At 62.6% G+C, this 54,542-nt stretch carries 59 protein-coding genes and 1 other RNA gene (2 of these 60 only partly in view); 29 read left to right on the plus strand and 31 right to left on the minus strand.

The genetic code is table 11. The features are described 5' to 3' along the window. From ACJD00_RS05955 to ACJD00_RS05970, 4 genes are all read right to left on the minus strand, one after another. Positions 1-751, minus strand: partial view of a restriction endonuclease subunit S gene (locus ACJD00_RS05955; protein ID WP_400290662.1) — the 5' portion only. 401 nt of this gene lie to the left of the window's left edge; the window shows 751 of its 1,152 coding nt (coding positions 1-751); the start codon lies at positions 749-751; the stop codon falls past the left edge of the window. Further along, on the minus strand, positions 748-2,316 hold the full coding sequence (locus ACJD00_RS05960) for a type I restriction-modification system subunit M (RefSeq protein ID WP_400290665.1): 1,569 nt from the start codon (positions 2,314-2,316) through the stop codon (positions 748-750). Before ACJD00_RS05960 ends, ACJD00_RS05955 begins: the two co-directional genes overlap by 4 nt. Before the next feature lie 370 nt (positions 2,317-2,686). Next, positions 2,687-3,619, minus strand: a complete 933-nt coding sequence (locus tag ACJD00_RS05965; protein ID WP_418908906.1) for a hypothetical protein — start codon at positions 3,617-3,619, stop codon at positions 2,687-2,689. A 64-nt stretch (positions 3,620-3,683) separates the two neighbouring features. Further along, positions 3,684-3,908, minus strand: coding sequence for a helix-turn-helix domain-containing protein (locus ACJD00_RS05970; RefSeq protein ID WP_418908907.1), 225 nt, complete (start codon positions 3,906-3,908; stop codon positions 3,684-3,686). A gap of 196 nt (positions 3,909-4,104) precedes the next feature. Here ACJD00_RS05970 and ACJD00_RS05975 point away from each other — a divergent pair, with 196 nt between their 5' ends. The 4 genes from ACJD00_RS05975 to ACJD00_RS05990 all read left to right on the plus strand — a co-directional run bounded on the left by ACJD00_RS05975 (position 4,105) and on the right by ACJD00_RS05990 (position 7,439). Continuing rightward, positions 4,105-4,383 (plus strand): helix-turn-helix domain-containing protein, encoded by a 279-nt coding sequence (locus ACJD00_RS05975; protein ID WP_418908908.1) that lies wholly within the window; start codon positions 4,105-4,107, stop codon positions 4,381-4,383. Further along, positions 4,380-5,288 (plus strand): hypothetical protein, encoded by a 909-nt coding sequence (locus tag ACJD00_RS05980; RefSeq protein WP_418908909.1) that lies wholly within the window; start codon positions 4,380-4,382, stop codon positions 5,286-5,288. Before ACJD00_RS05975 ends, ACJD00_RS05980 begins: the two co-directional genes overlap by 4 nt. 494 nt (positions 5,289-5,782) lie before the next feature. Then, a complete protein-coding gene (locus ACJD00_RS05985; protein WP_418908910.1) occupies positions 5,783-6,760 on the plus strand; it encodes a hypothetical protein in 978 nt (325 codons plus the stop codon). A gap of 280 nt (positions 6,761-7,040) precedes the next feature. Continuing rightward, the gene (locus tag ACJD00_RS05990; protein ID WP_418908911.1) at positions 7,041-7,439 is read left to right on the plus strand and encodes a hypothetical protein; all 399 of its coding nucleotides are present in this window, start codon (positions 7,041-7,043) and stop codon (positions 7,437-7,439) included. A 40-nt stretch (positions 7,440-7,479) separates the two neighbouring features. Here ACJD00_RS05990 and ACJD00_RS05995 read toward each other — a convergent pair whose 3' ends face one another. The 8 genes from ACJD00_RS05995 to ACJD00_RS06030 form a co-directional block, all read right to left on the minus strand. Next, positions 7,480-8,058, minus strand: coding sequence for a hypothetical protein (locus ACJD00_RS05995; protein WP_418908912.1), 579 nt, complete (start codon positions 8,056-8,058; stop codon positions 7,480-7,482). 301 nt (positions 8,059-8,359) lie between these two features. Next, positions 8,360-8,554, minus strand: coding sequence for a hypothetical protein (locus ACJD00_RS06000; RefSeq protein ID WP_418908913.1), 195 nt, complete (start codon positions 8,552-8,554; stop codon positions 8,360-8,362). Positions 8,555-8,676: 122 nt separating this feature from the next. Further along, positions 8,677-9,258, minus strand: coding sequence for a recombinase family protein (locus ACJD00_RS06005; protein WP_418908914.1), 582 nt, complete (start codon positions 9,256-9,258; stop codon positions 8,677-8,679). 148 nt (positions 9,259-9,406) lie between these two features. Then, positions 9,407-9,784, minus strand: a complete 378-nt coding sequence (locus ACJD00_RS06010; RefSeq protein WP_418908915.1) for a recombinase family protein — start codon at positions 9,782-9,784, stop codon at positions 9,407-9,409. Between the two features lie 80 nt (positions 9,785-9,864). Further along, positions 9,865-10,467 carry a hypothetical protein gene (locus ACJD00_RS06015; protein WP_418908916.1) on the minus strand — a complete coding sequence of 201 codons (603 nt, stop codon included), beginning with the start codon at positions 10,465-10,467 and terminating at the stop codon, positions 9,865-9,867. A 77-nt stretch (positions 10,468-10,544) separates the two neighbouring features. After that, the gene (locus ACJD00_RS06020) at positions 10,545-11,084 is read right to left on the minus strand and encodes a hypothetical protein (protein WP_418908917.1); all 540 of its coding nucleotides are present in this window, start codon (positions 11,082-11,084) and stop codon (positions 10,545-10,547) included. Positions 11,085-11,202: 118 nt separating this feature from the next. Then, positions 11,203-12,045, minus strand: coding sequence for a hypothetical protein (locus tag ACJD00_RS06025; protein WP_418908918.1), 843 nt, complete (start codon positions 12,043-12,045; stop codon positions 11,203-11,205). After that, positions 12,042-12,221: a hypothetical protein gene (locus tag ACJD00_RS06030; RefSeq protein ID WP_418908919.1), complete on the minus strand. Its 180-nt coding sequence runs from the start codon at positions 12,219-12,221 to the stop codon at positions 12,042-12,044. Before ACJD00_RS06030 ends, ACJD00_RS06025 begins: the two co-directional genes overlap by 4 nt. A 168-nt stretch (positions 12,222-12,389) precedes the next feature. Here ACJD00_RS06030 and ACJD00_RS06035 point away from each other — a divergent pair, with 168 nt between their 5' ends. Beyond that, positions 12,390-12,629, plus strand: a complete 240-nt coding sequence (locus ACJD00_RS06035) for a hypothetical protein (protein ID WP_418908920.1) — start codon at positions 12,390-12,392, stop codon at positions 12,627-12,629. An 82-nt stretch (positions 12,630-12,711) separates the two neighbouring features. Further along, entirely contained in the window at positions 12,712-14,151 is a 1,440-nt protein-coding gene (locus ACJD00_RS06040; RefSeq protein WP_418908921.1) for a type IV secretory system conjugative DNA transfer family protein, read from the plus strand. Between the two features lie 71 nt (positions 14,152-14,222). Here the strand turns inward: ACJD00_RS06040 and ACJD00_RS06045 are convergent, their stop codons facing one another. The 8 genes from ACJD00_RS06045 to ACJD00_RS06080 form a co-directional block, all read right to left on the minus strand. Then, complete coding sequence (locus ACJD00_RS06045; protein WP_418908922.1) at positions 14,223-14,762, minus strand: hypothetical protein; 540 nt, start codon at positions 14,760-14,762, stop codon at positions 14,223-14,225. Between the two features lie 22 nt (positions 14,763-14,784). Further along, the gene (locus tag ACJD00_RS06050) at positions 14,785-15,027 is read right to left on the minus strand and encodes a hypothetical protein (protein ID WP_418908923.1); all 243 of its coding nucleotides are present in this window, start codon (positions 15,025-15,027) and stop codon (positions 14,785-14,787) included. Continuing rightward, positions 15,024-16,928, minus strand: a complete 1,905-nt coding sequence (locus ACJD00_RS06055) for a relaxase/mobilization nuclease domain-containing protein (protein ID WP_418908924.1) — start codon at positions 16,926-16,928, stop codon at positions 15,024-15,026. Before ACJD00_RS06055 ends, ACJD00_RS06050 begins: the two co-directional genes overlap by 4 nt. Before the next feature lie 2 nt (positions 16,929-16,930). Continuing rightward, positions 16,931-17,437 (minus strand): hypothetical protein, encoded by a 507-nt coding sequence (locus ACJD00_RS06060; protein ID WP_418908925.1) that lies wholly within the window; start codon positions 17,435-17,437, stop codon positions 16,931-16,933. A gap of 1,434 nt (positions 17,438-18,871) precedes the next feature. Next, positions 18,872-19,936 (minus strand): hypothetical protein, encoded by a 1,065-nt coding sequence (locus tag ACJD00_RS06065; protein ID WP_418908926.1) that lies wholly within the window; start codon positions 19,934-19,936, stop codon positions 18,872-18,874. A 247-nt stretch (positions 19,937-20,183) separates the two neighbouring features. Continuing rightward, positions 20,184-21,176 (minus strand): hypothetical protein, encoded by a 993-nt coding sequence (locus ACJD00_RS06070; RefSeq protein ID WP_418908927.1) that lies wholly within the window; start codon positions 21,174-21,176, stop codon positions 20,184-20,186. Continuing rightward, a complete protein-coding gene (locus ACJD00_RS06075) occupies positions 21,176-22,960 on the minus strand; it encodes a hypothetical protein (RefSeq protein WP_418908928.1) in 1,785 nt (594 codons plus the stop codon). The genes ACJD00_RS06070 and ACJD00_RS06075 overlap by 1 nt, the downstream gene beginning before the upstream one ends. A 102-nt stretch (positions 22,961-23,062) precedes the next feature. After that, positions 23,063-23,401 (minus strand): helix-turn-helix domain-containing protein, encoded by a 339-nt coding sequence (locus ACJD00_RS06080; RefSeq protein ID WP_418908929.1) that lies wholly within the window; start codon positions 23,399-23,401, stop codon positions 23,063-23,065. A 225-nt stretch (positions 23,402-23,626) separates the two neighbouring features. Here ACJD00_RS06080 and ACJD00_RS06085 point away from each other — a divergent pair, with 225 nt between their 5' ends. Further along, on the plus strand, positions 23,627-24,070 hold the full coding sequence (locus tag ACJD00_RS06085) for a helix-turn-helix domain-containing protein (RefSeq protein WP_418908930.1): 444 nt from the start codon (positions 23,627-23,629) through the stop codon (positions 24,068-24,070). A 425-nt stretch (positions 24,071-24,495) separates the two neighbouring features. Here ACJD00_RS06085 and ACJD00_RS06090 read toward each other — a convergent pair whose 3' ends face one another. Together ACJD00_RS06090 and ACJD00_RS06095 are read right to left on the minus strand one after the other, a co-directional pair. Next, positions 24,496-24,834, minus strand: coding sequence for a hypothetical protein (locus ACJD00_RS06090; protein WP_418908931.1), 339 nt, complete (start codon positions 24,832-24,834; stop codon positions 24,496-24,498). A gap of 388 nt (positions 24,835-25,222) precedes the next feature. Then, the gene (locus ACJD00_RS06095; protein WP_418908932.1) at positions 25,223-25,747 is read right to left on the minus strand and encodes a phosphoribosylamine--glycine ligase; all 525 of its coding nucleotides are present in this window, start codon (positions 25,745-25,747) and stop codon (positions 25,223-25,225) included. 112 nt (positions 25,748-25,859) lie between these two features. On the opposite strand from ACJD00_RS06095, the gene ACJD00_RS06100 reads away from it, so the two are divergent. Next, positions 25,860-26,591: a TIGR02391 family protein gene (locus tag ACJD00_RS06100; protein WP_418908933.1), complete on the plus strand. Its 732-nt coding sequence runs from the start codon at positions 25,860-25,862 to the stop codon at positions 26,589-26,591. Positions 26,592-26,644: 53 nt separating this feature from the next. Here ACJD00_RS06100 and ACJD00_RS06105 read toward each other — a convergent pair whose 3' ends face one another. Beyond that, positions 26,645-26,821 carry a hypothetical protein gene (locus tag ACJD00_RS06105; RefSeq protein ID WP_418908934.1) on the minus strand — a complete coding sequence of 59 codons (177 nt, stop codon included), beginning with the start codon at positions 26,819-26,821 and terminating at the stop codon, positions 26,645-26,647. A gap of 254 nt (positions 26,822-27,075) precedes the next feature. Beyond that, positions 27,076-28,617, minus strand: a complete 1,542-nt coding sequence (locus tag ACJD00_RS06110; RefSeq protein ID WP_418908935.1) for a recombinase family protein — start codon at positions 28,615-28,617, stop codon at positions 27,076-27,078. Between ACJD00_RS06110 and ACJD00_RS06115 the strand changes: the two genes are divergently transcribed. The 16 genes from ACJD00_RS06115 to ACJD00_RS06190 all read left to right on the plus strand — a co-directional run bounded on the left by ACJD00_RS06115 (position 28,605) and on the right by ACJD00_RS06190 (position 41,392). Next, a complete protein-coding gene (locus tag ACJD00_RS06115; RefSeq protein WP_418908936.1) occupies positions 28,605-29,621 on the plus strand; it encodes a CpaF family protein in 1,017 nt (338 codons plus the stop codon). The two genes, ACJD00_RS06110 and ACJD00_RS06115, sit on opposite strands and share 13 nt — an antisense overlap. Beyond that, on the plus strand, positions 29,618-30,469 hold the full coding sequence (locus tag ACJD00_RS06120) for a type II secretion system F family protein (protein ID WP_418908937.1): 852 nt from the start codon (positions 29,618-29,620) through the stop codon (positions 30,467-30,469). The genes ACJD00_RS06115 and ACJD00_RS06120 overlap by 4 nt, the downstream gene beginning before the upstream one ends. Beyond that, the gene (locus tag ACJD00_RS06125) at positions 30,466-31,407 is read left to right on the plus strand and encodes a type II secretion system F family protein (protein ID WP_418908938.1); all 942 of its coding nucleotides are present in this window, start codon (positions 30,466-30,468) and stop codon (positions 31,405-31,407) included. The genes ACJD00_RS06120 and ACJD00_RS06125 overlap by 4 nt, the downstream gene beginning before the upstream one ends. Positions 31,408-31,474: 67 nt before the next feature. Further along, positions 31,475-31,699, plus strand: coding sequence for a hypothetical protein (locus ACJD00_RS06130; protein ID WP_418908939.1), 225 nt, complete (start codon positions 31,475-31,477; stop codon positions 31,697-31,699). Continuing rightward, complete coding sequence (locus ACJD00_RS06135) at positions 31,700-32,092, plus strand: TadE/TadG family type IV pilus assembly protein (protein ID WP_309407806.1); 393 nt, start codon at positions 31,700-31,702, stop codon at positions 32,090-32,092. Beyond that, on the plus strand, positions 32,085-32,540 hold the full coding sequence (locus ACJD00_RS06140) for a hypothetical protein (protein WP_418908940.1): 456 nt from the start codon (positions 32,085-32,087) through the stop codon (positions 32,538-32,540). The genes ACJD00_RS06135 and ACJD00_RS06140 overlap by 8 nt, the downstream gene beginning before the upstream one ends. A 58-nt stretch (positions 32,541-32,598) precedes the next feature. Further along, on the plus strand, positions 32,599-33,000 hold the full coding sequence (locus ACJD00_RS06145; protein WP_418908941.1) for a hypothetical protein: 402 nt from the start codon (positions 32,599-32,601) through the stop codon (positions 32,998-33,000). 62 nt (positions 33,001-33,062) lie between these two features. Continuing rightward, positions 33,063-34,178: a peptide chain release factor 2 gene (gene prfB, locus ACJD00_RS06150; RefSeq protein ID WP_418908942.1), complete on the plus strand. Its 1,116-nt coding sequence runs from the start codon at positions 33,063-33,065 to the stop codon at positions 34,176-34,178. Between the two features lie 138 nt (positions 34,179-34,316). Next, positions 34,317-35,096, plus strand: coding sequence for a CoA transferase subunit A (locus ACJD00_RS06155; RefSeq protein WP_418908943.1), 780 nt, complete (start codon positions 34,317-34,319; stop codon positions 35,094-35,096). 4 nt (positions 35,097-35,100) lie between these two features. Next, positions 35,101-35,730, plus strand: coding sequence for a 3-oxoacid CoA-transferase subunit B (locus tag ACJD00_RS06160; RefSeq protein WP_418908944.1), 630 nt, complete (start codon positions 35,101-35,103; stop codon positions 35,728-35,730). A gap of 167 nt (positions 35,731-35,897) precedes the next feature. Then, positions 35,898-36,698, plus strand: a complete 801-nt coding sequence (ftsE, locus tag ACJD00_RS06165) for a cell division ATP-binding protein FtsE (RefSeq protein WP_309407794.1) — start codon at positions 35,898-35,900, stop codon at positions 36,696-36,698. Further along, positions 36,695-37,609 (plus strand): permease-like cell division protein FtsX, encoded by a 915-nt coding sequence (gene ftsX / locus ACJD00_RS06170; RefSeq protein ID WP_418908945.1) that lies wholly within the window; start codon positions 36,695-36,697, stop codon positions 37,607-37,609. The genes ftsE and ftsX overlap by 4 nt, the downstream gene beginning before the upstream one ends. A gap of 51 nt (positions 37,610-37,660) precedes the next feature. After that, positions 37,661-39,091, plus strand: a complete 1,431-nt coding sequence (locus ACJD00_RS06175) for a peptidoglycan DD-metalloendopeptidase family protein (RefSeq protein ID WP_418908946.1) — start codon at positions 37,661-37,663, stop codon at positions 39,089-39,091. Between the two features lie 55 nt (positions 39,092-39,146). Continuing rightward, positions 39,147-39,623, plus strand: coding sequence for an SsrA-binding protein SmpB (gene smpB / locus ACJD00_RS06180; RefSeq protein WP_309407788.1), 477 nt, complete (start codon positions 39,147-39,149; stop codon positions 39,621-39,623). Between the two features lie 110 nt (positions 39,624-39,733). Continuing rightward, positions 39,734-40,102: a transfer-messenger RNA gene (gene ssrA, locus ACJD00_RS06185) on the plus strand. A gap of 801 nt (positions 40,103-40,903) precedes the next feature. Continuing rightward, entirely contained in the window at positions 40,904-41,392 is a 489-nt protein-coding gene (locus ACJD00_RS06190; RefSeq protein ID WP_418908947.1) for a DUF2568 domain-containing protein, read from the plus strand. A gap of 15 nt (positions 41,393-41,407) precedes the next feature. Here ACJD00_RS06190 and ACJD00_RS06195 read toward each other — a convergent pair whose 3' ends face one another. Genes ACJD00_RS06195 through aroA form a run of 4 tightly spaced genes read right to left on the minus strand, consistent with a single transcriptional unit; the run spans position 41,408 to position 45,301 of the window. After that, positions 41,408-42,055: a metal-dependent transcriptional regulator gene (locus ACJD00_RS06195; protein WP_418908948.1), complete on the minus strand. Its 648-nt coding sequence runs from the start codon at positions 42,053-42,055 to the stop codon at positions 41,408-41,410. A 6-nt stretch (positions 42,056-42,061) separates the two neighbouring features. Beyond that, entirely contained in the window at positions 42,062-42,856 is a 795-nt protein-coding gene (locus ACJD00_RS06200) for an inositol monophosphatase family protein (RefSeq protein WP_418908949.1), read from the minus strand. 22 nt (positions 42,857-42,878) lie between these two features. Next, positions 42,879-43,973 (minus strand): ribosome small subunit-dependent GTPase A, encoded by a 1,095-nt coding sequence (locus tag ACJD00_RS06205; RefSeq protein ID WP_418908950.1) that lies wholly within the window; start codon positions 43,971-43,973, stop codon positions 42,879-42,881. After that, positions 43,973-45,301, minus strand: coding sequence for a 3-phosphoshikimate 1-carboxyvinyltransferase (aroA, locus tag ACJD00_RS06210; RefSeq protein ID WP_418908951.1), 1,329 nt, complete (start codon positions 45,299-45,301; stop codon positions 43,973-43,975). Before aroA ends, ACJD00_RS06205 begins: the two co-directional genes overlap by 1 nt. Before the next feature lie 206 nt (positions 45,302-45,507). Between aroA and ACJD00_RS06215 the strand changes: the two genes are divergently transcribed. Both ACJD00_RS06215 and rsrA read left to right on the plus strand, forming a co-directional pair. Next, positions 45,508-46,152 (plus strand): sigma-70 family RNA polymerase sigma factor, encoded by a 645-nt coding sequence (locus ACJD00_RS06215; RefSeq protein WP_418908952.1) that lies wholly within the window; start codon positions 45,508-45,510, stop codon positions 46,150-46,152. Further along, positions 46,152-46,415, plus strand: coding sequence for a mycothiol system anti-sigma-R factor (gene rsrA, locus ACJD00_RS06220; RefSeq protein ID WP_309410451.1), 264 nt, complete (start codon positions 46,152-46,154; stop codon positions 46,413-46,415). The genes ACJD00_RS06215 and rsrA overlap by 1 nt, the downstream gene beginning before the upstream one ends. 81 nt (positions 46,416-46,496) lie before the next feature. Here the strand turns inward: rsrA and ACJD00_RS06225 are convergent, their stop codons facing one another. The 3 genes from ACJD00_RS06225 to ACJD00_RS06235 all read right to left on the minus strand — a co-directional run bounded on the left by ACJD00_RS06225 (position 46,497) and on the right by ACJD00_RS06235 (position 51,332). Beyond that, entirely contained in the window at positions 46,497-46,571 is a 75-nt protein-coding gene (locus ACJD00_RS06225) for a 50S ribosomal protein bL37 (protein ID WP_104061284.1), read from the minus strand. Positions 46,572-46,749: 178 nt separating this feature from the next. Further along, positions 46,750-47,355: a GDSL-type esterase/lipase family protein gene (locus tag ACJD00_RS06230; protein WP_309407775.1), complete on the minus strand. Its 606-nt coding sequence runs from the start codon at positions 47,353-47,355 to the stop codon at positions 46,750-46,752. Between the two features lie 200 nt (positions 47,356-47,555). After that, positions 47,556-51,332: a multifunctional oxoglutarate decarboxylase/oxoglutarate dehydrogenase thiamine pyrophosphate-binding subunit/dihydrolipoyllysine-residue succinyltransferase subunit gene (locus ACJD00_RS06235; RefSeq protein ID WP_418908953.1), complete on the minus strand. Its 3,777-nt coding sequence runs from the start codon at positions 51,330-51,332 to the stop codon at positions 47,556-47,558. 447 nt (positions 51,333-51,779) lie between these two features. Between ACJD00_RS06235 and ACJD00_RS06240 the strand changes: the two genes are divergently transcribed. From ACJD00_RS06240 to ACJD00_RS06250, 3 genes are all read left to right on the plus strand, one after another. After that, positions 51,780-53,138 carry a hemolysin family protein gene (locus tag ACJD00_RS06240; RefSeq protein WP_418908954.1) on the plus strand — a complete coding sequence of 453 codons (1,359 nt, stop codon included), beginning with the start codon at positions 51,780-51,782 and terminating at the stop codon, positions 53,136-53,138. Further along, positions 53,135-54,196, plus strand: a complete 1,062-nt coding sequence (locus tag ACJD00_RS06245; RefSeq protein WP_418908955.1) for a hemolysin family protein — start codon at positions 53,135-53,137, stop codon at positions 54,194-54,196. Before ACJD00_RS06240 ends, ACJD00_RS06245 begins: the two co-directional genes overlap by 4 nt. 216 nt (positions 54,197-54,412) lie before the next feature. Further along, positions 54,413-54,542, plus strand: the 5' end (the start) of a protein-coding gene (locus ACJD00_RS06250) for a metal ABC transporter ATP-binding protein (RefSeq protein ID WP_418908956.1). It continues 707 nt past the right edge of the window; the window shows 130 of its 837 coding nt (coding positions 1-130); its start codon is at positions 54,413-54,415; the stop codon falls past the right edge of the window.

Here is a 54,542-nt window from a genome sequence, read left to right on the forward strand (position 1 = left end):
CGGTCTTGTTATCGGGGACTTCGATGTCGTTGTACACAGTTGAGCCGCCGGGGCCGGAGTTGAGCTCCGCAATCCGGATCACCATGCGGCCCGTCCCTGTTGCCCCCTTCGTGTACGCGCCGCCGTTGGTGAAGGTCGCGAGGTCTGAGACGGGTATCGTTACTGACTCGTCAGCGATAGCCACGTCAACGCGCGCACGAACGAGGCTCGGGATCAGCTCTATGAGCCTCCGGTTCGACTCGATCTTATCGTCAAGCGCGCCGAGCGTCGCGGCAATCGCGCGCTGCTCTCGGATCGGTGGCAAAGTGAACTCAAAATCTCCGATCTGACCGCCGCTGATATGGGGCACAGCAGAACCGGTCTGAACGCCGATCACATAGTTAGTGAAAGCCGCGCTACCGATGACCACGCCTAAGAATCCTTGGTCGAGAGAATCGCTCTTCGTCCGGAGGCGCGCAACCCGTTGGACGAGGAGCGAGGGGAGATCGTGTTTGCGGACAACCGCGTACTTCAACCCAGCACCAATCCAGGGACGATCCATCGCTATAACAACATCGCCAGGCGACAATAAGTATCGATCGACTTCATTGACTCGATCTAGGGGGAACCTCTTCGCTCCGGCCCACTTTAGATTCCCCTGCGCGACGTTATCGCCCCGTAAGAGACGGACATCGTCTGGTCCGTCAGCGAATTCTGCGCTCTTGAATGCGAAGCCGAAGGTCAGCTCGACGACATCAGCTATGCGCGTCACAGTTGCAACCCACTGAGCCGCCGGCGAACCTCATTCTCAAGCTCGCGCCCACGCTCGAACTCAGCGAACAGCTCTGTCGTGAGGCGTTCAATCTTTTCATCGATCGGTTCGTTGTCGATCTCCGCCTCCGCAGCGCCCACGTACCGTCCGGGTGTTAGCACGAAGTCATGCTTTTCGATCTCATCGATCTTCGCGGCCTTCGCAAACCCCGCCACGTTTTCGTACTCGCCGTCGTGGTTGCGCCACTGGTGGTATGTGCCTGCGATCTTCTCGACGTCGTCATCGTCGAGCACACGGAGCTTGCGTGACTCCATCCGGCCGAGCTTGCGCGCGTCGATGAACAGCACCTCGTCACGCCGCTCGCGGTGCCCGTTCCCAGCACGTCCCTTCGAGACGAACCACAGAGCGACCGGGATGCCGGTGTTGAAGAACAGCTTGTCTGGCATGGCGACGATGCAGTCGACCAACCCTGCCTCGACGAGCTTGCGACGGATCTCGCCTTCACCGCTGCTCTTCGAGGACAACGACCCGTTGGCGAGCACGAAGCCCGCCGTGCCGTTGGGGGCGAGATGGTGGATGAAGTGCTGGACCCACGCGAAGTTCGCGTTGCCTTTCGGCGGCGTCCCGTACTTCCATCGGGGATCGTCGGCGAGCTTCGCATCCCACCAGTCAGAGACGTTGAACGGCGGGTTCGCGATCACGTAGTCAGCGCGGAGATCCTGATGCAAATCCTCGGTGAACGAGTCCGCCGAGTGCGAGCCCATGTCAGCTTCGATGCCCCGCAGCGCGAGGTTCATCTTTGCGAGCTTCCACGTTGTGTCGGTGAACTCCTGGCCATACACGGAGATGTCGGTGCGCTTGCCGCCGTGGGCCTTCACGAACTCTGCCGACTGGACGAACATGCCGCCCGAGCCCGCGGCGGGGTCGTAGACGCGGCCCTTGTAGGGCTCCAACATCTCGACAAGTGTCTTGACTACGGAGCGCGGCGTGTAGAAGGCCCCGGCGTCCTTGCCGGTCTCTTTACCTGCGAACTGGCCAAGGAAGTACTCGTACACACGACCGAGCACGTCGTCTGCGCCGTGATCGTCGGTCTCGGTGAAGCCGATCGATCCGATGAGATCGACCAGCTCACCGAGGCGGCGTTTGTCGAGCCCGTCCCGGCCGTAGTTGCGTGGGAGGACACCACGCAGGGAGGGGTTCTCCTTCTCAATGAGATCCATCGCTTGGTCGATTTGCTGGCCGATCTCAGGCTGCTTCGCCACGGACTGCACGTAGCCCCATCGCGCGAGGGATGGTACCCAGAAGACGTTCTGGCTCGCGTACTCGTCCCGATCCTCCAGGAACGACTCGATCCGCTCGGGCTTGATGCCCTCGGCGGCCAGCTCTTCTTTGAGCTGCTCGCGGCGCTCCTCGAACCGGTCGGAGACGTACTTGAGGAACACCAGTCCCAGCACGACGTGCTTGTACTCGCTGGGCTCCTGGTTGCCGCGGAGCTTGTCTGCGGCATCCCACAGAGTCTGTTCGAGTGTCTTCGTTGGCTTCGCCTTTGCGGCCCGTCGCGCCATATTTCGTACTCCTTCGCGCGAGAAACGCGCCTCCGTCTGCAATTTTCAGCTCCATCTCAGGATAGCGAGCACAAGGGACATCTTAGTACTTCAAGGTAGAGGGCGCGCCGCAGGCAGACCGAAGGTGCGAAGCAAGGTCGGTTGGCTGGGCTTAAGTTTGCCATATCGTTAGTGCATGGCTGCTTGGGCGCTTGCTTGCCTCTCTTCGATCTAAGGCAAAGGTTCAGAGACACTAACTCGTCGGAGGCCATGCCGTGAGTGAGGGTCGATGAGTCTGAGAGCCACTTCAAACGGGCGTTGGACACCAGAAACCACGGATTGAACAGGAACCAGTGATGAACCAGTAGTGTTACCGTTTTCCATCCGGGGCTTACCACCACTGACGGCGCGTGCGATACACGATCCTTTCAGGAATCTCAGAAGGTGACAGTGGGCGATCTGGACGCGGTCGCACGTTGTACGGGGTGATGCGCTCTTTATTATTGTTAATTCGAAGTAGGTCGACTTCTAGCTGAGGCATGTGCGGTTCGAGTCGCTTGAACGTCTCTTCCAGCAGCAATTCGAGTCGATGGGTTTCTGCTTCGGCAGCCTTCATCCGTTCGTGGGACGTTATCGCTCGGTAACCGCACCACTGGCGCAGGAGTTCATGCCGTGGGCGGTCGTACTTCAGGTACCAGTCGTATTCTTCTTCTGGCGATCGCCATCCGTCGTCAGTTTCGAAGATCGGGCTCTTCTGGCTTCCGTACTTGCACTTGAGCCACGATTCTTCTTCTTCCTTGAACACCACGTCGAGTATCGGCGTTGGATTGGCACCGCAGAGGCGCTCGGCGATGGCTGCCGAAGCCAGTGGGGACAGGACGAATGCACCGTCGACATGAACTGAGGAGTAGTGCTCAGCGTACTTGCCGAGATCCAGGCCCAGCATGGTGCTGAATATTTCCTGGTCTTTAACATTCGTTGTGTCATTGATTGGCCGCCAGCCAAGTTCTGCTACTTCCGTTGGGACAAGCAGATCGAAGACCTGATTGATGCAGTCGCGTTCCACGTCATCCAGTGAATCCTCCCGACGGATCCTAGACCATGCTTCTTGGAGGCGATCATAGGCATCAACGTCGGACCACGGGACGCGGATCCGGTTGCCTGGGACCGTTTCCTGGCGTCCATCATTGAATGTCACCAGCATCTTGGGTTTTGACTTCGTGTAGTCGACGGAATTGATCAGGATCCGTTCGGAGGGGCTCGCATCGCGATGGCGATACACCCAGTATTCGCCGGGTTTGGCAGTAGTCCCTTGTGATGTCATGCACCGAATATACCGGGCTTGCTGCCTTCCCTTCCCGCCGGTCGACGTTTATTTCCAGGTGCGGTCAGTCGAGCGTGGACAGCAGTTCGGCAGGCTTGACGCCCAGGCCATGTGCGAGCTTGACGATAACGTCAAGGGTCGGATTCCGCACGCCGCGCTCGACGCCGCTGACGTAGGTCCTGTCCAGGTCAATGTGGTGCGCGAAGGCTTCCTGGGAGGTCCAGCCCTTCTCTTTTCGCAGCTGCTTGACCCGCTCGCCGAACGCGCGGCGATGCTCGGGAATATCCATACGTCCACGTTTTCGCTACGATGACAATAGATCCACGGACTATGAGTCACATCGTTGAACCATTGGATGGGAGTGCGATGATTTCGATCACGAATGCGTACCGAGGGCTGAAGGAATTCGAGCAGTCCTGCGGCACGGCGTTCCCGCAGTCATGGGAACAAGCGCCGCGTCCACGGACTACGGGAGGAGCGCGACCATGAGGCAGTTGCCCAGCGATGTCTTCGCACAGCGCCTGCGCGAGGTGCGGCGGCGAGCCGGCGTTTCGAGAACGGATCTGTCGCGCAGGATCACGCTGTTCCTCGGCGGCCCCATAGAGCCGACGCTGGTGCAGCGATTCGAGGAGGGGACGCGCGCTCCGCGCCTCGACGAAGCCGTCGCCGCAGCCGATGCCCTGGACATCTCGCTCCTAGATCTGATCGAGATGGGCGACAGGTCGCGGACCAGCGAATCACAAGGTGTCGAGGGGGAATCATGAACGAGCCTAAAGACGGCCAGGATGCTTCTTCCGCCGGCACTTTGCTGACGCGCGTCCCGGGTCGTGCGCGTCCTCGTGCGCAGGTGATGGCGGATTTCGAGGAATCCGTGGCGGAACTGAAGCGAAGGTACCATTCGGCGCTGTGGCCCGTCATCTTGCCGAAGACCGAGGAAATGCACCGTTGGCGCATCCAGCTCGAGTGCGGCTGCACCCGCGAGGTGCTGACCAACGGGAAGGACGATTTTCCGGACAGCAGGTCCTGGCACGACGTGCTCTCGGGCCGCCCCCTGCCGCTCGGCGAGTGCTGGTGCTCGAACGACCACGGCGACGTCGAGGAAATGTACCGGGACATCGTCGAATGGATCGACAGCAGTGTCAAAGAGTTCCCGGCCGACCCCGAGGAATGTCCTGACGATGAGGATCCGGAGTACTGGGCCATTGCCAGACGCCCGGAGCCCCATTCCTCGGCCTTCTGGCGTGTCCGCTTGGCCTGCGGGCACTTCGACGAACATGTCCCGACTAGCGTCGAATGGAAGCCCGAGAAGGGGCCCACGCTGGTCTCCGAGCAGCGGGCGTCGGAGATGCGCGGCGAGTTCGAGGCGCTCTGGTCGGTCCTGGGCGACGAAGCCTGGCCGGAGGAAGGACCTGAGCGCGACCACACGCTCAGGATGCTCGACCAGCGCTGGCCCAAGCCCGAGCCCGAGAGGCGGTGCCTCGTGTGCCGGTACGCTCAGCGCATCACCGGTTACCAGCGAATCGGGTGGCTGGTGCCGAGGACGGACGTGAAGAAGGCAGCAGATAAACGGGCCACCGCCGCCCGCGAAAAGGCAGAGCGGCGGCTGGCCATGATCGAGGAGGAAGCAGCGCAGCTACGCGAGCAGCTTGGTCGCGCATCACGCCAGTGACGTTTGCCAGGCTCGCTGAATGCTTGCAACCATCTTTGACCGTTTCAGCTGTGTTTCGTAGACTGTACGGTGTAACGCCCCGGTGACTATTCGGGCCATTCGTGGCCAGGACTCCCGGGGCTATAGCTTTGTCCCGGATAATTGTGGCTTGTTTTCAGACAGGCCGGCCACCAAGTGTGCGGCTATGCACGGGGCCGACGCGTGCGGCATGCACCTCCAACGCATCTGGAGCCACTTGTTCGGGATCACCATCGCCACCGTGCAACGAGCGAGTGCCGCATCGCTCTTGCGTTGGGACGCGGATATTCAGCCTGCCGAGCCCAGAAGCGTTCGTGGGCCAGATGCGTTATATTGCTGTCGACTGAGCTGCTCTTGCTTCTGGACTATGGCCATTGGAAGAGGTTGATCTGCGTAGGACTGCAGTCGTTGGTTCTCTTTGCGAGTCCGGTAGAGTCCTGGAATCGGGGTGATTAGTGCTCACGGATAATAGAGCCATGGAAAGACTGATCGATTTCGCGCGCGACCGAAATATGCTCTGCAATAGTTGTCGGAACCAGTTCCTCGCCAGCCTTGACTGGATCGACCGCTGGGTGCAAAGCGACGAGCGGTGCCCTGGCTGCGGCCTGACTTGTGAGCATGAAGACGCACCCCGTGTGTCCATCGATCCGCGAGACTTCGCACTAGTCGACGACAAGGTGGCTAAGTTCAACTGGTACCACACCAGCACTCAGCCGGATTGGCCGGCCACCGATTACGACCCGACAATTGGCTTGACGGCGGATACCCGCGCCAGGATGGGTGGCGATGAGCGAGTCGCTGCGTGGGCAGAGCGACAGCGTGCCAAGGCTCTCCACGTCGGAACCTACGAGGCTGCGGTTCACAACATGCTGCGACGGATGCGCGACCAGGGAGACAGGGGTAGTCAATTCTACTTGTATCGCGTGCACCTGAAACCGTCGGTAACCGTACGAGAAGACTGGCTCATTGACCCCAGCAATTTGGTCGGCGACGTCGTCCTCGAAGAGGTGTGCCCGCCAGGTGTTGACGTTGCCCGCTATCTGAACTACCACGAGGATCCGGGCGGGTTGTCTCTCGCATTGGGGCGAGGAGCAATCGCAGGAGTCCAGCGCTTGGTCGTACCTCTTCCAGATGCGTGCCAGGCCGACGATTGGGCGAACGAAGCAGTCGTCGCACTTGAGAATGCTTCCGACGTGCTCGTTCCAGCTTCCGGGAAGTTTGGTCGTTTTATGCGCCCGTCGTCCCAAAGAGCGTCCGTCGCCCGTAGCCTCGGTGCGGCACTGGCCGCCAGTTTGCCAATTAATCTTCGGCGTCTGTTCGAGTCGACCGTGACTTTCGACGAAGGAGATTCACCTGCGCAATGGGCTTGCCGGACAATCGGCTTATTCGACCTGATTGCGAATCCGTCGCGCGCGCTTACAGAGCTTGATCAACAAGGGCACCGTACTGTCTGAAGCGCGCATCGTTGTTCGTCTCGACCTGTCCGCGCGGGGAGAATCAATTCTCGAAATGTGCTTGAGCGCCTGTGATCGTCAACGCCTTGAGCTGCGCGACTCTATCTGTGACCATCTGGAAACCTTTCGCCGGCCCACATGATCATCGCCCTTCGCCCGACGTCATCTGGACCTCGCCCACAGATGGTTCAATACGGAACTTTGACAATCTACGGACCTGTCACCATAGGGTTGATCTGGGCGGCTACTTCGGCGGTCCGAACAGCAGACGGAGAGAAGAATGAGCGACAGCCTCGACCTGAAGGCCCAAGGGCCCTACAACAGCCAGCGTTCAGGACAGCAGATCGACGCGAGCGTCCTGATCAGTGAAGCCCTCGACCACATGACTGCGGAACAGATCGCCGCGATGTCGAGTGACGAGCTCGACGACGCTGCCATGTCCTGGATCGAGTCGGGGGCTGCCGAGGGGTTCCTGCCCGAAATCCCCTGGAACATCACGGACGACCGGTTCAGCCATGCGCGCGCGGTCGTCGACGTCGTCATAGATGCCATCCAGTTCGATGAAGCTCATGGCAGCCACATTGAGCTCACCGTCGACCTCCACGAGACCGAGGAAGGATTCCAGAGGCGCTTGGACGCTGAGTCAGCGTCTGCTGGAAGCCTCCGTAGCGCAGAATAATCGCGTTAGGGACCTCCGCATCACAGCACCGCTTTCGCGCTTACTTGGGACCAGTGTTGGGCCAATACTCGCTGGCGCTGAAGTACTGCTTTTCGGAAGCGGGTCCAGTCAGAATTCGAGAGGTCTTGGTCGCTTCGGTCCTTGCTGGCGCATGTTCCGCCTCTACCAGCCGATTTCCGTACCCCGCCAGGAGTTCGGCGAAGGGACGGTTCTGCAATGGTCGCGCCGACTGGCGTGCGGATTTCCGCGGCGACCGGGCTCGTGCGCTCATGACAGCCATCTCATCGGCTTTGTGGCCGATCGCCCACAGCTTTCGAATCGCTGGGCAATCGTAGGGCTGCAACCTTCGCAGGTCGCTACTGGAGCGACGGCACAGGTTCAGGCAGGCATGCCACTCGGTGCTCCGCTCGACGCTGATCTTTGCTTTGGCGATACTGATTATCATCAGGGCGGCGAGGCGGTGCACTTCAACACGGGTGCCCGTACCTTGGCTGGATGCGCGGGCCAGTTCCTGCCCTTCAATGATCAATTCATCGGCGTCTACCGAACCGCCGTTGATGAGAGTGTGCGCGTCGTCGATGGCGACGATGAGACGATCTGCGAAATCTGAAGCATCCATGGGATTCCTCCTTAGCTGGTTTTGGGCACAAAAAAAGAGAGCCTAAGCTCTCTTAACGCAAAAACGGCACACCTCTGCCACTGGGTAGAAGCGTGCTTAAATAAAAAATGAACCCGTGCTTGTCTGGGTTCTATTCTGTAGGGACTTTATCTGACGTAACCATCATCACTTAAAAAATGTACCGTTTGCAAGAGCTGGAGAATACGAGTTTCTGTGGCATGTGATTCGTTGCATAATCTAGTCTGTGGATGCGTTGAAATCCTTGTCGAAAGGATGAGTTGGCCGATGCCTGAACTCAGCTCTATGGCCGTTCGACGGGAGCGGCTTCCTTGAGCCACTCAACCGGTGAGCTGCCCAGCCCGTCGGCCAGGGCCGCCGCGGTCTCGCGCCACGAGATGAGCTCAGCGTTCGCGAGTCCGGGGTCGCCGTGAGCCGATGCCGCCGCGGCCGCATCGGCGATATCCTTCGCGCAGGCCTCCCGAAGGGCTGCTGGCAAGTCCTGCATCCAGGGGAGCGCTGCGCTCATCTTCTCGACGTCCGTGGGTCCAATCCTATGCCAGCACCCTGGCGTGGGGAACTGGTAAGAGGCAGGGCCAAGCCCAGGGAGCCCAGCCTGCCTCATTCCTCGGAGTACGCTCCGTCCCTGTTCAGCGCGGTGTACAGGGTCTGCCGGCTGACGCCGAGCTCCCGGGCCACGACGGCCTTGGGGACGCCGCGGGCGATGAGCTCGCGTGCGGTGAAGAGCTGCCCGTCGGTGAGCTTCGGCTCGCGCTCGTACACGCCCCTGGCCTTGGCGATGGCGATGCCCTCGGCCTGGCGCTCCCGGATCGTCGCCCGCTCGAGCTGGGCGACCGCGGCGAGGATCGTGAGCATGAACTCGCCCTGCGGCGTATTCGTGCTCAGCGCAGGGTTGTCCACGAACTCGACGGCGACGCCCTTGGCCGCCAGCTGCTCGACGAGGCCGAGCAGGTCCCGGGTCGAGCGCGCCAGCCGGTCGGGCGACTTCACCCGGACGACGTCGCCGTCGCGCACGTAGGCGATCATCTCCTGGAGCCGCTCCCGGTCGCCGGCGCTCTTCCCTGAGGCCTTCTCGGCGAACAGCCGATCGACCTCTCCGATGGCTTCGAGCTGCCGTGCGTCGTTCTGGTCGGCAGCGCTGACGCGCACGTACCCGACCACCTGTCCCTTGTGTCCAACCATCTTTAGAACTCCTCTTCACTTGTGTCGAATGCGTGCAGAACCGACCTCGTTGGACGTTGCTGCGGTCTATCTGCGTTGTGTCCTTCGGGGTATACCCAATTGGACGATCGTTCATTGGGCCGGCCCCGCTGGCGCAGGTCCGTTTCGTCTACCCGGCCCGGTCGGCCTCGATCGCGGCGAAGGCCGCCATGAGCATGAGCTTGGGCAGCCACTGATCATTCAAGGAGTCCTGGTCGGCCTCGATCGAACGGATCCTCACGCCGCGTTCCAGCAGGTCTCCCACCACCGAGGCGACGTCCTTCAGCGACCGGCCGAGGCAGTCGAGGCTCACGACGACGACCTCGTCGCCCTCGACCAGCCGGGCGTCCAGCTCCGACCAGCCGGGACGGTCCTTGATCCTGCTGCCGCCAGGGGAGTGGTCGGAGCGGATGCACCGCTCGTCCACGCCGTCGTCGACCAGCGCCTGGCGCTGGAGGGCATCGTGCTGTCCGTCGTTCTCATTCGTCCTGGTGTATCCGTAGCGCATGGTGCTTCCTTTCTTCGGGAGCCGTCCCGCTTCTGCGAGGCGTGCAAGGGACGGTGGGATGTTCGGGTCTGGGATGTGCTTCAGCCGACGGCGAAGTTGGCCACGGTCTCGCCGGCGTCCGAGCACAGCGCGGTGAACTCGTCCTTGGCTGCCGCGACGTCGGTGTCCGCGGTCTCGGTGAAGCCGACGCGGATCGTCGACTCCGTCTTCTTCATGGAGCTGGTCTCGCTGTCGGCGTCTCCGATCCAGGGGTCGACGCCGTCCCAGAGGACCTGCTCGTCGCCCAGCTGGCCGCTCGCTTCGGTGACGACCTGCCCGGTGCAGAGGACTTCCTGGTAGGTGATCTTCTCGCCGTCGATGTGCCAGTAGGTCAGCCAGGGGCCGACGACCTTGGGCGGCGAGAGCAGTCCGCCGCTGCGGTTGGCGACGACGTAGACGGTGCCGGTCTCCGGTGCCAGGTCGACGATCTCGGCCTTCGGAGAAGCGCTCTCGGCGAGCTCGGTGCTCCCGGAGTCCTCGGCACCGCTGGAGGCGCTGCCGTTCCGTGGCTCCGGGGCGCTGGTCACGGGGGACGGCGGCGGGGCTTCGTCCATCGGCGCGGCCTCGACGACGACGCAGCCGGTCAGGGCGAGCGCCGCCAGGGCGAGGCCTGCAGCCGTGCCGATGGTCTTGTTCGTGGTCATGATGGGGGATTCCTTTCCGTGGAGGGGATTCAGCGCGATGGCCAGGTCGGCGACCGGGGAGCTGCACGAGTAGCCCGTCAGTTCTCTGCGGCGTCGGCCGGGGAAGCCTGGGTCCTCACCTGGACGCCGCTCTTCGACTTCAGCTTCGCGGCCAGTCCGCCGAAGAGGTTGGGGGCCACGATCAGCGAGGCGACCAGCGCGGCGGCCGCCCCGGCGATCCACACGTTGTCGAACACGCCCAGCACCACGCTCAGTCCCCAGCGGGCGACCATGAAGGCGACCGTGTAGGCCAGGGCCATGGCGGCCAGCCGCCAGATCGGGCTCTTGGCCTGGAACTCCTGGAACTCGCGCAGGAAGGTCTTGATGTTCCCCGAGGTGGCGGCGAAGTCGCCGCCCTTCTTCTCCGGCAGGACGATGAGCCCGACCTTCGCCATCAGCTGCACCATCTGGAAGAAGAAGACGGTCAGGCCCGTCGCGGCCAAGTCCAGCATCCCGGCGTTGGAGATCGCCCAGGCCGCCATGCCGACGGCCCCGCAGGCGAGCAGGGTGCCGAGGACGGTCCACGCGTGGTTGTCGGGACCCCGGTCGATCTTGATGTTGACGTTCTGTTCACTCATCGGACTGCGCTCCTTCGCTGTTCTCGATTCGTCTCGGTGCGGATCGGCTCGGAGGCCTCCCCGTCGTCTCGTCCCGGCTGGTGCTGCGCCGGCCGGGTCCTCTGCGGCCTTCGCCCATTCAACGGCTGGTACCTCCCTCGCCATCGAAGACGATGAAGTCGTCCTCGTTCTCGAAGACCGGTTCTTCCTCGGTGGGCTCAGGTGGCATCGGTGGATCCTCGCGTTCGGGCGCTGCCGCCTGGACGACGCTTCCTTCGCCAGGAGCGGGCGCGTTCTTAGGCTCGCTCCGGTGGCCGGCGAACGGCGCGAGGACGACCAGGTCCTCGTCCGCGACCTTCGCGAACGAACCGTCGGCGTTCTTCTTCGCACCGGCCTTGCCGATGCCGGACCGCGGCTTCACCGCAGCCCATCCGGACTCGCGGACCAGCATCCCGGCCAGGAGCAGCCCCAGGCCGGCCTGGACCCACAGCCAGGTTGGAACGAGGATGGGAAGGTGCACGTGCAGCGCCGGCGGCCAGGCCACGAACCACGCGCCGGGCCCGAGCCCGGACAGCTCGCGGACGGCGGCCCCGCTTCCCAGCAGGAGCAGGCCCGCGGCGAACCACGGCCACGCCCACAGCCGGCCGAGCCTCGGCGCGCTGCGCCAGAGCAGGTAGTAGACGCCGGCCGCGAGCATTGCTGCGGGCCACAGGGCGAACCAGGCGAGGGCGAACAGCAGGGGCACTGCGATGAGGCGCAGCAGCTGTTCTCCCGAGCCCTCGTCGGTCGCGAGCATGCGCCGGAACAGCGGCGGGGTGATGTCCTCGTGCCGCGACGAGTCGGCGACGCCGGTGCGGGCCAGTCGCGCGGCGCGGGCCGCCCGCCGCTGCAGCAGCTCGGAGCGCCGACGCCGCGAGGTCCCGGGCCGGGAGCGCGCCAGCAGCCAGGCGCTGCGCTCCTTCTCCCACCGCTGGGCGTTCACGGCCGCTCACCTGCGGCGCAGGGCTCCAGCTCGACGATGGACTGCGCGGGTAGGCAGGCCTCGAACTGGTCGACGGCCATGCCGCTGCCGAACGAGCCGCCGGCGACGAAGCCGAAGAGGTAGATGCCCGCGACGGCGACGAGCAGCGCGGCGAGCTTGAATCCGATCTTGCCCATGGGACGCCTGCCTTCCAGGTCAGAGGTGCCCGGACAGCACGAAACGCCGGACACCCGTAGTCGGGGTCGATCGACCAGTGTCGATCAGGCGGCTCGTCTCCGCCTCGGCGTGCTTCTATTCTAGACTGCCGCCTTGAATTAAATCAAGCCTTCCGGGATGATTGATCCATGAGGATCGAGATCGACGACGAGCACGCCGCCCGGCTGGCCAGGCTCGCCGACGGCGCGGGGATGTCAAGCGCGCGCTGGGTGCGCGGCGCGGTCCTCGCGGCCGAGGCCGATCCGCTGCTGGCGGCGAAGATCGCCGAGATGGCCCCGGCCAGCGCCCACGGCGGAACGCGCCGAGGCGCTGGCAGGCCCAGAAGACCCGAAGGCGGCGACGCCGCCGATCCCCGGCAAGGGGCGTAGGACGCCACGAGACGGCGGTAGAACGAGGCCCAGGGACCCCTGGCACACCTCGACGAACGGAGGAGATGCGGGAGGGGCAGCCATGAGAGCTCCCACCGGAAAGAATGCAGCGCAGCACCGGGGCGACACCCCGTACGCGGGCCTGGTCCTGGTCGACCAGCCCGCCGACGACGGCAGCGGGATCGAGCCCAACGCGGGGCAGAAGGCCGGGCAGATCGCCGCCACGGCTCCGCACCTGGCGGTAATCGGCAAGACGGGCTCGGGCAAGACGAGGTCCTGCCTCGGGCCCAACGTGGTGCTCTGGGGCGACCGCCCGGTCGTCGCGATGTCCTCGAAGGGCGACCTCGCCGAGCTCACGATCAGGCAGCGGGCCCGGAGCGGCCCGGTGTACCTGCTCGACCTGTCCGGGGAAGTGCGCGAGTCCGAGCTGCACGGCATCGACGTCCAGCGGGTCGTGGCCGACCCGTGCGCCCTGGTGTCGAACGACGACGAGGCCGTGAACATGTCCAGCCTGCTGCACGCGGTCGGCACCCTGGGCGCTGGCGGCACCGGCGGCTCCAGCGACGAGTCGGCGCAGTGGAAGGCGCTCGCGACCAGGCCCCTGGCGAACTTCCTGCGCGCCGGCGGCTGGCTGCCGGACCCCGAGGACCCGACGGGGGAGCCGCTCTGGGGCGGAGGCATCGCCTGGGCCCTGGCAGCGGCCGAGGACATCGGCGGCGACGAGGACCAGCCGGACCCCGACGCCCCGGTCGACTACGCGACGCCGAACTGGGACACGGCGTACCTGCGCTCGAAGGCGCTGCTGCGCTCCCGTCACGCGCAGTCGCTGCTGGCGGCGAAGCGGCGGGACCCGAGGCAGCGGGACAGCGTGGCGATCAACTGCCTGATGGCGCTGACCCCGTGGACGCTGGAGTCCGTGGCCGGCGACGGCACGGGCATCCCGTTCCATCCCTCGATGCTCGAGGAGCGCGGCGCGACGCTGTACATCGTGTCGCCCTTCGACGGCAGCGCCGCCCCGGCGGCGACGGCGGTGATCATGCAGTGCATCAACCACTGGCGCAAGCGCGTCGGGCGGCTCGACCCGCTGCTGATGGTGCTCGACGAGCTGGCGAACGGCGCGCCGCTGCCCGCGCTGCCGCAGATCGTCGGCGAGGCCCGCGGCCTGGGGATCCGCATGGTCGTGGGCCTGCAGTCCTCCAGCCAGTTCGAGCCGCGCTGGGGGAGCGCCGGGCTGAAGATCCTGCGCGACACCTTCCCGGCGGTGCTGGTGTACCCGGGGACCGGGGCCGCGGAGAAAGACTTCTTGGAAGACGCGGCCTGGGCAGCCGGGGAAGAGGAGCGCACGACCTCGTCGACCGATGCCACTAACCGCGCGTCCAGGTCCCGGGACCGCGTCGAGGCGCAGAGCGCGGCGGAGCTGCTGCCGCGGCGCAGGGGCCAGGCACGGCTGCTGGTCGGCGGCGGGCCCGGCCTGCTCGTCTCCGTCCCCGACATCGACTCGACCAGCCTGCGCGCGGGCTGACCCCGAGGCAGCGAGGAGGGCCGTGACTGCTTGGTCCCGGCCCTCCTCGCTGCCCTCCTTCCGTCGAGCCGCTACCTGCTCATGCCGTGGCTGCGCTCCTTCTCGATCTCCTTCGCGGCCCGGTTCGCAGCGCTGGTCTCCGCGCGGGCGGCCCGCAGCTCGTCCTGGACCCGTTCGCGCCCGCGGCCCGCGCCGTCCGGCTCGTGCTCGTCGGCCTGGTGCTGCTCGCGGTCCTGCTCGCGCTGCTCCAGCCGCGACTGCTCGGCCTGTTCCTGGTCGGTGCGCTCCTGCTCCTGCTCCTGCTGCTGGCGCTGCGCTTCTTCCTGCGCGGCCCGGTCCTGTTCGCGGGCCTCGGCCTCGGCTTCCCTGCGCTGCTGCTCCTGCGCTTCCTGGCGGCGCTCCTGCTCCAGGGCGGCCTGGCGGCGGGACTCCGCCCAGACCTCCTGGCCGCGCCGCTGGCGCTGGGCCTCATGCTGCCTGGCCTGCTGGAACTCCTCGGAGCCCAGCGCCTGCTCGCCGAACCGGCGCTGCACGGCCCGCTGGCCCTGCGTCGCGAGCAGGCGCTGCATGCGCGCCGCCTGCCGCTGGTCGATGTTCTGGTTCTGTGCCATCGTTCTTCCTTTCCCTGTGGTTCTACTGCGCCGTGCTCCGGCGCAGCTGCCGTGCCTCCTGGCGGTACCCTCGGGCCCGTGCCCTGGTCTCCTCGACGGCGTCGAGGTCCTGGTAGTGCGACCGGCTCGGACGTCCTCCGGCCATCCAGCTGCCGTGCGAGAACGCCTCGGCCTCGTCGGCCTGCCGTTCCAGCGCCCGGGCCATGGCATCCAGCCGGTCCGCGCGGTCCTTGCTGCTGATGATCATTGCTTCACCTCCCTTCACATCCCGTGTCCGTGGTCCTGGTCCGCCTGCCTGCTGCGGTCGTTGGCTTCCCGGCTCTCGGAGCGGGCCGCGTCGAGCCGGCGCTGCAGCGGGGTCCTCTCGGCCTGCGCCCCGGGCGTGTCCTTCTCCAGGGTCCCGGAGCCGAGGTCCTGCTCCAGCCGGCGGTGGCGGTCCCGGTGGTAGGCGCGTTCGTGCCGCAGCTCGTCGCGGACGTCGCGCTGCCCGACGGGGCGGCCGTAGGGGTGCTGCTTCTCGTCCTGGCGGATCGCCTTCTCCAGCCGCTGGTCCTCCCTGTAGGACTGGTCCTTGAGCTCGGTCTTGTCCACGTACAGCTCGAGCTGCTCGCGCAGGCCCGGTTCGAGCCGGGAGGAGATCTTCTCGAGCGTCGAGCGTCCTAGCCCGCCGCAGGAGCGGATCCGTGCCACGAAGGCGGGGTCGGGCTGGTACCCGGCATCGCGGTAGTCCTCTTCGAGCGCCGCCAGTCCGTCCAAGCGCCGCTGCATGCTCTCCGAAAGTCTGCTGCGCCCGATCTCGCGCAGCCGCGACCGGAACGCTGGCGGCGCGGCTGCTTCGGACTCATCCTGGATCGAAGGTTCCTGCGGCGGGTTCTCGGGCGATCCAGCGATTGCCGTCCGGCTCCCGTCCCAGGCGTCGTCGTGCCCTGCCCGTTCCTGCCTTGCCAGCTCCTGCTCGTGCCGCAGCCGTTCGAACTCGGCCTCGTACTCTCTGCTGCTCAGCCAGTCCTGCAGGTCCTGGACCGGGTCCTTCGTCTCCTGCTGTGCCAGCGTGGCGCGCTGGAGCTCGGCGTTGCGCTCCATGGCTGCTTCCACGTCGGCAACGCGGAACCCGTCGCCGAGGCGCTGGCCGCGGCGGGTGTGGGCGCGGGAGGGCTCCGCGAGGGTGCCGTCGGGCTGCCTCAGCATCATGCCGTAGCCGATGTCCTGCCCGCGACGGGCCACCGTCACGCCGTGCTCGCGGCCGATCGCCGTCGCGTCGTCCCAGGACTGCAGGCGCGGGTCGGCGAGCGTGCGGCGGATCCGCGCTTCGAGCTCGATCTCCGAGAACCGCTCCTTCGGGGGAGCGGTGCCGATCCCGGCGGCGACCTCCCGGTCGCGCTCGTTGAGCCGGTACCGGTCGAACTCGCGCAGGCGGCGCTCCTGCCGCGCCTGCGAAGCCGGAGCGCCGTTCTGGCGCTGCAGGCGCACGGACCCTTCGGCTGCCGCGAGCCTGCGCCGCAGCATGCTCGGCGAGAGCTCCTTGCTGGCGGGGTCGGCGAGCACGGCGGAGCGGGCCTTGTCCATGGCCTGCTGCGCTGCGGCGGAACTGGCCTTCATGTCGGCGCGCTGCTCGAAGCCCTGCTCGGCGAGCACGCGGTCGTGGGCCAGCGCGAGGCGGGCATGGGTGACGAGGTTGCTGTCGATGCTCTTGCCGGTCTGCGGGTGGACCGCGCCGACGATGAGGTGGTTGTGCACGCATCCGGAGCGCCCGGAGACCTCGGTGGCGACGAGCACGGGATGGCCGGGGAAGCGGTCCTCGGCCAGCGCCCGGCCCAGGCGCTGGGCGGTGTCCCAGGAGGTGGGGTCGTCCGGGTCCAACTCGTCGTGGCCGAAGCTCTCGACCAGGGAGTAGGCCTCGACGTATTTCGACTCGTAGACGGTCTGTCCCTTGGCGTCCTTCAATGGCACCGGCCGGCCCGTGGCGTCGCGCACCGCCTTCCCGTCCTCGTCGACGGCGCAGCGCGGCTGCATCCCGTCCTTGCCATGCAGCGCACGGACCTCGGCGAGCCGCTGCTCGAACATCGGCACGGCGGCGTTGAGCGCGGAGATGGCGACTGCGCCCTTCTTGGCGTAGCTCTGCGCGCGCCCGCTGGTCCGCGTCGACTGGGAGGAGACGATGGCCATGGTCAGCCCCGACCGTCGCCGGCTTCCGCGTCCGCTCCAGCCGGGTGTCCATCGACGAACGCCACGAGCGCCGCCTCCATGCGGACGACCGCGTCCTTGGACTCCTGGACTGCGCGGAAGGCGTCGCGGAGCTCGGCGGGGGAGACGCCCTGCTCGAAGTTGAGCTTGCGGGAGATGTTGTAGAGCGAGCCCTGAGAATGGGAGAGCCTGTTCCGGCACTCGCTCAGACCGTCCCAGAGCTCCATCGGGACCTCGACGGTGCGCGACGGGGTCCACGTCTCGGGCTGGCCGGCCATGGCCCGGGCGGCCTTCTCGTTGCCGACCAGGAGCAGGCGCACCGCGTCGGAGAACTTCACGTCGTCCGCGTCGACGCCGCGGGCCTTGGCGAGGGAGGAGCGCATCGAGGCAACGGCGGCCTCCTCGGCGGGACCGAGGCGCAGGGCGCGACGGATGCCGTAGTTGACCGGCTTCGGCCGACGATGCTTGCGGGGAACGGGGAGAGCGGACATGGGCGGAATCCTTCGATGGATCCCATGCGTCCGGCGTCCGGGAGAACTGAGGTCGCCGCCACCCAGAACGCGTTAGGTGTGGACGGTGGCGATGATGCGACCTGCTGTCATCCCAGTCTAGGACCGACCCGTACACCCTGGCAACAACGGCGAGGACCAGTTTGAAAAGTCAGACAGATGGCCTCGCAAGCTCGGCCATCTGCTGTCTTTTCCTGGTCCATCGCGCTGCGCGCTCTCCGAGGAATCCGGCTCCGCTCGGCCCCACCCAGCTCGTTGCTCCGCGCCTCGCTGGGTCCCTGTGGGCCGGCTCCGCCAAGCTGCTGTGCGCTGCGCGCCTGGCGGCGACGAGAGTGCAGAACAGCGAGCATTTGAGCAAGTGCTGGCAATCGCGGAACGATTCCGGTGCCAGAGTTGGACTTGTCGAGGTCTGCAGCTGGTCCCGGAACAGCCCGCATGGAGACCGGAGGAAAACCAGAATCAGGCCATGCAACGGACACTAATCGTGCGTCGCCCCGGTATGGTCCGTTGACGGTCTCGCCGAGGTCTCTAAAAGGGCCGCAGGCGGGCTTTCGATGGTCTCGTTCGGGGCGCGGTGGGACCCGAATGAGGCCAGGCCTCTCTCGGGTCTTGTCGCGGTCTGATGATGGGCGGCTGCCGGTCGCATCCTGGTCGCATCGGGACCTGAAGCAGACCCGCAAAAGACCCGGACGAAGCGCGGTTCATGCCACGTGCGACGAGTGGCCTTTTCCGGGACGGAGATGGGCCAGAGCTGGCCACTACGAGACCAGCGAGAGACCATCATGAGACCAGGCAGTTCCGTCAGATGATTTTGCCCGAAGACTTTCGCAACCCATTTCCCAGTCGCGCCAGACGACCAACGTTCGCACGGGCCACTGTGCTCCGCAAAGCTTGGCCCGAGTTTCTGCCAGGCACCGGCGAACAGCGTAGGCCAGCCTTTCAACGGGGACTGATGTCATCGGTAAGCTCCCCGGCCTTGGCCAGCACCGAGTCTTGGCTAGACGTAGAATTGGTCGTATTTCTCGTCATGAATAACGCGGCCGGCGGTCTCATCGGTGATCCAGGATACGCCGTTGAGCGTTCAATCATAATGAAGCGGAGGTTCCAGCCCCCCGCCAGACCTGCCGAGCCTTTTACCTCTATACCGTCCGGGCTTGATGGGCCGTGAGCGGTCAATGTGACTACTTACTCATGCTAGAGCGCTTCATCGATCTATTAATTTATTGGCCGCGTGCGTGGCCTTGGTGCCGCGGATCTGGCCCGGGAATAAAGCACCAGAGACTTTTATTCGGAGTCAGCGTCCAGGCTAGGTGGGACCCAGCGTGTCGCTCAGAGCAGTGCGACCAATAGTGTGGGACGCGCCAGAACGAGCCCGATGAAGCGACTGCCGTGTACTGGACCGAGAGTACTTGAACGCTAAAGATGTCGAGGGGGAACAAGTGCATTCAGGCGTCGGGCCCGCCTTACACCGTAGGCCACATAGTCTGGTAGGGCGTCCGGGATCTCGAGGGTGCATCCTCTACGCCAGCTGTCGGAATCGAGGCCGGGAGAACACCAATCCTCACCGGCGATGGCCTGGGTAACGACTATCGTCCAGGTGGCAAGTTCGTCTTTGCTGTGGATAACATGTCCTTGAAGCGCATCGGGGTACTCAGCACTGACATCGGATACATTTGCGGCCAGATTTCCTTCGTAATAGAGGAAACCCAACGAAATGTCGTGATTGATTTGTGTGGTCGTCTCGTAGAACGGCGTAAACGATAGGCGTCCCACGAACGTATAACCATAGAAGTATTGCTCGCCGTTGATCGTTACTTGACCGCAGATGACTCGAGCGTCACCGCCTGGCCGACGGTTATCCATCCAAGCCCGCGCTTGAGCAATGTTCGCCCGAGGTTCCTCCGGGTGTAAGGGATCAGAGATCCCCGGTTGGTTCATAAGAGGAAAACCAGTCCACTCGTCGTGTTGGTCGCGATGAACGATGGTTGGGGCAATCTCAGCGTAGAAGCGCAATACGGCCATCATGGTACTCATCAGCTCTTTGCCTTCGAGATTGGACTCATAAGCAGGCTTGAGTGCTTGCGTGCCAGAACGCAACTTTCCATGAATTTCGTCGGGAATAGCTTCCCACTCGGCATAGGCTCGTAATCCAAATATTCCGCCGATCAGCGAAACAGTGTCGCTCGGCTTGACCACATGAAGCACATGCTGCGAGACGTTTCGCACGTACTTCATGGCATCAATAATGTCTACGCCTGCATGACGCGGAGTTTCATAGAGGGCCTTATATGACGCAGCATCGACGATAGCATTTGAAAACCAGTCGTTGAGAACCTGGCAATTGGCGATGAACGCACGAACCGTCGAACCGAGCTCAGAACCAGAGGCTGTCTGCGCGTAATACCTAGCAGCGCCTGTTTGCAAGTCACGCATGACGGTACGTAGCGGGTCTAGCTCGTTCTGCTCAATCTTTACAATCATGTGTAGATCACAGCGTCTTTCGTGAGATCAGAAGTAAATTGGCGTCCAGAGAATGTATATGAGTTTACAGTTTTTCAACAATTAAACCGAGTTGAAATCTATTCGGCCAGGCGAATTCGATCCATTGGTGCCATTTGAGTAAGGTCGCGGTTCAACAGAGCTTTTAGGTCCGACGGGTTCATCGTTTGACAAGCAGGGAACTGTCCGTAGGCAACATCAAAAATAGTCAGCCGTAAGATTCGGGTTTTCAGGGGTTCGCAGCGACCATCGCAGCGGCCCTGTCGAGCAGGAACGGTCGGCCGTTGCGACGCTCCGTGTGCTTGGACCGGCTCGGGAGCGCAACCAGAGCTGCCTTGTAGAGCAGCCAGGCCTGTTCTCCAGCGGAGTACCTAGTGAAGTTCCGGAATCCGACGACGACCAAGTGACGGCGCATCTCCTTGTATAGCGTTCCGAGGATCGAGAACTCCCAACGCGAATGGTCACCGCCAAAGTCGTCGAGGCGCTTCAGACGCTGACGAGATCCGTCCAGCGTCCTTTGAATGATCAGCTCGCCGCCCTTGATGCTGGGAGCCTCGTCATCGGTGCCGATAGCCGTCGCGCAGGCGTTCGGTGACGGCTTCGCCTTCGAAGCCAGGGAGGCGTAGAGCTCCTCGATCGAGGCGAATGGAGCTGTCACGAGGTCCTGGGCGCGGGCCTGAGACCATATGCCCGCGCTGACTGGCCTGCGCGTGAACGTCACCCAGTGGTCGAGCAGGATCTCGTACCATCCGTGCTCCTCACGCAGCACGCGCTTCGATGATGCGATGCCGTGGTGATGGAAGTTGTCCGGTATCGCGGCCACGAGGTGATAGCCCCGACCGGACATCGAGGTCTCGGAGTACAGGAACCCGGGCAGTGCGAGCAGATTGGCGGCGATCTCAGCCGGGCAGGACGGTTCGACGTCGATGACCATCAGGCCATCTACCGCCGCCTGCAGGTAGAAAGCCGCATTGGCAGCGTTCGGAAGCGAATCCGCCAGATCCTCCAGTGTGACGAGGCACTGGTCGCTGATCGACCAGGCCCCGCGCACCCGACCAGTATCGAGCAGGGCGCGCATGTCGATGGGCGCCTTGCCCTTCGCAGTGATGTCGTTGCCCAGGCGTCCGGAGACCGTCCAGCGATGCGCCCCGGCAAGGGCCTTGATCGCCGAGTTGCCATAGAACTCGGGGAAGAGAGACGTGGGTGAGACGTAGAAGCTCATTACTGTCCGACCTCCTGGGCATCAACGCGGTCGGCGACGATCCGGTCGAATGAGGCGAGCGTCAGGCCCAGCCGGCCCAGTTCGTCGAAGAGGCGCTGGTCGATGGACTGCGAGGCACGGGCCATCGACTGGAGACTTGCTTCTCCGTGGAACTTGGGACTCTCCCTCAGCACCAGCGCTCGTTCGCCAGCGTCCCCGGGATGCATGCCGTCGGCGATGAGGCGTTCGGTCCACCGCGCGACGTCGAGCTCGTGCAGCTCGCGAGCTGCCTGCACGACGGCGATGTCAGCGGCAGTGATGAGATCCGCGCCAGGAGGCACCAGGACCCAGGTCTTCGGGCGCTTGCTCTTCGGGTCGGGCACGACCTGCTCGACGGTCCAGCCGGCCTTGCGGAGGTCTGGGGCGACCTTCTTGAGCTTCCCGCTGACGCCACGCTGCTCGGGCCAGAACTTGTCATCGAGGGGTCGGGGCAGCAGTGCGTGCAGGTCCTTGCCGGTTCCTTCCCAGCGATCGGTGATCTGTGCAGAGATCGCAGAGAGGAACTTGTCGGTGGCGACGATCTCCTCGGAGACCAATTCCTGCGACCGGACGTAGTGCTCCAGCCCATTCGTGCCGGTGGCGAGATCGACTGCCGCCAGGATCTCGGCGAAGTCCGCCATGCGCGGCTTCTCGTCGAGGTCCACTTCCGGAAGCTTCTCGAGGGTCATCGCGACGAGGTCGAACAGTCCGCCGACCATCGAAGGATAGGCCTCGTCCCACATGGCATTGAGTTCGCGTTCTGAGCGGCGCGAGCTCCTGGAGATCACGCAGAGGTCGGCCCAGACGCACCGCTCAGCGAAGTCCCCGGCGAGGGCTCCGACATCGATGCCGGTGAAGCCGACCACGCCCTGGAATGCGATGATGCGCTGTTCGTCGTCGGTGTACAGCGCCCTGTCGACGTCCGAGCCGCCGGTGACGGCCTGGCAGAGGATGTCCGACATCCACTTGGGGATTGACGACAGGTTGTCGAAGCCGGAGGACCTCGATCCGTGCAGCGAGTGAAGGAGCTTGCTGGCGTCCTTGGGCGGCATCCGAACTTCGGCCTTGGTCGGGTCGAAGAGCTGGAAAATCCTACGCATGGCGCTCGACTTGGCAGTGCCCTGTTCTCCGAGCAGTGCCAGGACAGGGCAGGGGAGACCGACGAGCATTACGGCTCCGACGAGCCAGCCGCGGATCACCTGCCGGTCGTGCTCGCGAGGCGAGTTGACGAAGTTCCAGAGCAGATCGAGGTTGCCCCCAGACATCGGGGTCGGCAGCGCGAGGGTCAGGGCCGAGCGGCGGAAAAGAACTGGGACATCGGCGTCGCCGTCGAGGATTTCCCAGCCGGCGGCGGTGATCCGGACGACGCGTTCGGTCTGGTCTCCGAGGTCGACATAGACTTCGCCGTCGTGCGGCCGTGCCACCCTCACCGCGAGCTCGACCGGCTCCGTCTCCGTGGCCTCGAACTCGAGGACATCCAGCGCCTCGGCCAGGGCGTTCTGCGACGCGGTCTTGCCGCTCATGCGGTAGAAGAGGCCGCCCAGCTCCTTCCGGAGCGATCGCTTGCCGCCCTTGAGCGGGCGCGTCACGTGGCCTCCCTTGCGTACGGCGAAGGGCTTGTCGTCGGTGTCCACGCCGAGGTCGTAGCACTCTAGCGCCAGCGCGACGAGCTGCTGCGCCGCCGACTTCTTCCCGGGTGCGCGGCTTGCCTCCGAGAAGTCCTGGTTGTCCTGCGCAGCGTTGCTGCGCGCAACGGGTTCTGACATAATGGTGTTGTCCTTTCGGATCGTCCACGAGCGGCCACTCGTGATCTGATTGGGTGATGCATTTGAAGAGCCCTCGCTTCGGCGGGGGCTTTCTTCGTGGAATCAGGAAACGGCGACAAGCCTACTCAGTTCAGCCTTGAAGTCTTCGGGCAGGCGAGGCCAGAGTTCGATGATGCGCTCGGCGAGCCAACGCGGGTCGACGGGAGAATGGCCGCTGATTTCGGCAGCTACGACCGGATGGACGACTCTTTTGAGATCTGACTCGTAGACACGGAATTCTGATCGCATGCCGATGCCGACCCGGTGCGCCGGCAACAGGCCGGAGTGGATGTATTCTCGAACGGTCTGGGGGTGGCGCTTCAGCCGTCGCGCGACCTCGGGAACAGTCAGTTCGTCGTCTTTGCGGTGATCGATAGAGCTGGTGGCAGGAGTCGCAGCCATCGCGTTCGTCCTCTCGGAGAGATCGTATTCTCGATCCGAGTCCGCGCCTGCCTCAGCCGCGACGGCCACTACGACCGAACGCTCTTGTGCGGCCGCATCCTTCAGAGGACGCTAAGCGATTGGCCGCACGCGGAGGGCTGCACTTCCGAGTGCCGCCTTACTTCCATCCTAAACCAACTGTGTTGGTCCATCAACTACTGAGTCCATGTAATGTTAGATCAACACATGCGGTCAAGTAGACGAGGAGCAGGTGTGCCAAAGTACAGTGAAGTGTTCGCTGGACGCCTCAAAGAAGAGCGTCAGAATGCGGGCATGAGCCAGGCGGAGTTGGCGGAGCGAACGTCGGCGATACTGAACGTCAATCTCGATGCCAGTGCGATTTCGAGGATCGAGAACCCCAACTCGGGACGCATGATCAAGCTCGATGAAGCCGCGGCCGCTGCCGAGGTGCTCGGGATTGCGCTCAGCGCCCTCGTGAGCAACGGCGGGAGGATCGAAGCCAGGATCGCCGAACTGCACCATAAGCTCTCGAAACAGAGCGAGCGCGCGAGCGGTGCCGAGTGGGAATTCCACCAGGCACAGGCCGCGATGGTCGCCATCGAGCATGAGATCGCTCAACTGGAGGAAGGGCGAGGCGACCGGACGCCCGGCCAGTACCGACAGAATTAACTTGAGCAGTCGTCTCGTCGTGGTGCACCGTCCGTCCGTCCAAGTGCGGCTCGGGCGGCCTGCACAAGCGCCGGCTTCGGCATAGATGCCGCGGAACTGCGGAAGTTTTCCACCTGCTTCTCTTTGCATGCAATGCCCCTATCTTCTTTTCGACCAACAAGGAGAGAAATAGGGGGATTCCGTCCGCATTTCCGCGCAGCTGCGCCGCTTTCGTGAGCGTCACCTGCGCAAATGGGTGCCGGAAGTCGGTGCGGAACGCAAATCGGAACCCGTAGCGCAGCGAGTTCCGCCGTGGGTTCCGCCGAATCATTCGACGCTTTCCTGCATCATCCAGTCACGGCACGAACGGGTGTGAAGCCTCGGGCAGAAGATGCCCTTGCCCGTTCTGAGGCGAAGCGCTGGACCCCGCTAGCCGGTATGAGGATCTAGCGGCGATCCTTGAACCAGTTCAGGATTCCTCGCGCGTCCTTAACCTCGGTACTGGACTCGCCGCTTTGGCCGTCATCATCCTTGTAGGAATTGTTAATTCGTATTCCGACCTCGTCGGTGAAAGTATCCGTGGTGGTCTCCACCCGGGTGTATTTCCCGTCTGAGCTCCAGCCAGTATAACTGCTCGTCCGAGTTTCCGACTTGCCCCGATACTCGTCGTAGCCGTCGACGAAGTCATTCAAGAATCGTGCCTCGTCGTCCGTCAATCGTGCGTTCGAAACGTCAATGTGCTCGCTGATGTGCTCGCGCATTTTCTTTTTCTCGTTGCGATCCATGATCTCTCCAAAAGTGATGTTTCAGCGACCTTCGAGTACCGGTCATTTCGAATTAGTGACCCTCTACAAGCTGTGCAGAGTTGAAGTGAGGAACGTGTTTGTGGTTAGCAGTGGCCTGTAATCATGCATACAACCTTACTCATGAACTAAGTGAGCAGGACTATTCAAAGTTCGGTCTAAATAAATTGCTTCGAGATCGACGATGCGGCGCGACGGCTTGCCACGGCATCAACTAGGACTTGAACGCGACGTTCTATCGAAGCTCCTTGTCGCGCCGTTCCTCGGGCGATGATCTACGGCAGTCGATCCGGTAAGTCAGTCATCCCACAGGGTTGCGAATGGACCTTGTCCCAAGTGCGCCCTGAGCCTTGCTGAACCTTCACGATAGTTAAGCTCGAAGCGTTCGACGGGTTTTGATCGACTTCCCTGTGCCCAATTGGGCCGACATGTAGACCCCGGATACTTTCTCTCGGAGAACTTCACGTGAAGAAGCTATCAGTCTTGTGGCGTGGAGATAGTCGACATACCAGCTGGAATTTGCGCCGGGTTCAAGTTTATATGGCAGATCGGGACCAATTAATTCACCCAAAGGTACAAGTGACATGGTGCCGCCTCGAGGAAATAACGTGATTTTCTCGATAATGACAGGTGCGCGTCCATGGTTAGTAATCTGGATTCCAATGGCTTCAACTCCGGAAATGCCCTGTTGGAGCAGTCCGTCCAAACTGCGCTTCTTCTCATCGCTCCCAACCGGACCCGTGTATGCCGCAGCGCTAGACACCAGCCCATGCAGAAGCGTTGCCTTGGGCCGGCCTGCTGACAGCAGGTATTGCGCGATCTGCCATCCTATTGAAAGTGCGGCTATGACCAAGGACAGCAATGAGATGATGAGCGCAATCGACTCTGTATTCATAATCAAAATGCTAGCCAATGAGACCAGCGAAATAAGCCAATAATTTGAGCGAGGTGCAAAGTTCTGGATTGAAACTTCAAGATTTTTCTAACAGCCGGTATTAATTAGACTTATGACGAGATTAGACACCCAGTGGGCAGTTGCCGAAATTGATGCGTTCCTGAAAGTCACTGCACAAGTGACCCCGAATATGGGGCCAGGAGTTGCTTACTTCGGTACGGTGATGGTTGGCCCCAAAACTGAGGCAGCACAGCGGGCACACGTCATAGAACAGATTCTCGATCGCGTACTGCCGGGGTGGGCTAACGACCGCCCTGCGAAGGACAAGGATTACACATGGCTTCGTGACCAAGCATCCAGAGCCAGAGCCGCCCTCATGCGGCAGGACGAATTGGCTGAAAAGTTGGGCGACAATGCCCCAGACATGGATGCCGCTAACCTCCACCCCTGGGCATGGGAGAATGGCCGATCGTATTGGAACACGGGACACTATCACCAAGCCGTGATGCAAGCCGCCATCCGGATCAACGCCGAGACTCAGGCGAAGCTTGGGAGAATGGACATCTCCGAGACTGCGCTTTTCAATGAGGCCTTTTCGCTGGCCGAGCCCAAGGACGACGCCCCTAGGCTCCGAGTAGCAGAAGACGACGGCGGTATGACGTACCAGAATCTCCACCGAGGTGCTCGGGCATTCGCGGAAGGCCTCTATTCGGCCATACGCAATCCTGGTATGCACCAGCCCTCGACTGACTCTGGGGGACAAGAACAACTGGCCCTGGAGCAATTGGCTGCATTCAGCCTTCTGGCTCGCTGGGTCGATCAAGCGAAAGTTGTGCGTCCTTGATGGATGCACCGTCGCTGGACGTAGCGCTCAACCCAGATAGTTGGGTATGGAGATCATGCCGCCTTTGAGATGCGGATTGCGGGTTCTGCGTTGGATTGCTGGGGCCTCAGCGCCGCCCCTAGCCGGTCGCGCATCTCATCAGTGAACGCAGGGCGGGTGGCGAGGAAGCGCTCGATCGATGCTTCGAGATACTCCTCGGCGGTGGTGTGCTCGGCGACTGCAGCGGGCATGACGGTCCCTCCAGGACGTGTCATCCGGAGCCGTGCCCGTCGTGGCCGTGTCGCCGATCCATTGACGGGTGCGGCGGTCGCCGCTCGCTCCATCCCGGGCCGAGCGTCTAAATGAGAAGTGTTCGGGTCGCTCGTCCCTGCGCTTTGTCGTCGTTGGCCCCGCGGCCGATCTTCGCGCTGATCCCATTATAAAAATTCATGGCGACAGGCGCAGTCCTCGGTGGCAGCGTGTCGCGCTCACGGTGAAGCGGCGATCAGCCGCCGGCTCCGTCCCACTCGACCCTGATGCCCCTGTAGGGATTCGCCCCCGAGGCCGAGAAGGCCCCGGGACCGATCTTGTCCACCGTGATCGTCAGGCCGGTCATCTCGATCAAGGCGCGGAGCAGCAGCCGCTTCTTCTCGACCGTTGCGGCGTCCCACGCGGCGGCAGCCGAGGATCCCGTGAATTCGTCCAGCCCGTCGGCCGGGCGCGCCGACCTCAGCCTGGCCTGCTCGGCCTCGAGCTGCGTCGTCAGCCTGGCGTTCTGGCGTCGGAACTGCTCCTCGTCCATGCCGCCCTCGCTGGCCGGGGTCATCACCAGGTCGGAGAGCAGGGCCTTCCTCGCCTTGATCTCCTCGATCCGCTGCTGGGCTTCGTCCACGACCGCTTGGTCGCCGCCCAGCATGCGCACGCCCTCGGTCTCCAGGAGGCGGACGACATGCCGCTCGACGAACTCGTCGACCACGTCCATCCGGCGCGTGATGCCGTGGCAACCTTGATGCGCGCACGTGTACTTCGCGTAGTAGTGGCGTTCCCTGCTCGGCGATTGCGATCCGTCAGCGCGCGTGTAGCCCTTCACGGTGTACTTGTAGCCCTTGACGCCGACCATGGGCCTGCCGCACACGCCGCACAGGACGATCCACGTCAGCAAGTACTTCAGCGCGGTATCGCCCTTGTTGGTGATCCTCGACGGGTCGGTCAGCTTCGCGAGGACCCGCTCGTGGGTCTCCCGATCGATGATGGGCTCCCAGGCCGCTTCGAAGAGCTGGGGCTGCCCGACCCACTGGCCGTCCTTGTACTCCTGGTGCTTGCGGTAGCCGGCCTGGGTCCACCGCATGAGCATCCGGCGCAGCGTCTGCGTCTGCCAGGCATTCCCTGCGGCCGTCTCGATTCCGCGGGCGCTCAGGTCCTTGGTGATCGCCCAGAGACTCTCGCCGTCCAGAACCCGGCGCGCGCACTCCCGGATGACGGCCGCTTCGGCCGGGTCGACGACCAGCTGCTTGCCGGAACCTCTGATCGTGGAGCCGTCCTGGTCCGCTGCGAAGCGGTAGCCGAACGGCCTGGGCCCGATGTACCGGCCGGCCTCCGCCATTTCCTTGTGCTTGGCGCGTTGCCGCCGGGCGACCGTCTCGGCTTCGAGCCGGGCGAAGACGCCCTTCATGCGGGCCATGGCCCGGCCCTGCTCGGTGGCCAGGTCGATCTCGCCGCCGACGCTGGCCAGGCTCAGCCCGAGCTTGTTCGCGTGGTCGATCCAGTCCTCGAGCTCGCGCGGCTTCCTCGTCAACCGGTCGACGTCCCAGACCACCACCGCGTGGACGCGCCGGGTCTCCACGGCCCGCATCATCTGCTCGTAGGCCGGCCTCGGCTTCTTCTTCGAGGCGGAGACGTCGTTGTCCGTGAAGACCTCGACGACGCGCCAGCCGAGACGCTCGGCGAGGGCCCGGCAGTCCTTCTCTTGGCGCTTGACCCCGAGTCCCTGGGCCTCGGAGTCCCGTGAGATCCGGACGTAGATCGCGGCATCGATTGGACTGGTCATGGGTCGATACTAGCAAGAGAAGTTTTGAAGTTCGTGAGCCGCATCAGGTCTTTTGCGCACGCAGCGGCCAAAGCGAGTTAACGCATATCCGGCTGGATGCCAGTCAAATCGCGGATCTGGTCGAACGCATGCTGAAAATGTCGGGGCGACGGCTCGACCTCTCACAACCCTTCGTCGACTGCCAATTGCCCGACGGGTCGCGTCTGCATGTGGTCATTCCCGACATTACCCATGAGCACTGGGCCGTGAACATCCGCAAGTTTGTGGCCCGCGCGGCATCGCTGGAAGATCTCATCGCACTGGGCTCCGTCAGCGAAACGGCCGCACAGTTTCTTTCCTGGTCGATCGCCGCCGGCATGAATATTGTGGTCACTGGCCCCACGCAGGCCGGTAAAACGACCATGCTCAACTGCTTAGCCTCCGCGATTGGCTCCCGCGAACGAATTATCACCATCGAGGAAATTTTTGAGGTGAAACTGTCCCATCGAGACGTGGTCGGGCTACAGACCCGCTTGCCGAATCTCGAAGGCACCGGAGAAATCACGATGCGGCGTCTGGTCAAGGAGGCGTTGCGAATGCGCCCGGACCGTATCGTGATCGGCGAGGTCCGCGAGGCAGAGTCGCTCGACATGCTGATCGCGTTGAATTCCGGGATCGCCGGTTTATGCACCCTGCATGCCAATTCCGCGCGAGACGCCATCACCAAAATCTGTACACTGCCGCTACTAGCGGGACCAAACATCACAGCTGACTTCGTAACGAAAACGGTGGCGTCCTGTATTGATCTTGTCGTGCACTGCACAAGAGACGCTAAAGGGCAGCGCTACGTAGAAGAAATTATCGGCTTGAAGAACCGCGTCGAAGAGGGTGGTCAGATCGAGACCTCGACACTCTTTGAACGGCACGGCGACCGGTTCGTTCCGGCGGGCGGCGCGGATTTCAGCCATCGTAAGTTCGAGTTGGCCGGTGTGAACATTTCCCAGATGTTGGGGGACCGGATATGAGCCTGCTCATTGGAGCCACATTAGGGTTAGGCATTGCCTTCGCTGTGGACTGGTTACTGTTCGACCCTTGGCGCAAACCGGTGCGGAAACCGTCGAGAATCCGGCAAGCCTTACTCCGGGCCGGCATTATCGGACTGAGCCCGGCGAAATTTGTCATGATTGCCTTCGCCTGCGCCATCGTCAGTGCCCTGCTGACGATAGCGCTGACCGGTTCGATGCTTTTCGCAGCCATCTTCTTCCTTTTTGGCGCCGGTGCGCCATGGGCCTACCTGCGGCATCAGGCCACGAAACGACAAGCCTTGTTGCGCGAACAATGGCCCGAGGTTGTCGACCACCTTCGCAGCGCGATCCGAGCCGGTCTGTCGTTACCCGAGTCGCTTAGCCAACTCGCTGAGGTTGGGCCGGAGATATTGCGCCCCGCTTTTCATGAATTTGCGCTTGATTACCGGGCAACGGGAAAGTTCACCATCGCCTTGGAGCAGCTCGCCGACCGCTTGGCAGACCCGGTGGCGGATAAGATTCTGACCACTTTGCGAATCACTCGTGAAGTCGGTGGCACCGATCTGGGGACGACGCTCAGCACGCTCGCCGCATTCCTCCGCGATGAGGTACGCACCCGTGGTGAATTGGCAGCCCGCCAATCGTGGATCGTTTCGGCATCTCGTCTGGCCGTCGCGGCACCGTGGATCTTATTGCTAGTCCTTGGCACACAAGACGCGGCGCAACAGGCGTACACAAGCCCAGCCGGGGTGATGCTACTCATCGGCGGACTGGTCATCTCGCTAATCTGCTACCGCATCATGTTGCGCCTAGGCACCCTGCCAGTGGAAGAGCGGGTACTGACATGAGCGGCTATTTCGGGTGGGCAGTCTTGTGCGGACTCGGCATCGGCGTGGGATTGTGTCTTGTCGTGGCACGGGTCCCGGCTTGGCGCTCAAGTACTTTTGTCGACCGCATTGCCCCGCATATTCGTGTCGGTCAGCGCCCTTCGCGGCTGCTCGTCGAAGGATGGACACAACACCACAACCGTTTGGCTCTGGTCCAGTTCCTTGACCCGCTCGTTGAGCAGATCCGTCGTCGCATTCGAACCCACAATCCCGGAAATCAGGTATTGCGTAAACGACTGGCCGCTGCCGGTTCGAAGATGTCGGTCATCGATTTCCGAACACAACAGGTACTGAGCATGATGGCGGGAATCATCCTCGGGGCAGTAGTGGTGACGTTGGCAGGGCTCGGCCGCAGTTTGGACCTGGTGCCATCAGTCTTTCTCGTCGCCATCTGTGGCGTAGTGGCCTACCTGTTCAGAGGTTGGATCCTCGGTGAACAAGTGGCAAGACGTCGTCGCAAGATCCTGACACAATTTCCCACCGTGGCCGAGGTTATGGCCTTGGCCGTCGGGGCCGGTGAGTCAACGGTAGGTGCCATTGAACGGATCTCTGCAACGTGCCGTGGAGTTATCGGTGAAGAATTTGCGGCCATGATCAACGAAATTCGTGCTGGCTCCTCCGTTGCCAAAGCACTGAATGAGATGGCCGACCGAGTCCAGGTCAGTGCGATCACGCGCTTTGTCGACGCGGTCAATGTCGCCACAGAACGCGGAACTCCCATTGCTCAAGTCCTCCGAGACCAAGCCCAAGACGTTCGTGATGCGGCGAAACGTGAACTCATGGAAGTCGCTGGCAAAAGAGAAATCAGCATGCTGGTCCCCATAGTGTTCGGCGTTCTGCCCCTTACCGTCATTTTTGCCGTCTTTCCTGGCCTCGCATTGTTGGAGGTGAGCTATTGACCAAATCCTCCGCCGTACATCAATTTCCCGTTACCCTAACCGATCAGGAGAACTCACCATGGACCGCATGACCACTATCTTTTTACAACTGCTGAACACATTGCGCCGGATCGTTGAACGTACGTGGGCACGCTGGGCGCCCACCGTGCGCGATAGCCGCGGAGACGTACCCGGCTGGGTAATGATTACTTTGATGTCCGCCGTGTTGGTGGCTGCACTCCTGGCGGTGGCCGGTCCTCGGTTGGCTGATCTTTTCAACCAGGCGATCGACCGGGTTTCCGGTCTGGGTTAAATGTCCGACTGGGTCCGCCGAACTAATGCAGAGGATGGTTCGGCTGTCGCCGAGTTCGTGATGGTCAGTGCCTTGCTACTGCTGCTGAGCTTTAGCATTATCCAGCTGGCGCTGATCATTCACGTGCGCAATACGCTAATCGACGCCGCCTCAAACGGTGCGCATTTTGGAGCACTCGCGAACCGAGAAGTCGTGGATGCCCGTCAGCGCACGGCGAATCTCATCGCAAACTCGCTACATTCCGGTTTCGCCACTGACATTAGCGTCGAGCAACAGTCGCTCGCCGGGGAAACGCTGGTTGTTGTTACGGTACACAGTCAAGCACCGCTCCTAGGGCTAGTGCCGAACGGCTGGGAGATCACGGCTAAAGGACAAGCGGTGCGCTATGAATAGAATCCACCAAGCGGTAGCCAAACTCATGCGCTGGGTACAGTCAAGAATCCACGACGACCAAGGTAGCTCGCTTGTGGAATTCATCTTTATTTCCACAGTGCTCATGATCCCCATGGTGTATGCAGTGCTGACCGCGGGCGCAATACAGGCTGCGAGCTACGCCGTGACCGGTGCCGCCGACCACGCTGCCAAAGCCTTCGTCGGGGCAACAACTCCCGCTGAGGGACAGGCCCGTGCCCACGGTGCCGCCGATCGAACGATGGAAAATTTCGGGCTCAGTGCACACGAAGTGTCGATCAGCTGCGAGCCGGGCTGCCTACAACCCGGAAGTACAGCGACAATCCATGTCGAAATTGCGGTCCCGTTACCCTTCCTCGAAGGCTTTAGTAACGTCTCGATCGCCTATGTCGATTCAACCTCCACGCAACGGGTGGATCTCTATGGGTAACCGACCTTCAGTAGTTGGTCAGTGGCGTGCCCGGTGGTCGCAGGATTCTGGCCAGAGCATGGTTCTTGCCATAGGGCTCACAGCCGTCACCTTGCTTGTCATTTCCGCCGTCATGGCAGCAGCCGCGGTAAACCTCAAAGCCCGGCAACTGCTGGCGCTCGCCGACTCAGCAGTGGTAGCCGCCGTTGACGAGTTCGAGTTTCACACCGATGAGCAAGGGGCGCAATTGGTGCTCTCGGGCAATCAAGTAGAGCAGGCGGCTTCAACGTACTTGTCCGACGTTCACGCGGAGGATCGCTTTGCCGGACTTCATATCAAGTCGGTCGTGCTCAGCAGTGATCGACAGGGCGCGACCTTGCACTTAGGTGCCAGTGTCTCGCCGCCCATCGTCGGATGGATCATTCCTGACGGGATACCGATCAGCGTCGCCAGCAGCGCACGCTCCATCCTCTCTCGATGAACACTACGTAAAAGTGTGCGAGTAAGTAGGCGTCGGGACAGATGGCGTAGTCTATAAAGACCATGGCACATACTGATTTTCCTGCTGAGATCCGCGCACTACGTGCAACATACGCTTCCATTGAAGAAGTAAGTGACGTCGCACAAATGAAAGCCGACATCGCAATGCTTTCCGAGGAAGCTGGTGCACCGGACCTGTGGGATAACCCGGCCGCAGCACAGGCCGTGACGAGTAAGCTGTCGCACCGGCAGTCGGAACTCGAACGTCTTCAGAAAATCTCTACGCGCATTGACGATCTGGAAGTGCTCGTTGAATTGGCTGAGCTAGAAGACGATGCAGACTCGCTGGCCGAAGCGGAGTCGGAGCTGGCCTCCATTGCCAAAGCACTTGCCGATCTCGAAGTCGTCACTCTACTTAACGGGGAATTTGATGCGCGTGGGGCAGTGGTCACCATTCGCTCGGGCGCTGGTGGAGTCGACGCCGCAGACTTCGCCGAAATGCTATTGCGCATGTACATTCGCTGGGCCGAAAAGCGGGGATACAAAGCGCAGATTATGGACACGTCCTATGCCGAAGAAGCCGGCATCAAGTCGGCGACCTTTGAAATTGACGAGCCCTACGCCTTTGGCACGCTCTCGGTCGAGGCTGGGACACACCGCCTTGTACGGATTTCGCCATTCGATAACCAGGGACGACGACAGACCAGTTTCGCAGCCGTTGAGGTTGTGCCGCTCATCGAATCTACTGACTCAATCGAAATTCCTGAATCAGAGATTCGAGTCGACGTGTTCCGCTCTTCAGGTCCTGGCGGCCAGTCCGTGAACACCACCGATTCTGCGGTTCGTATGACTCACATTCCCACCGGCACGGTGGTATCGATGCAGAACGAAAAGTCGCAGATCCAGAACCGTGCCGCAGCCTTACGCGTCCTGCAGTCGCGCTTGCTCTTGCTCAAAAAGGCGGAGGAAGACGCGAAGAAGAAGGAACTGGCGGGCGATGTTAAGGCGTCGTGGGGCGATCAAATGCGTTCCTATGTGCTCAACCCGTTCCAAATGGTCAAGGATCTACGCACCAACCATGAGGTTGGCAATGCGCAGGCGGTACTGGACGGAGAACTCGATGACTTCATCGATGCCGGAATCCGCTGGCGCGCCACGCAACGTCGTCCCGAAAAATAGTCGACGACAAGACGGCGACGAGCCACGCCAGGGTGAGGTACTTCACAACCCAGTGGCCCGCGCTCTAGGATGAGCCAGTAGGCAAAGGTGCCGCGTGAGATCCTCGTGGCATGCGCCTGACAAGGAGCTAGAGCGGGAATGATAGATAAAACCTCACCTTCGGCGGCTCACGCGGTTGCGGACATCGGCGACGGATCCTCAATCGCGGTGGGCGGTTTCGGACTATCGGGAAATCCGTCCGAACTTATCGATGCACTACTGGACTGCGGGGTGAAGAACCTTTCGATCGTCTCGAATAACTGCGGCACCGACGATCTAGGACTCGGCGTCTTGCTGGCAGCAAAAAGGATTTCGAAGGTCACCGCCAGTTATGTGGGCGAAAACAAGGAATTCGAGCGTCAGTATCTCAGCGGTGAACTCGAGTTAATTCTCACTCCACAAGGTACCTTGGCGGAAAAGCTTCGTGCCGGTGGTGCTGGCATTCCCGCATTCTTTACCCGAACCGGGGTCGGAACCCTCGTTGCCGAAGGCGGCCTTCCGCAGCGCTACGCCTCCGACGGGTCAGTGCTGCAGGCCAGCGAGGCCAAGGAAGTCAGGTCCTTCGAATTCCGCGGAGTCGAGCACGAATATGTGCTTGAAGAGGCGCTGACCACGGATTTTTCCCTTGTGCACGCAGCGGTTGGCGACACGCACGGAAACTTGATTTTCAATAAGGCCGCCGGCCAGTTCTCGGTTCCCGCCGCGATGGCAGGGCGCGTATGTATTGCTCAAGTAGAGCAGCTGGTTCCCGCAGGCACATTGGACCCGGCCCAAATCCATCTTCCCGGTGTGTTTGTGCACAGAATCGTTGACGTTGCTGGGATGCACCCCAAACCCATCGAGAAACTGACCGTTCGCGCGGATGAGGAAGGGCACTAATCCCATGGCTTGGACCCGAGAACAGATGGCAGCTAGGGCAGCACTTGAGCTGGCGGATGGTTGGCACGTGAACCTAGGTATCGGTATGCCCACGATGGTGCCGAATTACTTGCCCGAGGATGTGAGCGTAGTACTCCAGTCGGAAAATGGAATACTCGGGGTCGGACCGTTCCCTCGCCGTGACGAGGTAGACCCAGATCTCATCAACGCTGGCAAGCAAACGGTGACTACCTTGCCGGGGGCGAGCTTTTTCGATTCAGCCACGAGCTTCGCAATGATCCGCGGAGGAAAAATCGACGCAGCGATCCTCGGCGCCATGCAGGTCGCGTCCAACGGCGATCTGGCAAATTGGATGATTCCCGGGAAGATGGTCAAGGGACCCGGTGGGGCAATGGATTTAGTGCACGGGGCAGGCCGTGTGATCGTCCTCATGGAACACTCGGCGAAGGACGGGTCGGCGAAACTGGTCCACGATTGCACTCTGCCGGTAACCGGACGAGGCGTTGTCGATCGGGTTATCACCGACCTCGGAGTCTTCGATATCAAGGGAGATCACCTGCAAGTTGTTGAACTTGCACCCGAAGTCGATGAGGAACAAGTGCGCTCCGTGACGGAAGCAGAGCTTCGGTTTTAGCCTTCCGGGCGGACCTGTGGACTACGGAATAATCGTGCAACACACCGGGCAGGTAGGGCCCGCGGCGAGCCGCGGCCGATAAAGTTCTATTGATTGGTGCCCCATGTCCAGCCGACGCCGGCCGGTTTGTGGGGTCCGCGCCCTGACCTCAACCAGTGATTGAAGACATGATTAAATTCGAGAATGTCTCGATGGTCTACGACGCAAAGGCCTCACAGGCTGCGTTGAACGACGTGACCATCGAAATCAACCGCGGGGACTTTGCATTCCTCGTGGGCGAATCCGGCTCCGGCAAGTCGACCTTTCTGAGCCTTGTCTTGCGTGAAAAGCGCGCCACCCAAGGTGCGGTTTACGTGGCGGGGCAGAACTTGAACCGTATCCCGAGCCGTCGCGTGCCTAAGTTGCGTCGTGACATCGGGTTCGTTTTCCAGGACTTCCGTCTGCTGCGTGAACGCACGGTTTTTGACAACGTTGCCTTCGCCATGGAGGTCATTGGGGCTTCACGGGCGCAGATCCGCGATCGTGTGCCGGATGCACTGAAGATGGTTGGCCTTGCCGACAAGGGACGTCGTAAACCAACGGAACTATCCGGTGGTGAGCAGCAGCGTGTAGGCATTGCCCGTGCCATTGTCAATAAACCGTCGATTCTGCTGGCTGACGAGCCGACGGGAAATCTCGATCGCAAGAACAGCATCGAGGTAATGAACGTGCTTGATCGCATTAACCAGAACGGCACGACGGTCTTGATGGCCACGCACGCGCACGAGCTGGTTAGTGAGTACCGGCACCGCGTGATTGAATTGAGCCGCGGTGAGATCATCCGCGATGAGAACCAGGGGCTGTACACGCAGATGACTACGGTCGTGAACCCAGACGGGACGCGCGCACTGTTGTTTGGCGAGGAAGCTGCGGCGGAGGACACGGCGACCGAAGAAGAGGCTGACGATACGAAGGGTGATGACAAGTGAGGCTGGGATTCATCCTCCGCGAAGCGGCCAAGGGGCTACGCCAGAACGTGGTCATGGTCGTATCCGTAGTACTGGTGACCTTCGTATCACTGACCTTCATTGGCGCTTCAGTACTATTGCAACTCCAGATCAATCAGATGAAGGGTTACTGGTACGACCGCATGGAAGTAGCGGTCTACCTGTGTGATGACAACAGCAGTTCACCGAACTGCGAAGGCGAGTCTGTAACCGACGAAGAACGCGATAATATTCGCGCAATGATCGAGTCTGAACAGATGGCTCCATACGTGAAGGAATACGCGTATGAGTCCAAGGAGCAGGCTTTCCAGAACTTCCAGGACCAGTTCAAGAATTCCGAGATCGTCGATCAAGTCACGGCTGCTGAACTACCTGAGTCTTTCCGCATCGCGTTGCAGGATCCGGAAAAATACCCAATTATTCAAGAGGCCTTTTCCACTGTGGCTGGCGTCGACACGGTCTTGGACCAGCATGAACTTCTTGAAAAGATCTTCCAAGTTGTCCGCGTGGCTTCGGCAGCGGCTGCCATTGTGGCCATTGTGATGATTGCCTGTGCCGTCTTGCTAACCGGCACCACGATTCAACTCTCGGCCATGCACCGTCGCCTCGAAACGACCATCATGCGGCTTGTCGGTGCCTCGAAGGCAACGATTCAGTTACCGTTCGTTATCGAAGGAGTAATCGCTTCGGTCATCGGTGCAATCCTTGCCACCGGTACTCTTTGGCTGCTGATGAAGTTCCTCGTTCAGGACAAACTGGCTGCTGGAAACGCGGATATTGCCTTCATCTCAACCGGTGAAGTCTGGGTTGTAGCCCCCGGGTTGCTCATTCTAGGTATCGTTTTAGCAACAATTTCTTCAGTGATAACCTTGAAGCGGTACCTGAAGGTTTAGTACGTTCGTTACAAAGCAATTACGTTGCTGCGAACTTTAATGAGGAGACCCATGCTGTCTAACGCCGTGCGAAGTAAATTTCTGCGTGCTTCACTTGGCGGTGTCCTGGCCCTGTCGCTCGTGGTTCCAGCCGCCGTGGCATTCGCCGACGAGCTGGATGACCGCAAAGACCAGGTAGAACAGAATATCTCCGATCTAAATCAAGATATGGAAGTTCTCGACTCGAATATTGCCGAGACCGACCGTAAGCTCCGCGAGCAACAAGCTCAGGTTCCGGTGTTGCAGGGGCGACTGGCGGATGCGCGGGCACGCGTGCAGAACGCGCAGGCTGCCGTCGCGGACCTAAATAACCGTTTGATCAACGCACAAAATACGCGCGACCAAGTGCAGCAGTCCATCGCCGATACGGCCAAGAAGATTGCTGAAGCGAAGTCTGCTGTCGCGTCGATGGCATCGGAAGCGTATAAGCGTGGGGGAGCCTCGAGCGGGCTTGGCATGTTGCTGAACATGGACTCCATGACCGCTACAGCCAATGGCTTGGACTTAGCTAACCGTGCACTGGAAGCGCAGAATTCTGCCTACAACGACCTAGCCCAAGAGGAAGCGACCGCTAAGGCTAACGAAGTTCGCCTAGAGGCTGTTGAACAGGAAATTTCGTCCCTCAAACAACAAGCAGAGCAGGCCTTGGCGCAGGAAGAAGCTGCGCGAGACGCCGCGCAGAAGGCTAAGGACGAGCTTGACGCGCTGGTCAGTAGCACCGAGGCGCTCAGCTCCGAACTTGAGGCGCAGAAGCCTAAAATCCAGGCTCGCTTGGAAGCGCAGGAGAAAGAGTACGCAGCGGTAAACGCTCAGATTAAAGAGCGTCAGGAGCGGTTGATCCGCGAAGCCGAGGAGCGCCGTCGTAAGGCTGAGGCCGCAGAGCGCAAGCGGCAGGCCGAGGCGAAGGCGCGCTGGGAAGCAGAGCAGAAGCGCAAGGAAGCCGAAGCAAAGCGGAAGAAATCCTCCTACAAGCGTCCCTCATATGTTGCGCCGACGAAGAAGAAGGTCTCGGAACCAAGCAGCTGGGGTTTGATCAAGCCAGTCAGTGGCGGTCGCATTACTTCGACCTTCGGTTGGCGCCCCACACCAGCTGGCACGATCGATTACGGTGGACGCGGCGGATATGTCCACGCCGGCGTTGACTGGGGCTTCGGCGGCCAATGTGGTGCACCAGTACACGCTGCAGCGGATGGCGAAGTATGGTTTGCCGGCTGGGGTGGTAGTTCCGGCAACAAGGTCACCATTTCGCATGGCGTCGTCAAGAGCAAGGCCCTGGCAACGAACTATCACCACATGTCGCGCATTGCCGTCTCCAATGGTCAACACGTTTCGCAGGGTCAAGTCATCGGCTATGTCGGTACGACTGGTAACTCAACCGGTTGCCACATGCACTTCGAAACGGTGATCAACGGTAGTCCGGTTAACCCATTGGGACTTCTCTAGGGCTAGACTTAATGCTTGCGTGCCATTATCCGGCACGTAAGAGTCTAGGAGAGAAATGGCCAAGAAGAACCAGGAAGATCGCACCATTGCGACTAACCGCAAGGCCCGCCACGACTTTGAAATTCTCGACACCTTCGAGGCTGGGATGGTGCTTACCGGCACCGAAGTTAAATCCCTGCGTGAGGGCAAGGCCTCGCTGGTGGATGGATTCGGGCAGTTCTACCGCGGTGAGCTGTATATCGAAAACTGCTACATTCCGGAGTATCTGAACGGATCGTGGACGAATCATGCGGCTCGTCGACGCCGGAAGTTGTTGCTACATCGCCAAGAGCTGATGAAAATTGAGCGCAAGGTCTCCGAAGCCGGTCTGACCATCGTGCCGTTGAGCCTCTATTTCAAGTCTGGCCGTGCCAAGCTGGAAATCGGCGTAGCTCGTGGTAAGCGTGAATTTGACAAGCGCCAGACGCTTCGCGAAAAGCAAGACAACCGTGAAGCTCAGCGAGCAATGCGCGAACGTAACCGGCGCGGTTAGGTGTCGATGATTCATCTCACGTTGAGCGCTTGACCTGTGATGAGCTATGATAAATACCTACATCGAAAGATGTGGTTGTACCCGATACGTCGGGAATGACAACAAAATACGGGGATGATCGGTTTCGACGGTGTGAGTCGCGACAGATGAAGCGGGCCGAGGACGCAAAGTTATCTCGTTAACGCCCTTTGCAAAACAATAAGTGCCGAATCTAAGCGCACTGACTTCGCTCTCGCTGCCTAAGCAGCCAGACAGTCCGTCAGCCAGGAGTTGCTATCGCTCCTGAATCTGGCGTCGATTAGATAGCCACTGTGGATGTCACTTGTTGCCGGTGACGTTCACATATTTAGGCAACTGTGCCCGGACCAGCCACTTGTTTGCGTGATGGCTGGGGCAGAGAAAATCCACAGCAAACTGCGCCCGGAGAAGACCTGGCAAAGCCACATCGGACGGGAGTTCAATTCTCCCCATCTCCACAAAAGTAAGCCCCGGAATCGGCAAGATTCCGGGGCTACTTTTTTGCCTGTGCGCAAAGTCCTACGTACACGGAGACCTCTGTACATTTGTGTATCGACGAGCGCTGCCAACTATGAGCAGTTCTAGGTGAGCAGAATCGGACTTAAGCCTCAACACGCTCCGGTCGGGCACAATATCGGTACGTCGTCACGTGCTCTGGCAGACCACGTGACGCGCTAGTTAGTTGCTGCGTAGCCGTTGTACTCGAGACCAAGAGCGCCAGGCATACGAATGCCCCTGAACTCTGCGTTCTACAGGAGATCTTGAATCGGGTGTACCTGGCAGTAGGACGGCCGCAGTTCTGAATAGCAACAAGGAACACGTCGCGGTAGGCGCGCTCCCTGCACGATTCGTTCAAGGTAACCTGTGCGGGGGAGTTCCCTGTTAGCGAGCGCCGTACGGGATGACGGGGTGCGCTCGTTACCGATTTGATCCGGCTGGGCATGAACACGGGATTAGCGTCATGTGGTGGTTAAGGCGCAAGTCATGATGTTCTTCGACCGGGCCGACTCGATGCACATGGTGGGCGCTAGGGGACGTCGTGGATCAATCCTGCAGAGAGCGCATTTCTTACGAGCAGGGCACGCCTTCAGTCACGCATCGAACCTTCGTGTTGCATTGCGTTCGTCACCACCGCCGGTTCCGGCGCCGAACCGGAGGTGCATCTGGCCTGTCATATTCGCGGGTCGGCGCTTGGGCACATAGACTGGTGCTGAAGCGAGAATAACTAGACCAGCAGTGAAAACGGAGCGAAACCAGAAGCGATGAGTGAGCTATCGTCCCCGCGAGTGTCACCGGCCGTATCAGCGCTGTACGCGGTGGTCGCGTTCCTGCTCGAGGTGGGGTTGCTCTTTGGCGCCGCAATGGCCGCGATGGCCTTTCTCCCTTGGCCACGGCTGGTTTCCGCGATCGTGGTCGTCGTCCCACTGCTTGTGATCTGGGGGCTGCTGATCTCTCCAAAGGCCGTCGTACGCTTGCGCCTGCGCACCCGCATTATTCTGATGCACCTGATCTATCTGGTCGGAGCCTACGTGCTGTGGCTCAGCGTCGATCACTACTTCGTTAACCAGAACCAGATCTGGGCGATCATCATGCTGGTACTCACCGGGTTAAGCGCGCTGCTGGTGCTGGCGACCCGCGGCTACGTGGTGCCGCACCGCCGCGATAAGCGCTCGGCAACTGTTGTCGAAACCCCCAGCGAGGCAGAGACTAAGCCGCGCTCAGCCCCGCGTGGACGTCGGGCAGCGCGCTAAAGCAGCGGCGTCACCCTAGACGGTGCCGGCCGAGACCGGGACCACCCATACCAATGAGGCCTCAATAAGGGATAGCGGTAGCGGCAACTGGACGATCGCCCCGGGGACGAGCCCGAGCGACTGGGCGCGCCGCAAGAAATCCGGGTCTTCGTCGCTGACGCGCGCCACGCGCGCTTGGGTGCCGGAGAAATGATCGAGGCGTACCGCCTGGCGCGCGGCCAAGGTTCCATCGGCTTCCGGGATCGCATCGCCGTGCGGGTCATGGCGTGGATACCCCAGGCGACGATCCAGCGCATCAATAAAACGGTCCGTAACGGTGTGCTCCAGCGCCTCGGCCTCGTCGTGCACCTCATCCCAGCCGTACCCCAATTCGTCGCGCAGGAAGGTCTCCAGCACGCGGTGGCGGCGCACCATCCGCAACGCCTGCCGGTGGCCGGCCTCGCTGAGCTTGATATCCCCGCGCGGCACGTAGTCCACGAGGCCTTTGGCCGCGAGTTTCTGCACCATTGAGGTGGCCGAGGCCGGGGTGAGGCCCAACTGGATGGCCAAGGTACCGGTGCGGACCGCCTCGTCGTCCCATTCGGTGAGCAGGTAGAGCGCCTTGAGGTAGTCCTCTTCGCTACTGGTCAGGCGGCGCGGGTCGGAGGCGCGGGGGCTAGGCATGATGGGTTAGCGGGTGGAGATGAAGGGAAGGATCTGCTCGTGGAGCAGGCCGTTGCTGGCCAACGCATTGCCACCGGCACAGCCCTCGAGGCCTTCGACGCTGGTGAAGCGGCCGCCGGCTTCGCGCACGATGGGGACCAGGGCCGCCATATCGTAGAGCTCCAGCTCCGGTTCGAAGGCCGCATCGACGGCCCCTTCGGCCACGAACATGTAGGACAGGAAGTCGCCATAGGCGCGGGTGCGCCAAGCGGCGGAAAGCAGCTCCAACAGGTTCGGCAATTTATCGACCTGCTGCCAACCATCCAGCGAGGCATAGGACAGCGAGGCGTCGGACAGCGAACCCACCTGGGAAACCGACAGTCGGCGTGTGTCGTCCGTGCCGGGCTCACGCACCCAGGCACCCTCACCGCTGGCGGCGTACCAACGTCGGGCCAGCGCCGGCGCCGAGACGACACCGAGCACCGGCTCGTCGTCGACCATCAGCGAAATCAGCGTGGCCCACACCGGAACCCGGCGGACAAAGTTCTTGGTCCCATCGATCGGGTCGATCACCCAGCGGCGTGCGGAACTTCCGTGCACCCCGAACTCCTCGCCGAGCACCGAATCCTCGGGCCGCTCGGCCTGCAGCAGGTCCAAAATGAGGCGTTCGGCACCACGGTCTGCATCGGAGACCGGGGTCATATCCGGTTTGGTATCCACCTTCAGATCATTGGCGCCGAAACGCTCCAAGGTGAAGGCGTCGACGACGTCGGCCATGCGCAGGGCCAGCTCCAGGTCGTCGCGTAGGCTCGGTGAGACCATCAGATTCGCTCCTTGTGGGCGGCTAAAGGGCGCCCAGCTCCTTCTCGTTGGTGGTTTCTTCGGTGGTGACCAGGCGGCGGTAGGACTCCAGCCGGGAGGCAGCATTCGCCGGTGCCTGCTCGGTGGTGACCCAGTCGCTCAGCGCGCAGCCCGGAGCGCTGGCCAGGTGGGTGCAGCCGCGCGGGCATTGCACGGCGACCTCGGCCAGATCTTCGAAGGCCTGCAGGATATTATCCGGGTCTACCAGTCCCAGGCCGAAGGAACGGATGCCGGGGGTGTCGATCAACCACGATCCCGGGGTGCCGCCCAGCTTCAGGGCCAGGGCGTTCGAGGAGGTATGCCGGCCGCGGCCGGTGACCGCATTGACGTGCCCGGTGGCACGGTCCGCGCCGGTCAACGCGTTGACCAGGGTCGATTTGCCGACGCCGGAGTGTCCGAGCACCACCGAGACCCGCCCGGCCAGCAGCTCGTGCAGCGAGTCCAGCGCGGCGGCGTCGAGCCGGGCGCTGGAGCCGTCGGCGCCACGGGCATCCACCCCGGAGGCCTCGGCGCTGGTGGTCCGCGAAATAACCACCGGCAGATTCAGCCCCTCATAGTGGGCGAGGAACGGCGCCGGGTCGCACACGTCGGCCTTGGTCACGCAGAGCACCGGCTGAATCCCTGCATCGTAGGCCGCCACCAGTGCGCGGTCGACGAAACCCGTGCGCGGCTGCGGGTTGGCCGCCGCCACCACAATCACCAGTACGTCGACATTGGCCACCACCACGCGGGCGGTCGCGTCGGTGTCATCGGCGCTGCGGCGCAGCACCGTGCTGCGTTCCTCGACGCGTACCAGCCGCGCCAGAGTATCCGGGGTGCCGCTGGTGTCACCGACCAGGGCCACCCGGTCACCCGGGACGACGGCCTGGCGGCGCAGTTCGCGGGCGCGGGCGGCGATGACGATGCGCTCCTGCGGGGTGTCCTCGTCGAGAATCGCGGTGTAGCGCCCCCGGTCCACCGTGATCACCCGCCCGATCTCGGCGTCCTCGTAGCTGGGGCGCTCCTTGGTGCGCGGCCGGGAACCACGCTTATTGGGGCGGACCTTGGCGGCCGACTCATCCCACTGCGAATACCGCATTAGCCGCGCCCCGCCTGGCCGGTGGCGACCATATCTTGCCAGAGCTGGGGGAAGTCCGGCATGGTTTTCGCGGTGGTGCCGATATTCTGCACGCGCACCCCGTCGATCGCCAGCCCCAGGATGGCGCCGGCGGTGGCCATCCGGTGATCTTCGTAGCTGAGCAGGTCGGCGGCGCGGCGCGGGCCGGGGATGATGCGCAGGCCGGTGTCGGTTTGTTCGACGTCGGCGCCGACGCGACGCAATTCGGTTTCCAGCGCCGCCAGCCGGTCGGTTTCGTGCCCGCGCAGGTGCCCGATGCCGGTCAGTTCGCTGGGGGAGTTCGCTAGTGCGCACAGCGCCGCCAGCGTGGGGGCGAGCTCCGAGGCGTCGGCGTAGTCGATACCGCGGATCTCGTCTCCGCCATGCACGTGCAGCACCGAGGCGTCATCCAATTCGATGCGCGCGCCCATATCGCCGAGAATCTGCACCCATTTGCCGCCGACCTGGGTGGTTTCCTTCGGCCAGAAGGGGATGCGCACGGTGCCGCCGGCCACCAGCGCGGCAGCCAGGAACGGGCCGGCATTGGACAGGTCGGGTTCCACGGTGACCTCGAAGCCGGCCATGGGCTGTTCGGCGATCTGCCAGCCGCGTCCATCCGCGTCGACGTTCACCTGCACCCCGAGCTCACGCACCGTCTGCACGGTCATTGCGATGTGGTCACCGCTGGCCAGTGGACCGTCGGCGGCCTTGAGCCGCAGCCCGCCGGGTAGGGCGTGCCCCACCAGCAGCAGGGCGGAGACGAACTGCGAGGAGGCCGACCCGTCGACGGTGATCGGCTGCCCGCCGCGCACCGCACCCGCGTCGATGCTGAAGGGCAGCTTGCCCGGCTCCCCGCCGAAGTCGAAGCGGGCACCGAGCCCGGCCAGCGCGTCGAGCACCGGAGCCATGGGACGCACGCGTGCGGCCGGATCCCCGTCGAAATGGGCCTGCGCTCCGGCTGCCGCGGCCAGCGCGGGCACGAAGCGCATCACCGTCCCGGCCAACCCGCAGTCGACGTGCACCTCGTGCGTGGTGAGCCGCTGCGGGGGCTGCACGCGCACGGTGGTGGACCCGTCGGCGCGTTCCTCGCGCTCGATCTGCACCCCGAAGGCGGCAAGGGCCTGCAGCATCAGCTCGGTGTCGCGGCTGATCAGCAGGTTGTGGATGGTGCTGGGCCCGGTGGCCAGTGCGGCGAGCAACAGATAGCGGTTACTTAATGACTTGGAGGCCGGGACGGTAACCGTTGCGTTCAGTGGACCGGCCGCCAGTGGGGCGGGCCAGTAGTTCTGCTGCTCGTTCGTGGTGCTCACGCTTGAAATCGCACATCCTCGAGGTTTAGGGCGGACTCTACCTGTGTATTAATCCTAGCCGAGGCGTGCCGGGGAATAACGGCCCGCACCGCGCGGTTGCACACTATGTGACGACGATGCAGCAGACCACCACGGCCTCCGCCGCGCACCGAGGTGCCGCGCAGGCTCCTTCTCGCCGCCCCGAAGGGCGCGTAGACTCATTCGTGATGACTGATAACACGAACGACGCCGATGCTTCGCGGCCCACGGAGGAATCCGAGGCCCAGCGCCGCGAGCGCTTTGAGCGGGACGCCTTGGAGTATGTCGACCAGCTCTACTCGGCGGCCCTGCGCATGGCGCGCAACCCGGCCGACGCCGAGGACCTGGTTCAGGAGGCCTACACCAAGGCCTACTCCGCTTTCCACCAGTACAAGCCCGGGACGAACCTGAAGGCTTGGCTGTACCGCATCCTGACCAACACCTATATCAACCTCTACCGCAAGCGGCAGCGTGAACCGCTGCGCACCTCCACCGACACGGTCGAGGACTGGCAGATGGCCGCCTCCATGGAGCATAGCTCCACGGGGCTGCGTTCGGCCGAGGCCGAGGCCCTGGACCACCTGCCGGACTCCGATGTGAAGGCCGCGCTACAGTCCATCGGCGAGGACTTTCGTCTGGCGGTGTACTTCGTCGACGTCGAGGGCTTCAGCTATAAGGAAGCGTCGGAGATTCTTGGGGTGCCGATCGGCACGGTGATGTCGCGCCTGCATCGCGGTCGCAAGAATTTGAGGGAACTGCTGTCGGATTACGCAGCCGATCGCGGCATGGGCGCCGCACGGCCACGTGCGACGGCGAAGGGAGCGGAGAAGTAATTATGGATTGCCATTCATTGGGAGATTGCGCCGATTCGCGCATCGTGCGCATCTACGAGTATTTGGACGGTGCGTTGACCCTTGAGGATCTGAAGGAGGTGCGCGCTCACCTCGAGCATTGCAGCGAGTGCACCGAGCAGTACGATCTGGAATGCATCATCCGTTCGGTGGTGCGCCGCAGCTGCCAGGAGGTCGCCCCGGAGCAGCTCAAGGCGAATATCATCACCCGTATTTCGCAGATCCGCGTGGAGTCCGGCCACTAACGGCCCAGCACATTTTAATAAAGTGAAACCCCGCCGCTCCCGGTCAATCTCCGGGTGCTGCGGGGTTTGCCTATGCGTCGCTTAGGCGTTAGGGCGCTTGCCGTGGTTGGCACCGCCACGCTTGCGATCGCGACGCTTGCGTGCGCGCTTCGACATGGTGACTCCTTTGCGGATTCTTACGAGATCCCGTGCACGTCCACGAGTGCATTCGGGCCGAAGGATAGTCTTTCACATTTGGCCGCCATTCTCCTAACGCGCGGCGCCCTTCCGGGGCACGCGGCGTCAGGCTCGGCGGGCCCGCTGTGCCTCGAAAGACGACGAATCCGCGGCGGAGTTAGCCGGCGCTTGGCTCGGGGAGCCCCAGCCAGGAATACCAGCCGCGGTGCAGCACGAGCCAGGCCATCAGCCCGTAGCCGGCCTGCCCCGGCAGTCCGCCGTTGGAGGAGAGGTCGCTGCGCCATTGCGCATGCTGGCGCAGTGGGGTGAAGGTGTCGACGTAGTGGTGGTTGCGTCGCATGGCCACGTCGGCAAACACCCGGTTGAGTTCGGCGACCCGTTCATTGCGCGCCTCGTCCAGTCCGGGGGCCGGACCGACCAACAGCGCTTTTATGTTCATCTGTGAGGCCGAATCCAAAATATTGGCCAGATTCAGGCGGCTACGCGCGGTTGAAACCTCGAGATCGACATCACGGTCCGAGAGGGCAATGACTAGTCGGTTTTCCACCAGGTCACCAAAGCGACGGTTGGCTTCGCCAAGCCAGCGTTCTGCGAGGGCTTCGCTCCCCTCACCGGGGGCCGCCAGCACGAAGGACTGCAAGCGCAGTGCCGGGTCCTGGGTGCGGGCCATAACCCTTCCAAACCAGCCCAGAGCCCGTGGGTCACCGTGTCCGGCCAGTAACTCGTCGCCGAGTGCGGTGATGCGGATGGTGCGTAGCTCCAACGGGCAGCCTTTCGTCGGCGGGTCTTACGAAGTTCAACTCTAGCAGTGTGATGCCTTGTGACCGGGGAGGTGGGCGGCCAGAACAGCGCGTCGCAACTGCGGATTAACGGCCAACGGCCGACGACGGGGGAGCGCATCCCTCGTCGCCGACCGTTGGTGGCGTTTGGCGTCGTCGGGCACTGCCGACGACACCCGGCGGCTTAGCGGGCGAAGGCCTGCTGAATCAGCACGGCGGCTTCGGCCTCATGACGCTTGGCCGTACCGGCGCTGGTGGCCGCCGATGCCGGGCGGGAGACCACGTTGATCTTCTGCTCCAGCTGCGGGGCGATGTACAGCCCGATGAACGGCCACGGGCCCTGGTTCGCCGGCTCGTCCTGCACCCAGGTGACCTGCGCGTTCGGGTACTTGGCCAGTTCCGCGGTGAGCTGCTCGAGCGGTGCCGGGTAGAGCTGCTCGACGCGGATGATCGCGGTCTTCTCGTCCTCGGCCTTGGCGCGTGCCGCGGCCAGATCGTAGTAGAGGCGACCGGAGACCAGCAGCACCTTGTCCACTGCCGCGGCGTTGCTCACCGTGTTGTCCGGGATGATCTCCTGGAAGCCACCGGTGGTGAAGTCCTCCACCGAGTTCGCGGCCGCCTTCAGACGCAGCAGCTGCTTCGGGGTGAACACGATCAGCGGCTTGCGCGGACGAGCGTAGGCCTGACGACGCAGCAGGTGGAAGTGGTTTGCACCGGTGGAAGGCTGGGCGACGATCATGTTGTTCTCGGCGCACAACTGCAGGAAACGCTCGATGCGTGCCGAGGAGTGATCCGGACCCTGGCCCTCGTAGCCGTGCGGCAACAGCATGACCAGCGAGGAGGACTGCGACCACTTCTGCTCGGCCGAGGAGATGAATTCGTCGATGATGGTCTGCGCGCCGTTGACGAAGTCACCGAACTGGGCTTCCCACATCACCAGCGCATCCGGACGCTCCACCGAGTAGCCGTACTCGAAGCCCAGTGCGGCGTATTCGCTCAGCAGCGAATCGTAGATCCAGATCGGAGCCTGGTCCTCGCTGAGGTGACGCAGCGGGTACCACTCGTCGTCGGTGATCCGGTCGTGGAACACCGAGTGGCGCTGCACGAAGGTGCCACGGCGCGAGTCCTGGCCGGCCAGACGCACCGGCACACCCTCCATGGACAGCGAACCCAGGGCCAGCAGCTCGGCGAAGCCCCAGTCGATGCCGCCCTCGCGGCTCATCTTTTCGCGACGCTCCAGCAACGACTTGAGCTTGGTGTGCATGGTGAAGCCCTCGGGCACCGCCAGGTGCGCCTTGCCGATGTGGGCCAGGGTCTCGGCGCTGATCGCGCTCGGACGGGCCCCATCCACGGTGCGTTCGTCGGCGGCCTGAGCGAATGGCTTCTCCAGGTCGTTGATGGTCGACCCCGGGGTGATGATCGGAATCGGCGAGGTCTGCGCCGCATGGGTTTCGGCGAAGATGCGCTCCAGGTTGGCTTTGTATTCGGCCAGCGCGTTATCGGCCTCGTCCTGGGTGATATCACCACGCCCGACCAGCGCTTCGGTGTAGAGCTTACGCGTCGAACGCTTGGCCTCGATCAGGTTGTACATGATCGGCTGGGTCATCGACGGGTCATCGCCTTCGTTGTGTCCGCGGCGGCGGTAGCAGACCAGGTCGATGACGACGTCCTTGCCGAACTTCTGGCGGTAGGCGAAGGCCATCTGGCCGGCGCGCACCACGGCCTCCGGGTCATCCCCGTTGACGTGGAAGATCGGTGCCTGCACGGTGCGGGCCACGTCGGTGGCGTATTCGCTGGAGCGCGAGGAGCTCGGTGCGGTGGTGAAGCCAATCTGGTTGTTCACAATCACATGCACGGTACCGCCGGTCTTGTAGCCGGGCAGCTGGCTCATGGCCAGTACCTCGGCCACCACGCCCTGGCCGGCGAAGGCGGCGTCGCCATGCACCAGGATCGGCAGCACGGAGTTCTTCACACCGTTGCGGTCTTCCTTGGCGCGAACAATGCCTTCAAGCACCGGGTCAACGGCCTCGAGGTGCGAGGGGTTGGCGGCCAGGTACACCTTGGTCTGGTTCCCGGCATCCGAGGTGTAGGAACCCTCGGTGCCCAGGTGGTACTTCACATCGCCCGAACCCTGCACGGAGCCCGGGGTCGCGGTGCCCTCGAACTCGCGGAAGACCTGAGCATAGGTCTTGCCGGCAATATTGGTCAGCGCGTTGAGACGACCACGGTGCGCCATGCCGATGGCTACCTCGTCGAGATGATCGTCGGCGGCGTCGGAAATGATCGCATCCAGCAACGGGATCAGCGACTCGCCGCCCTCGAGGCTGAAGCGCTTCTGTCCGACGAACTTGGTCTGCAGGAAGGCCTCGAAGGCCTCCGCGGCGTTGAGCTTGGAAAGGATACGCAGCTGCTCGTCGCGCGAGGGCTTGGCGTAACCGGTCTCCAACTGGCTCTGGAACCACTCGCGTTCGGCCGGCTCCTGCAGGTGCATGTACTCCAGGCCGGTGGTGCGGCAGTACGCGTCGCGCAGCACACCGAGGATGTCGCGCAGCAACATCCGGTCCTTGCCGCCCAGTCCGCCGGTGACCCATTCGCGGTCCAGATCCCACAGGGTCAGCCCGTAGGTCTGCACGTCCAGGTCCGGGTGCCGGCGCATGACGTACTCGAGCGGGTTGGTGTCGGCCATCAGGTGACCGCGGACCCGGTAGGAGTGGATCAGCTGCTGGATGCGGGCAACCTTGTTGATCTGCAGGTCGATGTCGACCTGATTGTCCACGGCCCAACGCACCGGCTCGTACGGGATACGAAGCTGCTCGAAAATCTCGTCGTAGAAGCCCTGCTCGCCCAGCAGCAGCGATTCGACGAGCTTGAGGAACTCACCGGAACCGGCGCCCTGAATGACCCGGTGGTCGTAGGTGGAGGTCAGCGTGATGTGCTTGCCCACGCCCAAACGGGCGACGGTGGACTCCGCGGCGCCACGGTATTCGGCCGGGTATTCCAGTGCACCGACACCGATGATGGCGGCCTGGCCCTTGGACAGACGCGGAACCGAGTGCACGGTGCCGATGCCGCCGGGGTTGGTCAGCGAGACGGTGGTGCCGGCGTAGTCGTCGGCGGTGAGCTTATTGTTACGGGCCCGCTTGATCAGGTCCTCGTAGGTCGTCCAGAACTCGTTGAAGCTCAGCGTTTCGGCGGCCTTCACATTCGGCACCGCGAGCATGCGGCTGCCGTCGGGCTTGGGCATATCGATGGCGATACCGAAGTTCACGTGCGCCGGCTGGACCGCGGTGGGCTTGCCGTCGACCACGTCGTAGGTCACGTTCATCGAGGGGAACTGCTTCAGTGCACGCACCACGGCAAAGCCGATCAGGTGGGTGAAGGAGATCTTGCCGCCTCGAGCGCGCTTGAGGTGGTTATTAATGACGACGCGGTTGTCGATCATCAGCTTCGCCGGGACCGCACGCACGGTGGTGGCGGTCGGGACGGTGAGGCTCGCGTCCATGTTGGTGGCGATGGCCTTCATCGGCCCGCGCAGTACGGTGCGCTTCTCCTCACCAAACTGGGTGTTCGACGGTACGGCCTTCGGGGCTTGCGCCGGGATCGGGGCCGTCTTAGGAGTCGGCTCTTCCTTCGCGGCCGGCGCCTCGGACTTGGCGGCGGCGGGGGTTGGGGCTGGGGCGGCGGGGGTCGGTGCGGTGGCCGGCTTGGCCTCAGCGGCGGCCCGCGGGGCACCTTCGACCTTCGGCTGCGACGCAGTCGGTGCGCTGGCTGCTGGAGCCGGTGCGGCGTGAGCGCCGGCGGAGGCCGGGGTTTGGTTGTTGGAGTTGAGGGACTCGAAAATGTCCCACCATTTCTTATCGACCGAGTTCTTGTCGACGAGGTACTGCTGGTACAACTCGTCTACTAGCCACTCGTTTCCACCGAACTCTTCGGTCAGCCGGTGGTGTGCTTGCTCTGGCACGTGCAACGCCTCTTCCCTGATTTCTGCTGTGTTCTAGCTTGAGCCTTCGGTGGCCGGCAGGACGTTGCACAGGGCCGCCGTTGAGCACAAGATTTCTAGACCTGCGCCCTAGTCTAGTGACATTCGGGGAAACTTTGCCACGACGCGTCGGCAAACTCACTATTCTCATCATCGGGCCCCGTCCGTCGCTGAAATCCGGCCGTTCACCGCAACCCGAAAATTCACCTTCCGACCACCGCCGCGGTGGTGCACTTAGGTGGCCCATTGGTTAGACTGGGGCGCACTATGAAAATTCATTCTGCCAACCGGCCCGACGCCATCGAGCGCAGTGCCGGCATAACCCAGCGTTCCGCGGTGTCTGCCTCCGCCGGATTGGAGCCTTCCAGTTGCCCTTGGCGCGCAACACCTTCTGATCTTTCCCAGCATTGGCGGCGGTACTAGACGCCGATGGACTGGTTATTTCTCCTTTTTGGACTCTTACTCATTCTGGGCACCGGTTTCTTCGTTGCCGTCGAATTCTCATTGGTCGCCCTCGATAAGGCGACGGTCCAGCAAGCGGTGGATGCCGGCGATAACGGCGCCAAACCGCTGCTTCAGTGCCTAGGCACGCTTTCCACCCAGCTGTCCTCCTGCCAGCTGGGCATTACCTTGACCACATTGCTCACCGGTTACGTGTTGGAACCGGCGTTGAGTTCGCTGCTCTCGCCGCTGCTGACGGCGGTGAACCTCGGTGAGGCCTCCTCGACGGCCCTGTCGCTGGTGGTTTCGATGGTTTTGGCCACACTGCTCTCCATGCTGATCGGCGAGCTGGTTCCCAAGAACCTATCCATCGCCAAGTCAATGGCCGTCGGCCGGGCCTTGGCGCGTCCGCAGCTGGTGTTTACCGCCGTATTCAAGCCGGCCATCGCCCTGCTCAACGGCTTCTCCAACGCGGTGCTGCACCGCTTCTTCGGCCTGGAGGCCAAGGAGGAAATTTCCGCCGCGCGCAGCGCCCAGGAGCTTGCCTCGCTGGTGCGCCGTTCGGCCGAGCTGGGCACCTTGGACCTGCAGACCGCACGCTTTGTGGAGTCCACCATCGAATTTTCCGAGCGGACCGCTGCGGACGTGATGACCCCGCGCACCTCGCTGAGCACCATTGACTCGCAGGCCGCGCTGTCGGAACTGATTGCGATGAGCGCCGAAACCGGTTTCTCGCGCTTCCCGGTCACCGAGGGCTCCACCGACGAAATCCAGGGCGTCTGCCATGTGAAAAACATCGTCTCGGTGCCCCGTGAACGCCGCGGGGCGCTGCAGGTCGGCGAATTCGCCAAGGATCCGCTCTACGTGCCGGAGACCATCCACCTGGACGTCTTGCTCGAACAGTTGCGCGAGGCCGAATATCAGCTGGCCATCGTGATGGATGAATACGGGGGAACGGCAGGCTTGGTCACCCTCGAGGACCTTGTCGAAGAGATCGTCGGGGAGGTATCCGACGAACACGACGAGGACGAGGAGCTGGCCGTGCATGAGCCCGGTGGTTCCTGGCTGCTGCCCGGAATGTTCCGCCCCGATGAGGTCAACGAGCTGCTCGACGACGAAGTGATCGCCGATGATGCGGCCTACGACACCGTCGGCGGTTACATGCTGGCCGAACTGGGCCGCGTTGCCGAGCTGGGGGATGAGGTCATCGCCGAGTCCGGACGGTTCGCCGTCACCGAGCTCGATGGTCGACGCGTGGCCTGGGTGCGCTTCACCCCGGCCCCGTCGCCGGATGACGCCGCGGCCGAGGACGACGCCAGCTCGTCGAGTGAGGGGGAGTCGGCATGAGCGACGTCATGGGATTGATTTGGCTCGTAGTGCTGTTGGCGGGCAACGCCTTCTTTGTCGCCGGCGAATTCGCGGTGATGAGTGCCCGACGTTCGCAGATTGAGCCGTTGGCCGACGAGGGCAATCGCCGGGCAAAGGTTGCCTTGTATGCGATGGAGCATGTCTCGGGGATGCTGGCGGTCTGCCAGCTGGGCATCACCGTCTGCTCGCTGCTGATCTTGAATATTTCGGAACCGGCCATTCACCACTTGATCGGCATCCCGCTGCATGCCGCGGGCGTGCCCAGCGCGGCGGCGGACACCGCAGGCTTCCTCATCGCCCTGGTGCTGGTGACCTTCCTACACGTGACCTTCGGCGAAATGATCCCGAAGAACGTGTCGGTGTCGGTTGCCGATAAGGCCGTGCTGCTTCTGGCCGCGCCGCTGGTGGGGCTGTCCAAGGTGCTCAAGCCGCTGATCGTCCTGCTCAACGGCTCGGCGAACCTGGTGCTCAAGGCCTTTGGCGTGCAAGCCCAGGATGAGGTCTCCTCGACCTACACCGCCGCCGAGGTCCGCTCGATTATCGACACCTCGCGCCAGGAAGGCACGCTAGAGGATGAGCACGCCTCGCGGCTGCGCATGGCGCTGGAGTTCTCCAGTGTCACCGCCCGCACCGCGATGGTGCCGCTGGATGACCTGTTCACCCTCGAGCGCGGCCAGTGCACGGCCCGCGACTTTGAGAAGAAGGTGTCCAAAACCGGCTTCTCGCGGCTGCTGGTCACCGAGCAGGAGATTCCGGTGGGCTACTGGCATGTGAAAGATGTCATGTTGGTCGACGACGCGCACGCCACCGAGCCGATGCTTGACGTGCCCACCCGCGCCCTGGGCCGGGTGGGGGCCGATGAGGAGATCGAGCAGGCGCTGCAGAGTATGCGTAGCGGCGGCAATCACCTCTCGGCGGTGGTCGACGAATCCGGCGCCACCATCGGCGTGCTCTTCCTGGAGGACGTGATCGAGGTGCTCGTCGGCGAGATCAGCGACACCACCAAGAAGCGCCACGCCCCGCGCCAAGAACGCTAGCGGTTACCGTTAGGCGCCGGCCCGTCGTCCATCCTTGGTGGGCGGCGGGCCGTCGCGTCGTGTAATGCGAACGAATCTCATTTGCGCTAGACTTTTAGCCGCACCCCTGCTCGCCGATGACGCCACTCGCGGCGCCGGCGGCCGGTGCCTAAGCCTTTGTACGGCCCGCCAACCCTGATCGGTGCAGGCGGACCAACTTGAGTTGGGGAACCACATATGAACAGCACACCCATCGTGTCCTTTAACGACGCGCGCCTGGCCTTCGGCGACCGCGTCTTGTGGGATGAGCTGAACTTACAGGTACGCCCCGGCGAATTTATCGCCGTGCTAGGCCCCAACGGGTCGG

This window comes from Glutamicibacter endophyticus (assembly GCF_048457885.1).
Classification (GTDB): domain Bacteria; phylum Actinomycetota; class Actinomycetes; order Actinomycetales; family Micrococcaceae; genus Glutamicibacter; species Glutamicibacter endophyticus.

Excerpts from the sequence above, each read along its gene's own strand:
- prfB (WP_418908942.1), top strand. The coding sequence starts at position 33,063 with ATGGCACATACTGATTTTCCTGCTGAGATCCGCGCACTACGTGCAACA.
- ACJD00_RS06120 (WP_418908937.1), top strand. The coding sequence starts at position 29,618 with ATGAGCCTGCTCATTGGAGCCACATTAGGGTTAGGCATTGCCTTCGCT.
- ACJD00_RS06015 (WP_418908916.1), bottom strand. The coding sequence starts at position 10,467 with ATGACCACGAACAAGACCATCGGCACGGCTGCAGGCCTCGCCCTGGCG.
- ACJD00_RS06175 (WP_418908946.1), top strand. The coding sequence starts at position 37,661 with ATGCTGTCTAACGCCGTGCGAAGTAAATTTCTGCGTGCTTCACTTGGC.
- ACJD00_RS06040 (WP_418908921.1), top strand. The coding sequence starts at position 12,712 with ATGAGAGCTCCCACCGGAAAGAATGCAGCGCAGCACCGGGGCGACACC.
- ACJD00_RS05965 (WP_418908906.1), bottom strand. The coding sequence starts at position 3,619 with ATGACATCACAAGGGACTACTGCCAAACCCGGCGAATACTGGGTGTAT.
- ACJD00_RS06095 (WP_418908932.1), bottom strand. The coding sequence starts at position 25,747 with ATGAATACAGAGTCGATTGCGCTCATCATCTCATTGCTGTCCTTGGTC.
- ACJD00_RS06135 (WP_309407806.1), top strand. The coding sequence starts at position 31,700 with ATGTCCGACTGGGTCCGCCGAACTAATGCAGAGGATGGTTCGGCTGTC.
- ACJD00_RS05995 (WP_418908912.1), bottom strand. The coding sequence starts at position 8,058 with ATGGATGCTTCAGATTTCGCAGATCGTCTCATCGTCGCCATCGACGAC.
- ACJD00_RS06045 (WP_418908922.1), bottom strand. The coding sequence starts at position 14,762 with ATGGCACAGAACCAGAACATCGACCAGCGGCAGGCGGCGCGCATGCAG.
- ftsE (WP_309407794.1), top strand. The coding sequence starts at position 35,898 with ATGATTAAATTCGAGAATGTCTCGATGGTCTACGACGCAAAGGCCTCA.
- ACJD00_RS06125 (WP_418908938.1), top strand. The coding sequence starts at position 30,466 with ATGAGCGGCTATTTCGGGTGGGCAGTCTTGTGCGGACTCGGCATCGGC.
- ACJD00_RS05990 (WP_418908911.1), top strand. The coding sequence starts at position 7,041 with ATGAGCGACAGCCTCGACCTGAAGGCCCAAGGGCCCTACAACAGCCAG.
- ACJD00_RS05980 (WP_418908909.1), top strand. The coding sequence starts at position 4,380 with ATGAACGAGCCTAAAGACGGCCAGGATGCTTCTTCCGCCGGCACTTTG.
- ACJD00_RS06030 (WP_418908919.1), bottom strand. The coding sequence starts at position 12,221 with ATGGGCAAGATCGGATTCAAGCTCGCCGCGCTGCTCGTCGCCGTCGCG.
- ACJD00_RS06215 (WP_418908952.1), top strand. The coding sequence starts at position 45,508 with ATGACTGATAACACGAACGACGCCGATGCTTCGCGGCCCACGGAGGAA.
- ACJD00_RS06075 (WP_418908928.1), bottom strand. The coding sequence starts at position 22,960 with ATGTCAGAACCCGTTGCGCGCAGCAACGCTGCGCAGGACAACCAGGAC.
- ACJD00_RS06065 (WP_418908926.1), bottom strand. The coding sequence starts at position 19,936 with ATGATTGTAAAGATTGAGCAGAACGAGCTAGACCCGCTACGTACCGTC.
- ACJD00_RS06090 (WP_418908931.1), bottom strand. The coding sequence starts at position 24,834 with ATGGATCGCAACGAGAAAAAGAAAATGCGCGAGCACATCAGCGAGCAC.
- ACJD00_RS05960 (WP_400290665.1), bottom strand. The coding sequence starts at position 2,316 with ATGGCGCGACGGGCCGCAAAGGCGAAGCCAACGAAGACACTCGAACAG.
- ACJD00_RS06160 (WP_418908944.1), top strand. The coding sequence starts at position 35,101 with ATGGCTTGGACCCGAGAACAGATGGCAGCTAGGGCAGCACTTGAGCTG.
- ACJD00_RS05985 (WP_418908910.1), top strand. The coding sequence starts at position 5,783 with ATGGAAAGACTGATCGATTTCGCGCGCGACCGAAATATGCTCTGCAAT.
- ACJD00_RS05970 (WP_418908907.1), bottom strand. The coding sequence starts at position 3,908 with ATGGATATTCCCGAGCATCGCCGCGCGTTCGGCGAGCGGGTCAAGCAG.
- ACJD00_RS06080 (WP_418908929.1), bottom strand. The coding sequence starts at position 23,401 with ATGGCTGCGACTCCTGCCACCAGCTCTATCGATCACCGCAAAGACGAC.
- ACJD00_RS06010 (WP_418908915.1), bottom strand. The coding sequence starts at position 9,784 with ATGCGCTACGGATACACCAGGACGAATGAGAACGACGGACAGCACGAT.
- ACJD00_RS06205 (WP_418908950.1), bottom strand. The coding sequence starts at position 43,973 with ATGCGGTATTCGCAGTGGGATGAGTCGGCCGCCAAGGTCCGCCCCAAT.
- ACJD00_RS06035 (WP_418908920.1), top strand. The coding sequence starts at position 12,390 with ATGAGGATCGAGATCGACGACGAGCACGCCGCCCGGCTGGCCAGGCTC.
- ACJD00_RS06020 (WP_418908917.1), bottom strand. The coding sequence starts at position 11,084 with ATGAGTGAACAGAACGTCAACATCAAGATCGACCGGGGTCCCGACAAC.
- ACJD00_RS06070 (WP_418908927.1), bottom strand. The coding sequence starts at position 21,176 with ATGAGCTTCTACGTCTCACCCACGTCTCTCTTCCCCGAGTTCTATGGC.
- ACJD00_RS06190 (WP_418908947.1), top strand. The coding sequence starts at position 40,904 with ATGAGTGAGCTATCGTCCCCGCGAGTGTCACCGGCCGTATCAGCGCTG.
- ACJD00_RS06130 (WP_418908939.1), top strand. The coding sequence starts at position 31,475 with ATGACCACTATCTTTTTACAACTGCTGAACACATTGCGCCGGATCGTT.
- ACJD00_RS05975 (WP_418908908.1), top strand. The coding sequence starts at position 4,105 with ATGAGGCAGTTGCCCAGCGATGTCTTCGCACAGCGCCTGCGCGAGGTG.
- ACJD00_RS06245 (WP_418908955.1), top strand. The coding sequence starts at position 53,135 with ATGAGCGACGTCATGGGATTGATTTGGCTCGTAGTGCTGTTGGCGGGC.
- ACJD00_RS06200 (WP_418908949.1), bottom strand. The coding sequence starts at position 42,856 with ATGGTCTCACCGAGCCTACGCGACGACCTGGAGCTGGCCCTGCGCATG.
- smpB (WP_309407788.1), top strand. The coding sequence starts at position 39,147 with ATGGCCAAGAAGAACCAGGAAGATCGCACCATTGCGACTAACCGCAAG.
- ACJD00_RS06110 (WP_418908935.1), bottom strand. The coding sequence starts at position 28,617 with ATGACCAGTCCAATCGATGCCGCGATCTACGTCCGGATCTCACGGGAC.
- ACJD00_RS06155 (WP_418908943.1), top strand. The coding sequence starts at position 34,317 with ATGATAGATAAAACCTCACCTTCGGCGGCTCACGCGGTTGCGGACATC.
- ACJD00_RS06005 (WP_418908914.1), bottom strand. The coding sequence starts at position 9,258 with ATGGTTGGACACAAGGGACAGGTGGTCGGGTACGTGCGCGTCAGCGCT.
- ACJD00_RS06085 (WP_418908930.1), top strand. The coding sequence starts at position 23,627 with ATGCGGTCAAGTAGACGAGGAGCAGGTGTGCCAAAGTACAGTGAAGTG.
- ACJD00_RS06105 (WP_418908934.1), bottom strand. The coding sequence starts at position 26,821 with ATGCCCGCTGCAGTCGCCGAGCACACCACCGCCGAGGAGTATCTCGAA.
- ACJD00_RS06060 (WP_418908925.1), bottom strand. The coding sequence starts at position 17,437 with ATGTCCGCTCTCCCCGTTCCCCGCAAGCATCGTCGGCCGAAGCCGGTC.
- ACJD00_RS06240 (WP_418908954.1), top strand. The coding sequence starts at position 51,780 with ATGGACTGGTTATTTCTCCTTTTTGGACTCTTACTCATTCTGGGCACC.
- ACJD00_RS06055 (WP_418908924.1), bottom strand. The coding sequence starts at position 16,928 with ATGGCCATCGTCTCCTCCCAGTCGACGCGGACCAGCGGGCGCGCGCAG.
- ACJD00_RS06100 (WP_418908933.1), top strand. The coding sequence starts at position 25,860 with ATGACGAGATTAGACACCCAGTGGGCAGTTGCCGAAATTGATGCGTTC.
- ACJD00_RS06145 (WP_418908941.1), top strand. The coding sequence starts at position 32,599 with ATGGTTCTTGCCATAGGGCTCACAGCCGTCACCTTGCTTGTCATTTCC.
- ACJD00_RS06140 (WP_418908940.1), top strand. The coding sequence starts at position 32,085 with ATGAATAGAATCCACCAAGCGGTAGCCAAACTCATGCGCTGGGTACAG.
- ACJD00_RS06195 (WP_418908948.1), bottom strand. The coding sequence starts at position 42,055 with ATGCCTAGCCCCCGCGCCTCCGACCCGCGCCGCCTGACCAGTAGCGAA.